Source organism: Streptomyces sp. BPTC-684 (assembly GCF_030028635.1).
Lineage (GTDB): Bacteria > Actinomycetota > Actinomycetes > Streptomycetales > Streptomycetaceae > Streptomyces > Streptomyces noboritoensis.
The window spans coordinates 6526339-6584009 of record NZ_CP124863.1 but is presented as its reverse complement, the minus strand read 5'-3'; the positions used below and the strand labels follow the sequence as shown (position 1 = coordinate 6584009).

General features: G+C 71.4%; 51 protein-coding genes and 1 pseudogene (2 of these 52 only partly in view). 28 read left to right on the top strand and 24 right to left on the bottom strand.

Annotation, left to right across the window (positions count from 1 at the left end):
* The 8 genes and pseudogenes from QIY60_RS29430 to QIY60_RS29395 all read left to right on the top strand — a co-directional run.
* A protein-coding gene (locus QIY60_RS29430) for a fumarylacetoacetate hydrolase family protein (RefSeq protein ID WP_283145205.1) crosses the window boundary here: on the top strand, positions 1-139 show its 3' end. It extends 899 nt beyond the left edge of the window; only the last 139 of its 1038 coding nucleotides appear in the window; its start codon lies beyond the left edge, outside the window; the stop codon is at positions 137-139.
* On the top strand, positions 136-1380 hold the full coding sequence (locus QIY60_RS29425; RefSeq protein WP_283145204.1) for a thiolase family protein: 1245 nt from the start codon (positions 136-138) through the stop codon (positions 1378-1380). Before QIY60_RS29430 ends, QIY60_RS29425 begins: the two co-directional genes overlap by 4 nt.
* A complete protein-coding gene (locus QIY60_RS29420) occupies positions 1377-2954 on the top strand; it encodes an AMP-binding protein (protein ID WP_283145203.1) in 1578 nt (525 codons plus the stop codon). The genes QIY60_RS29425 and QIY60_RS29420 overlap by 4 nt, the downstream gene beginning before the upstream one ends.
* Before the next feature lie 6 nt (positions 2955-2960).
* Positions 2961-3761 carry a cyclase family protein gene (locus tag QIY60_RS29415; RefSeq protein ID WP_283145202.1) on the top strand — a complete coding sequence of 267 codons (801 nt, stop codon included), beginning with the start codon at positions 2961-2963 and terminating at the stop codon, positions 3759-3761.
* 404 nt (positions 3762-4165) lie between these two features.
* Positions 4166-4912 (top strand): helix-turn-helix transcriptional regulator, encoded by a 747-nt coding sequence (locus QIY60_RS29410; RefSeq protein ID WP_283145201.1) that lies wholly within the window; start codon positions 4166-4168, stop codon positions 4910-4912.
* Positions 4913-5098: 186 nt separating this feature from the next.
* On the top strand, positions 5099-9121 hold the full coding sequence (locus QIY60_RS29405; protein ID WP_283145200.1) for an acyltransferase domain-containing protein: 4023 nt from the start codon (positions 5099-5101) through the stop codon (positions 9119-9121).
* Positions 9122-9185: 64 nt separating this feature from the next.
* Complete coding sequence (gene ccrA / locus QIY60_RS29400; RefSeq protein WP_283145199.1) at positions 9186-10412, top strand: crotonyl-CoA carboxylase/reductase; 1227 nt, start codon at positions 9186-9188, stop codon at positions 10410-10412.
* 97 nt (positions 10413-10509) lie between these two features.
* Positions 10510-11109 (top strand): annotated as a pseudogene (locus tag QIY60_RS29395) (GNAT family N-acetyltransferase); the annotation flags it as partial.
* Between the two features lie 568 nt (positions 11110-11677).
* Here the strand turns inward: QIY60_RS29395 and QIY60_RS29390 are convergent.
* Together QIY60_RS29390 and QIY60_RS29385 are read right to left on the bottom strand one after the other, a co-directional pair.
* A complete protein-coding gene (locus QIY60_RS29390; protein WP_283145198.1) occupies positions 11678-12601 on the bottom strand; it encodes a VCBS repeat-containing protein in 924 nt (307 codons plus the stop codon).
* Positions 12602-12716: 115 nt separating this feature from the next.
* Positions 12717-13319, bottom strand: a complete 603-nt coding sequence (locus QIY60_RS29385) for a TetR/AcrR family transcriptional regulator (protein ID WP_283145197.1) — start codon at positions 13317-13319, stop codon at positions 12717-12719.
* Positions 13320-13368: 49 nt separating this feature from the next.
* Between QIY60_RS29385 and QIY60_RS29380 the strand changes: the two genes are divergently transcribed.
* The 6 genes from QIY60_RS29380 to QIY60_RS29355 all read left to right on the top strand — a co-directional run bounded on the left by QIY60_RS29380 (position 13369) and on the right by QIY60_RS29355 (position 19291).
* On the top strand, positions 13369-13920 hold the full coding sequence (locus QIY60_RS29380; RefSeq protein WP_283145196.1) for a GNAT family protein: 552 nt from the start codon (positions 13369-13371) through the stop codon (positions 13918-13920).
* Positions 13921-14152: 232 nt separating this feature from the next.
* Positions 14153-14713, top strand: coding sequence for a hypothetical protein (locus QIY60_RS29375; RefSeq protein ID WP_283145195.1), 561 nt, complete (start codon positions 14153-14155; stop codon positions 14711-14713).
* 217 nt (positions 14714-14930) lie between these two features.
* Complete coding sequence (locus tag QIY60_RS29370) at positions 14931-16979, top strand: PEP/pyruvate-binding domain-containing protein (protein ID WP_283145194.1); 2049 nt, start codon at positions 14931-14933, stop codon at positions 16977-16979.
* On the top strand, positions 16976-17866 hold the full coding sequence (locus QIY60_RS29365) for a hypothetical protein (RefSeq protein WP_283145193.1): 891 nt from the start codon (positions 16976-16978) through the stop codon (positions 17864-17866). Before QIY60_RS29370 ends, QIY60_RS29365 begins: the two co-directional genes overlap by 4 nt.
* A 106-nt stretch (positions 17867-17972) precedes the next feature.
* Entirely contained in the window at positions 17973-18488 is a 516-nt protein-coding gene (locus tag QIY60_RS29360; protein WP_283145192.1) for a DUF2243 domain-containing protein, read from the top strand.
* Complete coding sequence (locus QIY60_RS29355; protein ID WP_283145191.1) at positions 18488-19291, top strand: cytochrome c oxidase assembly protein; 804 nt, start codon at positions 18488-18490, stop codon at positions 19289-19291. The genes QIY60_RS29360 and QIY60_RS29355 overlap by 1 nt, the downstream gene beginning before the upstream one ends.
* Positions 19292-19314: 23 nt before the next feature.
* Here QIY60_RS29355 and QIY60_RS29350 read toward each other — a convergent pair whose 3' ends face one another.
* Complete coding sequence (locus QIY60_RS29350; RefSeq protein ID WP_283145190.1) at positions 19315-20322, bottom strand: ETX/MTX2 family pore-forming toxin; 1008 nt, start codon at positions 20320-20322, stop codon at positions 19315-19317.
* Between the two features lie 299 nt (positions 20323-20621).
* Here QIY60_RS29350 and QIY60_RS29345 point away from each other — a divergent pair, with 299 nt between their 5' ends.
* Both QIY60_RS29345 and QIY60_RS29340 read left to right on the top strand, forming a co-directional pair.
* A complete protein-coding gene (locus QIY60_RS29345) occupies positions 20622-21350 on the top strand; it encodes a hypothetical protein (protein WP_283145189.1) in 729 nt (242 codons plus the stop codon).
* An 866-nt stretch (positions 21351-22216) separates the two neighbouring features.
* Positions 22217-23374: an MFS transporter gene (locus QIY60_RS29340; protein ID WP_283146114.1), complete on the top strand. Its 1158-nt coding sequence runs from the start codon at positions 22217-22219 to the stop codon at positions 23372-23374.
* Positions 23375-23518: 144 nt separating this feature from the next.
* Here the strand turns inward: QIY60_RS29340 and QIY60_RS29335 are convergent, their stop codons facing one another.
* Complete coding sequence (locus tag QIY60_RS29335) at positions 23519-24121, bottom strand: DUF6817 domain-containing protein (protein ID WP_349253966.1); 603 nt, start codon at positions 24119-24121, stop codon at positions 23519-23521.
* Between the two features lie 47 nt (positions 24122-24168).
* Here QIY60_RS29335 and QIY60_RS29330 point away from each other — a divergent pair, with 47 nt between their 5' ends.
* Entirely contained in the window at positions 24169-24303 is a 135-nt protein-coding gene (locus QIY60_RS29330; protein ID WP_349253965.1) for a CGNR zinc finger domain-containing protein, read from the top strand.
* A gap of 34 nt (positions 24304-24337) precedes the next feature.
* Here the strand turns inward: QIY60_RS29330 and QIY60_RS29325 are convergent, their stop codons facing one another.
* A complete protein-coding gene (locus QIY60_RS29325; protein ID WP_283145187.1) occupies positions 24338-24757 on the bottom strand; it encodes a nuclear transport factor 2 family protein in 420 nt (139 codons plus the stop codon).
* 260 nt (positions 24758-25017) lie between these two features.
* On the opposite strand from QIY60_RS29325, the gene QIY60_RS29320 reads away from it, so the two are divergent.
* Positions 25018-25617, top strand: coding sequence for a cupin domain-containing protein (locus QIY60_RS29320; protein WP_283145186.1), 600 nt, complete (start codon positions 25018-25020; stop codon positions 25615-25617).
* A gap of 525 nt (positions 25618-26142) precedes the next feature.
* The gene (locus QIY60_RS29315; RefSeq protein ID WP_283145185.1) at positions 26143-27774 is read left to right on the top strand and encodes an ATP-binding cassette domain-containing protein; all 1632 of its coding nucleotides are present in this window, start codon (positions 26143-26145) and stop codon (positions 27772-27774) included.
* Here QIY60_RS29315 and QIY60_RS29310 read toward each other — a convergent pair.
* The 6 genes from QIY60_RS29310 to QIY60_RS29285 all read right to left on the bottom strand — a co-directional run bounded on the left by QIY60_RS29310 (position 27771) and on the right by QIY60_RS29285 (position 35647).
* Positions 27771-28982: an MFS transporter gene (locus QIY60_RS29310; RefSeq protein WP_283145184.1), complete on the bottom strand. Its 1212-nt coding sequence runs from the start codon at positions 28980-28982 to the stop codon at positions 27771-27773. The two genes, QIY60_RS29315 and QIY60_RS29310, sit on opposite strands and share 4 nt — an antisense overlap.
* A gap of 116 nt (positions 28983-29098) precedes the next feature.
* A complete protein-coding gene (locus tag QIY60_RS29305; RefSeq protein WP_283145183.1) occupies positions 29099-29698 on the bottom strand; it encodes a TetR/AcrR family transcriptional regulator in 600 nt (199 codons plus the stop codon).
* Between the two features lie 123 nt (positions 29699-29821).
* Positions 29822-31582 carry an NlpC/P60 family protein gene (locus QIY60_RS29300; RefSeq protein WP_283145182.1) on the bottom strand — a complete coding sequence of 587 codons (1761 nt, stop codon included), beginning with the start codon at positions 31580-31582 and terminating at the stop codon, positions 29822-29824.
* 115 nt (positions 31583-31697) lie between these two features.
* A complete protein-coding gene (locus tag QIY60_RS29295) occupies positions 31698-32654 on the bottom strand; it encodes a DUF4232 domain-containing protein (protein WP_283145181.1) in 957 nt (318 codons plus the stop codon).
* A 108-nt stretch (positions 32655-32762) separates the two neighbouring features.
* Positions 32763-32981, bottom strand: a complete 219-nt coding sequence (locus tag QIY60_RS29290; RefSeq protein ID WP_283145180.1) for a hypothetical protein — start codon at positions 32979-32981, stop codon at positions 32763-32765.
* A gap of 71 nt (positions 32982-33052) precedes the next feature.
* Entirely contained in the window at positions 33053-35647 is a 2595-nt protein-coding gene (locus QIY60_RS29285) for an alpha-L-arabinofuranosidase C-terminal domain-containing protein (protein WP_283145179.1), read from the bottom strand.
* 279 nt (positions 35648-35926) lie between these two features.
* On the opposite strand from QIY60_RS29285, the gene QIY60_RS29280 reads away from it, so the two are divergent.
* From QIY60_RS29280 to QIY60_RS29250, 7 genes are all read left to right on the top strand, one after another.
* Positions 35927-37093 (top strand): mandelate racemase/muconate lactonizing enzyme family protein, encoded by a 1167-nt coding sequence (locus tag QIY60_RS29280; protein WP_283145178.1) that lies wholly within the window; start codon positions 35927-35929, stop codon positions 37091-37093.
* A 23-nt stretch (positions 37094-37116) separates the two neighbouring features.
* Complete coding sequence (locus QIY60_RS29275) at positions 37117-38169, top strand: alcohol dehydrogenase catalytic domain-containing protein (RefSeq protein ID WP_283146113.1); 1053 nt, start codon at positions 37117-37119, stop codon at positions 38167-38169.
* A gap of 110 nt (positions 38170-38279) precedes the next feature.
* Complete coding sequence (locus tag QIY60_RS29270; RefSeq protein ID WP_283145177.1) at positions 38280-39275, top strand: hypothetical protein; 996 nt, start codon at positions 38280-38282, stop codon at positions 39273-39275.
* A 5-nt stretch (positions 39276-39280) separates the two neighbouring features.
* On the top strand, positions 39281-40384 hold the full coding sequence (gene chvE, locus QIY60_RS29265) for a multiple monosaccharide ABC transporter substrate-binding protein (RefSeq protein ID WP_349253964.1): 1104 nt from the start codon (positions 39281-39283) through the stop codon (positions 40382-40384).
* Positions 40385-40395: 11 nt separating this feature from the next.
* Complete coding sequence (gene mmsA / locus QIY60_RS29260) at positions 40396-41952, top strand: multiple monosaccharide ABC transporter ATP-binding protein (RefSeq protein WP_283146112.1); 1557 nt, start codon at positions 40396-40398, stop codon at positions 41950-41952.
* A 5-nt stretch (positions 41953-41957) separates the two neighbouring features.
* On the top strand, positions 41958-43193 hold the full coding sequence (mmsB, locus tag QIY60_RS29255) for a multiple monosaccharide ABC transporter permease (RefSeq protein WP_283145175.1): 1236 nt from the start codon (positions 41958-41960) through the stop codon (positions 43191-43193).
* A 32-nt stretch (positions 43194-43225) separates the two neighbouring features.
* Positions 43226-44374, top strand: coding sequence for an aldose epimerase family protein (locus QIY60_RS29250; RefSeq protein WP_283145174.1), 1149 nt, complete (start codon positions 43226-43228; stop codon positions 44372-44374).
* Between the two features lie 29 nt (positions 44375-44403).
* Here the strand turns inward: QIY60_RS29250 and QIY60_RS29245 are convergent, their stop codons facing one another.
* The 7 genes from QIY60_RS29245 to QIY60_RS29215 all read right to left on the bottom strand — a co-directional run bounded on the left by QIY60_RS29245 (position 44404) and on the right by QIY60_RS29215 (position 50066).
* Positions 44404-45246: an SMP-30/gluconolactonase/LRE family protein gene (locus tag QIY60_RS29245; RefSeq protein WP_283145173.1), complete on the bottom strand. Its 843-nt coding sequence runs from the start codon at positions 45244-45246 to the stop codon at positions 44404-44406.
* On the bottom strand, positions 45243-46013 hold the full coding sequence (locus QIY60_RS29240; protein ID WP_283145172.1) for an IclR family transcriptional regulator: 771 nt from the start codon (positions 46011-46013) through the stop codon (positions 45243-45245). The genes QIY60_RS29245 and QIY60_RS29240 overlap by 4 nt, the downstream gene beginning before the upstream one ends.
* 100 nt (positions 46014-46113) lie before the next feature.
* Positions 46114-46761 carry a carbonic anhydrase gene (locus tag QIY60_RS29235; RefSeq protein ID WP_283145171.1) on the bottom strand — a complete coding sequence of 216 codons (648 nt, stop codon included), beginning with the start codon at positions 46759-46761 and terminating at the stop codon, positions 46114-46116.
* A 130-nt stretch (positions 46762-46891) separates the two neighbouring features.
* Positions 46892-47500, bottom strand: coding sequence for a hypothetical protein (locus QIY60_RS29230; RefSeq protein ID WP_283145170.1), 609 nt, complete (start codon positions 47498-47500; stop codon positions 46892-46894).
* 29 nt (positions 47501-47529) lie between these two features.
* The gene (locus QIY60_RS29225; RefSeq protein WP_283145169.1) at positions 47530-47697 is read right to left on the bottom strand and encodes a hypothetical protein; all 168 of its coding nucleotides are present in this window, start codon (positions 47695-47697) and stop codon (positions 47530-47532) included.
* Between the two features lie 183 nt (positions 47698-47880).
* Positions 47881-48819: a superoxide dismutase gene (locus tag QIY60_RS29220; protein ID WP_283145168.1), complete on the bottom strand. Its 939-nt coding sequence runs from the start codon at positions 48817-48819 to the stop codon at positions 47881-47883.
* Between the two features lie 179 nt (positions 48820-48998).
* Positions 48999-50066 carry a YncE family protein gene (locus tag QIY60_RS29215; protein WP_283145167.1) on the bottom strand — a complete coding sequence of 356 codons (1068 nt, stop codon included), beginning with the start codon at positions 50064-50066 and terminating at the stop codon, positions 48999-49001.
* Between the two features lie 146 nt (positions 50067-50212).
* On the opposite strand from QIY60_RS29215, the gene QIY60_RS29210 reads away from it, so the two are divergent.
* Positions 50213-51124: a LysR family transcriptional regulator gene (locus QIY60_RS29210; RefSeq protein ID WP_283145166.1), complete on the top strand. Its 912-nt coding sequence runs from the start codon at positions 50213-50215 to the stop codon at positions 51122-51124.
* Between the two features lie 66 nt (positions 51125-51190).
* On the opposite strand, the gene QIY60_RS29205 is transcribed toward QIY60_RS29210, so the two are convergent.
* Together QIY60_RS29205 and QIY60_RS29200 are read right to left on the bottom strand one after the other, a co-directional pair.
* Positions 51191-51559, bottom strand: a complete 369-nt coding sequence (locus QIY60_RS29205) for a VOC family protein (protein WP_283145165.1) — start codon at positions 51557-51559, stop codon at positions 51191-51193.
* Between the two features lie 181 nt (positions 51560-51740).
* The gene (locus QIY60_RS29200) at positions 51741-52541 is read right to left on the bottom strand and encodes a sigma-70 family RNA polymerase sigma factor (RefSeq protein ID WP_283145164.1); all 801 of its coding nucleotides are present in this window, start codon (positions 52539-52541) and stop codon (positions 51741-51743) included.
* A 402-nt stretch (positions 52542-52943) separates the two neighbouring features.
* On the opposite strand from QIY60_RS29200, the gene QIY60_RS29195 reads away from it, so the two are divergent.
* Positions 52944-54413: a sigma-70 family RNA polymerase sigma factor gene (locus tag QIY60_RS29195; RefSeq protein WP_283145163.1), complete on the top strand. Its 1470-nt coding sequence runs from the start codon at positions 52944-52946 to the stop codon at positions 54411-54413.
* A 31-nt stretch (positions 54414-54444) separates the two neighbouring features.
* Here QIY60_RS29195 and QIY60_RS29190 read toward each other — a convergent pair whose 3' ends face one another.
* The 4 genes from QIY60_RS29190 to QIY60_RS29175 form a co-directional block, all read right to left on the bottom strand.
* Positions 54445-55461 (bottom strand): TolB-like translocation protein, encoded by a 1017-nt coding sequence (locus QIY60_RS29190; protein ID WP_283145162.1) that lies wholly within the window; start codon positions 55459-55461, stop codon positions 54445-54447.
* Positions 55458-56537 carry an MFS transporter gene (locus QIY60_RS29185; protein ID WP_283145161.1) on the bottom strand — a complete coding sequence of 360 codons (1080 nt, stop codon included), beginning with the start codon at positions 56535-56537 and terminating at the stop codon, positions 55458-55460. Before QIY60_RS29185 ends, QIY60_RS29190 begins: the two co-directional genes overlap by 4 nt.
* A gap of 22 nt (positions 56538-56559) precedes the next feature.
* Positions 56560-57483: an alkaline phosphatase family protein gene (locus tag QIY60_RS29180; RefSeq protein ID WP_283145160.1), complete on the bottom strand. Its 924-nt coding sequence runs from the start codon at positions 57481-57483 to the stop codon at positions 56560-56562.
* 68 nt (positions 57484-57551) lie between these two features.
* A protein-coding gene (locus tag QIY60_RS29175) for a hypothetical protein (protein ID WP_283145159.1) crosses the window boundary here: on the bottom strand, positions 57552-57671 show its end. 123 nt of this gene lie beyond the right edge of the window; the window shows 120 of its 243 coding nt (coding positions 124-243); its start codon lies off the right edge, out of view; the stop codon is at positions 57552-57554.

The window sequence follows — 57671 nt, the reverse complement described above, 5'->3', positions numbered from 1 at the left end:
CGGTACGGTCCCCTCCGGCACCGGGTTCGACCTGGCGCGTTCGCTGAAGGACGGGGACGTGGTCGAGCTGGAGGTCGAGGGGATCGGCGTGCTGCGCAACACCGTCCGCGTGCCCGCGCTCCCCTCGAACGACTCATGACCGACGCGTACGTCCTGGCCGTGGGCCGCACCCCGTACGGCAGGTTCCCCGAGCTCGGGGTGGGCGCGCTGGCCCGTGAGGCGCTCGCGCTGTGCCTCGCCGACGCCGCGGCCGGGTCCTCGGTGGTCGACGGGGTGTTCTTCGCCAATGCCACCCAAGGTGCCCTGGAGCGGCAGCATTTGATACGGGGTCAGGTCGCTCTGCGCGGCACCGCCCTCGAAGGCGTGCCGGTCTTCAACGTCGAGAACGCCTGCGCCAGTGGCGCCACGGCCTTCCACCTCGCGGCCACCGCCGTACGGGCCGGGGAGATGGACGTCGCCCTCGCGCTCGGGGCCGAGAAGATGTACGGCGCCGACGAAACGCGCACCGCCGAGGCCTTCCACGGCGGACTGGACGTCGCCCGCTGGGAGGCCGAACTCAAGGCGCTGCGGGAGGCCGCGGGGGCCGAGGCCGCTCCGCCCGGGCGGCGCTCGGTGTTCATGGACGTCTACGCGGCGCTCGCCGCCCACTACCGGCGCCGCTTCCCCGACTGCACCGCCCGCCGGCTCGCCGCCGTCACCGCCAAGAACCGGCGGCACGGCTCCCTCAACCGCGACGCCGCCCACCGCACCCCGCTCACCGTCGACGACGTGCTGGCCGCACGCGAGGTCGCGGCGCCGCTGACGCTCCCCATGTGCGCGCCCATCGGCGACGGCGCGGCGGCGGCCCTGGTCTGCTCACCGGCGGCGGCGCGCCGGATCGGCGTCCGGCGCGCCGTGGGGATCCGGGCGAGCGTGGTCGCCTCCGGCTCGGCCCGGGCCCTGGACGACGAGGAACGGCAGATCACCCGCCGCGCCTCGACGACCGCCTACGAGCGCGCGGGGCTCGGGCCCGCCGACGTCTCGCTCGCCGAGGTCCACGACGCGACGGCGATCGGTGAGGTGCTCCAGCTCGAAGCCCTCCGGCTGGTCGGTCCCGGTGAGGGCGCGCTCGCGGCCGAGCGCGGCGAGACCGCGCTCGGCGGCCGCCTCCCGGTCAACACCTCGGGCGGTCTGGAGTGCAACGGCCACCCCGTCGGGGCCACCGGGATCGGGCAGATCGCGGAGCTCACCGCGCAGTTGCGCGGCGAGGCCGGTGCGCGCCAGGTGTCCGGCGCGCGGATCGGGCTCGCCGAGAACGGCGGCGGATTCCTGGGCTTCGAGGAGGCGGCCGCCGCGGTCGTCGTCCTGGAAGCGCCGTCACGGGAGGGGAGGTTGCCGTGAGCCAGACCGTGGGATCGACGCCCGAAGCCCCGGCGAACATCGCGGGTCTGCTACACCGGGCGGCCGCCGCGACCCCGGACGCCCCGGCGGTGTGCGAGGGTGCGACCGTCCTGCGCAACTACCGTCGACTGGCCGAGCGTGCACAGGCGATCGGGGCCGCGCTGGTGCGCGAGTACGGTCTGCTTCCCGGCGACCGGGTCGCGCTGGCGATGCGCAACACTCCGTACTATCCGGAGATCCTGTTCGGCGTCTGGTGGGCCGGGCTGGTGGCGACGCCCATGAACGCGCGTCTGCACCCCGAGGAGTTCGCCCAGCAGATCGAGGACTGCGCGGCCCGGCTGTGCGTCGCCACGGACGAACTGGCCGGTTCCCTGCGCGAACAGGGCCTGGGAAAGACGGTGTTGACCGAGGCCGGTGAGCTGACGCGTACGGCGCCGCAAGAAGGATCCGGGCCTCCGGCGTCCGTGCGCCCCGACGATCCGGCGTGGCTGTTCTACACGAGCGGCACGACCGGCCACCCCAAGGGCGCGACGCTCACCCACCGCAATGTGACGGCGGCGACCGAGAGCGCGCTCGCCGACATCGGGCCGGGCCTGGACGCGGCCCTGCTCCACCTGGCGCCGCTCTCCCACGCGGGCGGCCTCTTCGGCCTGGCCGCCGTCGCCCGCTCCCGTCCGCAGGTGTTCCTCCGGGGCAGTGCGGTGGACGCACGGACCCTGGACGAGTCGCTGCGCGCCTTCGGGCCCGCGGTGTTCTTCGCGGTGCCGACCGTCCTGCGCCGACTGCTCGACCCCGCGCTGCTGCCGGACGAACTGGTCGGCCGGGTCCACCACATCCTCTACGGCGGCGCTCCCATGTACGCCGAGGACCTTCGGCGGGTCATCGCCCGCTTCGGGCCCGAGCGGCTGTGGCAGGGGTACGGCCAGGGCGAGTCCCCCGCCACGATCACCCATCTGCGGCCCGGGGACCACCGGGGCGACGACGCCGAGGCGCTGGGGCGCCGCCTGGCGAGCGTCGGCCGCGCGCGCACCGGTGTCGAGGTACGCGTGGTGGACGCGGCGGGGCGGGAAGCGGCGCCCGGAACCAACGGCGAGGTGACCGTCCGGGGCGAGACCGTGATGGCGGGCTACTGGAACAACCCCGAGGCCACCGCCCGTACGCTGCGCGGCGGCTGGCTGCACACCGGCGACCTCGGGCGGTTCGACGCGGACGGCTTCCTCACCCTCGTCGACCGCGCCAAGGACCTGATCATCGCCGGGGGCTCCAACATCTATCCGCGCGAGGTGGAGGAGGCCCTCCTGCGCCATCCCTCGGTCGCCGAGACGGCCGTGGTGGGGGCTCCGGACCCGGAATGGGGCGAACTGCCCGTCGCCTTCGTCGTCCTGGCCCCCGGACGTACGGCGACGGCCGACGAGCTCGACCGCCACTGCCTCGCGCACATCGCACGGTTCAAGCGGCCGCGAGACTTCCGCTTCGTGGCCGACCTGCCCAAGAACTCGTACGGAAAGGTGCTCAAGACCGAACTCAGGGGACTGATCGCCAGATCCCCGGACGCCGAACACGGAAGAGGCTGAGCTGAGATGAGCCGCATCATCGACCTGACCTCCCCGCTCGACCCCCGCGATCTCGACCTCGTACCACCCGACATGCCCGATCTGGCGCTGGTGATCGCGCCCAAGATCGACTACCACACCCATGACGCCTGGGGCCGCGAGTTCATGGTCGCGTCCTTCGGCTGCGACCCCGACGACCTCCCGGCCCGCGAGGGACCCGCGGGCGAGGTCATGCACGAGATCAGCACGCACTGCGGTACGCACGTGGACGCGCCGCTGCACAGCGGGCGCCTGTGCGAGGGCCGCCCCTCGCGCACCATCAGCGACATCGCGCTCGACGAGCTCTACCGCCCGGGCATGGTGCTCGACGTGCGCCCCTGGGCCAGGCCGGGCGAGGCCATCCCCGTCGAGGCGCTGGAGCGGGCCGTGAAGGCCAACGGCCGGGACATCCAGGAAGGCGACGCCATCCTGATCCGCACCGGCCAGGAGCGCTACCGCCTGGGCGAGCCGCAGTACTTCGACTACCCCGGTATGTCGGGCGCCGGCACCCGCTACCTCACCGGCAGGGGAGCGACGATCCTGGGCACCGACGCGATCGGCTGGGACCGTCCGATCCCGAGGATGCGCCGGGCGTTCCAGGAGACCGGTGACGCCGGGCACATCTGGGACGGCCACTACGCGATCCAGGACAAGGAAGCGCTGATCGTCCAGCAGTTGGTGAACCTGGGCGCGCTCCCGCCGACCGGTTTCATGGTCGGCTTCTTCCCCCTCAAGCTCACCGGTACGAGCGCCTCCCCCACCCGGGCCGTCGCCTTCCTCCCCGAGTAGGGCGACCGCGGCCGTGCGGACCACACTCCGCGCGGCCGCTTTTCCATACCGGCTGACCCACCGGATTTTCCGCACCACGCAAAAAGCGTCACATCCGAACCGTCTCGCGCGGCGCCATGGGAGCCCGTCACTCACCGGCAGCCGGGAATGACCGGGGCCCGGGGGCCGAATGTGGTGCCGGTCACCTGGCCGGATGTCAACACTCCGGTACTGGTGACGCGTTGACGATGTTCCGCTACGAACTGTAGCGTCACTTATCAGTAGGGCAGTGAACGCAGAAAGGCGTGAGTTTCAGGGCACGAAATCGTGGGCTCCGCGCATCACTGCCCGGCTTTTCTGTCACACCCTCGACGGTTGCGCGCAGCTGCCTTTCCACAGCGACACAGCAACTCGATGAGGCGTGCATGAGCAATCCCAACCCCCTTTGCGATGAAGTGCTGTCGCAGATTCGGCCGCTGATCGAATCCGTCGTCAACGACGTCCAGATCCGCGCACTTGAGGATTCGACTCTCTCCGTCATACGCGACAGAAGTGTCGCGGCCACCACACTCGACACCCTGGTGGAGCGGGCGGAGTTCTCGGTGAACATGCTCGTGCCGCATTCCCGCGACGCGTTGCCCGTGGCGGACACGGCGTTACGGGGCCTGGCCGCACGGCGCCCCGGCGGGGCCCGGGTGCAGATCCTCGCGGCGCCGGAAGTGGCCGCGGACCAGCGGCTGGCGCGGCTCGGCGGGCTCACCGAGCGCGTCGAGATCCGGCTGGCCGCCGACGTGCGGCACGCCGCCGTGGTGGTGGACGGGCAGGTGGCGCTGGTGCGCTCGCCCGGCGTGGTCACCGCCGGCGCCGAGGCCTCCGTCATCCGGGCCCCCGGCGTGGTCAAGGCCCTCCACGACATCATGATGACCGCGTGGCACCGGGCCGCCCCGCTGATGAAGTACCAACAGCTCCAGGAATACCTCAACGGGGACTCCGGGACCCGGATCCTGCAACTGCTCAGCGACGGCTGCACGGACGAGGCGGCCGCCCGGGAACTCGACATCTCCGTACGGACCTATCGCAGGAGAGTCGCCGACATCATGCGACTCCTCGGAGCGCGATCACGATTCCAGGCCGGGGTCAATGCATCCAGCATGGGGTTGTTACAGCCATAAGTCATCGATGTATCAAGGACTACACGTGTAGGCAGCAACCTGTCAGCGGAACATGAAATCCCCGCAGCGAATGGCAATTTGCTGACCTGCCGTTGAATATCGCCGCACCTTCTGGCGAGACTCGGAGTCGAGCCCGCGCAGCCGACTGCCGCGCGGCCTTCCCGAGTTAAGGAAGTCACGTACACCATGGGTGAAGAAACCCCGGTGCGGCCCGCACCGATCGCGATCGTCGGAATGGCCTGCCGAGTTCCCGGCGCCGACGGTCCGGACGCTTTCTGGCAGCTTCTGATGGACGAGGTCTCCTCGGTCGAGGACGTTCCGGCGACCAGGTTCGGGCGGCCGTACGAGATTCCCGGGGCGCGCGTCCGGTCGGGGCTCCTGAAGGACGTCGACCGCTTCGACGCGGAGCACTTCGGGATCTCACCGAGGGAAGCGGCGGGCATGGACCCGCAGCAGCGGCTCTTCATGGAGACCGTCTGGGAGGCCCTGGAGGACGCGGGCCAGGACCCCGCGCGGCTCGCGGGCACCCGCACCGGCGTCTACGTGGGCACCACCAACGTCCACTACTGGGACCTCCAGCAGAGCGTCGACTTCCCCGACATCCACGCCTCGCTCGGCGCGGGCTCGCGCTCGACCACGACCGGCCGGGTCTCCTTCGCCCTCGGCATCACCGGGCCCGGGCTCTCCGTGGACACCGCCTGCTCCTCCTCCCTGACCGCCATCGCGCTCGCCTGTCAGAGCCTGCGGGCGGGCGAGTCCACGCTCGCCATCGCGGGCGGCTCGCAGCTGCTGCTCGCCAACACCGAGAACCACGGCTTCGTGGACGCGGGCGTGTTCGGGACCGACTGCCGCTTCGGCGACGCCTCCGCCGACGGGTTCGTCTTCAGCGAAGGCGTGGGCGTGGTCCTGCTCAAGCCGCTCGACCGTGCCCTCGCCGACGGCGACCCGATCCGCGCCGTCATCCGCGGCTGGGGCATGAACAACGACGGCGCGGGCAGCGACACGATGATCAACCCCGCGCTGAGCGGGCAGCGGCAGATGCTCCAGCTCGCCTACGAGCACGCCGGGATCCCCGTGTCCGACGTCGACTACATCGAGACCCACGGCACCGGCACCCGCGCGGGCGACCCGGTCGAACTCGGCGCCATCGCCGCCGTCCTGGGCGGGCGCGACAAGGACCGGCGGCCGCTGCTCGTCGGCTCCGTGAAGAGCAACATCGGCCACACCGGCTCCGCCGCGGGCGTGCTGGGGCTGATCAAGACCGTACTGGCCCTCCAGCACCGCACCGCCCCGCGCAGCCTGCACGTCACCGAGCGCACCCCGGCGATCGACTGGGACGCCACGGGCCTCGACATCCCGCACCGCGCGGCCGTACCCCTCGAAGCGGAGGGGCGGCCGCTGACCGCCGGTGTGAGCGGATTCGGCGTCTCCGGCACCAATGTGCACCTCGTGCTCACCGAAGCCGAAGTCCAGTCCGGCGGCGCCGGCGTTCGCACCCCCGTCGCCACGGAGAGCGGCACCACGCACATCCTCCCCCTCTCCGCCGCCTCACCCCAGGCCCTGCGCCAGCGGCTCCAGGACATGGCCCACCACCTCTCCCCCGGCGGCGCCGGCCGCGGCGCCGCGATCGCGGACATCTGCCACACCGCCGCGACCCGCCGCGCGCATTACGACAGCCGCGTCACCGTCGTCGGCGACAGCCACGACGCACTGGCCGAGCGCCTGCGGGACGTACTGGCCGAGGACGGCTCCAGGCCCTACGCCGGCCGCCCGCAGGTCGCGTTCGTCTTCTCCGGCCACGGCTCCCAGTGGATCGGCATGGCCCGTGAACTCATGGACACCTCAACGGCGTTCAGCGCGGCGCTGATCCGCTGCGACGACGTCGTGCGCAACGAGACCGGCTGGTCGGTCATCGACCGGCTCACCGACGGCAGCGACCTGGTGGGCGAGACCGTCGCCGTCGTGCACCCGGTGCTCTGGGCGGTCCAGGTCTCCCTCGCCGAGACCTGGCGGGCCTGGGGCGTGGAGCCGGACGTGGTCATCGGGCACAGCATGGGCGAATCGGCGGCCGCCTGCGTCGCGGGCGCCCTGAGCCTGGCCGACGCGGCGGCCGTGGTCTGCCGCCGCGCCCGGCTGATCCGCGACCGCGTCGCCGGTCGCGGCACCATGTCGGTGGCCGCACTGCCCGCCGCCGACGCCGAAGCGCTCATCGCGGAGCTCGCGGTCAACGTCTCGGTCGCCGCCAGCAACGGCCCGCGCACCACGGTACTCGCCGGTGAGATCGAGGGCATCGAGAAGATCAAGGCCGAACTGGACGCCCGTGACGTGTTCTGCCGCGTCATGAAGGCCGAAGCCGCCTCGCACTGCGCCCAGATGGACCCGCTCCTCGACGAACTCGGCGCGGAATTGCGGGAGATAGCCCCCAGGACCGGCCGCATACCCATGCGCTCCACCGTCACCGGCGAACTGGAGGACGGCAGCGGGCTCGACGCCTCGTACTGGACCCGCAACATCCGCGGCCGCGTCCACTTCCACGAGGCCGTGCTCAGCACCGCCCTCGCCGCCGAGACCGTGTTCATCGAGATCAGCCCGCACCCGATCCTGTCGAGCGCCGTGCAGGACTCCCTCCAGGACGCGGCCCTGCCCGGCACCGCCGTCGGCTCCCTCATCCGCGACGAACCGGACCGCCAGACCCTGCTGACCCACCTCGGCAAGGTGTACGAGAGCGGCGCCCGCGTCGACTGGGACGGCCTCTACGGCGGCGGCCGCCTCGTCCCCCTGCCGACCTACCCCTGGCAGCGCGAGAGCTACTGGGTGGAGGACCTGGAAGCCCTCCCCCAGTCCCACGCGTTCCCCCTGGACCCGTCGGACTCACCGTTCCTCGCGGACGCCCCGGCACACGGCCCCGCCCTGCTGCACGGCCCGGCGTTCGCCGAAGCCGCCCGCCTCGCGGCCGCCAGGACCGCGCGGACCGACGCGGTGCTGCTCACGGACGTGACCGTCAAGGACGCCCTCGCGGTGCACCCCGGATCCGCCCCCGCGCTGCGCGTCACCCTCACCCCCGGGGAGGCGGACGGCAGTTGGAGCTTCTCGGTCACCGGGGACCAGGACGGCCGGGAGAGCGAGCACGCCTCCGGTACGGCGACCGTGACACCCGGCCTCGGCGCCGCCGTGCACGAACCGCTCGCCCGCACGCTGGAGCGCTGCCCGCAGCACCTGGACGGTGCGGCCTTCTACGCCCGGATGGCCGGGGCCAAGGAGCTCTACCAGGTCGTGGACGAGCTCTGGCTCGGGCAGGGCGAGGTCGTCGGCCGACTGCGCCGCCCCGCCGCGCTGGAGCCGCACCCCGACCACCCGGTGCACCCGGCCCTGCTGGCCGCGGCCGCCCAGCCCGCGCTGGCGCTGCTGCCGGACATGGCGTACCTCACCGAGCACGTCGGCCGCGTCACCGTGCTCGGGCCCCAGACGGACGTGATGTGGAGCAAGTGCTGGATCTCGGAAGTCACCCCCGACGGGCTGCTCTTCCTGGACATGGCCCTCCTGGACGAGGCCGAGAACGTCGTGGTCGAGGCCGCGCGGATGCGGATGCGCAGGCAGGGCGGCGGTACGGAAGTCGGCGCCGGGGCCGATGTCAGCACGGAGGACGAGATCATGAGCACCGAGCCCGAGCCCGTCCACGAGCGGGGCACGGTCACCGGCCGGAGCGTGGACGGCGGCATCGAGCTGACCGGCGAGCTGCGGCTGACCGACCCGTCCAGCGGCTTCGTCGTCGAGCTGCGCGGCAGCCTGCGGATCTCGCAGGGAGGCACTGGTACGGCGAGCCCTTCCCCCACGGTCGCCGCACCCGCTCGTACGGCCACGCCCGTCGCGCAGCCCGCAGCCGCCCCCGCCCCGGCACCCGTCGTCGCGGTGAGCGCCGCGGCCGTGGCGCGGCCCACCGCGGACCGGCCCGCCGAAGACGCCCCGGCCGCCGATCGCCCGGTCGTCGACCGCGTGGCGGCACACGTCGCCGCGGTGCTCAAGATGCGCGTCGCCCGGCTCGACGTGAACAAGCGCTTCAACCAGCTCGGCATGGACTCGCTCATGGCGACCGAGCTGCGCAAGCGGCTGGAGAAGGAGCTGGGCGTCGCCCTGCCCATGACCCGGCTGGTGCGCGAGACCACGACCGCCTCGCTGGCCCGGGAGCTGGAGGCGGAGATCACCGGTTGACCGCCGGCGCCCGCGGCAGGACCGGACCACAAGGCACCAGTAGCACCACAAGGTGGAGGAAGAGTTGAGCAAGGACCTGTACGACATCGGCCAGATGCCCCCGTTGGGCGAGGTACCCGCGCGCATGCACGCGTCGGTCATCCGCCCGGACCGCTACGGTCCGCCGGAGCAGGGCTTCGCCATGGAGGTCGTGGACGTACCGCGCGTCGGGCGCGGCCAGGTCCTCGTCTACGTCATGGCGGCGGGCATCAACTACAACAACGTCTGGGCCTCCCTCGGCTACCCGTACGACGTCGTCGCCGGACGGCAGAAGCGCGGCGAGCCCGAGGACTTCCACATCGGCGGCTCCGAGGGGTCCGGCATCGTCTGGGCGGTGGGCGACGGGGTCACCTCCGTGAAGGTGGGCGACGAGGTGATGCTGTCGGGCTGCACCTGGGACGAGAGCGCCCACGACATCCGCCTGGGCGCCGACCCGATGACCTCGGTCACCCAGAACGCCTGGGGCTACGAGACGAACTACGGCTCCTTCGCCCAGTACGCGCTCGTCGACGACTACCAGTGCCACCCCAAGCCCGCCAACCTCTCCTGGGAGGAGGCCGCCTGCTTCCTGCTGACGGGCGCGACCGCCTACCGGCAGCTGTGCGGCTGGGCCCCGCACACGGTGGAGCCCGGGGACCCGGTGCTCATCTGGGGCGGCGCGGGCGGCCTCGGCTCGATGGCGATCCAGATCACCCGCATCCGGGGCGGTGTCCCCATCGCCGTGGTCTCGGACGAGGAGCGCGGCAAGCACTGCCTCGACCTCGGCGCGGAGGGGTTCATCAACCGCAACGACTTCGACCACTGGGGCCGGCTGCCGGACACCACGGACGACGCGGCCATGGCCAAGTGGGTCAAGGGCGCGCGCGCCTTCGGCACCAAGTTCTGGGACATCCTCGGCGAGCGCCGGGCGCCCAAGATCGTACTGGAGCACAGCGGCCAGAACACCATTCCCACCTCGATGTACGTGTGCGACACGGCGGGCATGGTGGTCATCTGCGGCGGCACCAGCGGCTACAACGGCGACGTGGACCTGCGCTTCCTGTGGATGCGCCAGAAGCGCCTCCAGGGCTCGCACTTCGCGAACATCCGCCAGTGCCGCCAGGTCATCGAACTCGCCGCGAGCAAGAAGCTCGACCCGTGCCTGTCCTGGACGGGGGACTTCGAGGAGACCGGTCTCGCCCACCAGTTGATGTACGAGAACAAGCACCCGTCGGGCAACATGGCGGTCCGCGTCAACGCGGTGAGCGCCTGACCGTACGGCGGACTTCGGCAGTGGGTGCCCGGCACGATGATGTTCGCTGACGGGCACCCCGGCCCCATCTCGATGATCAAGATCATCGAGATGCAGAATGACCCGTATGTCGATAACGAACACGCCGCAGACAGCAACGGTCGACGACGCCGCCCTGATCAGCCGCACTCTGGCGCGCGCCTTCGAGGACGACCCGATGATGCGCTGGTTCTTCCCCGGCGACACCTCGCGCGAGGCGGGGCTGAACCGCTACTACGCCACGCTCTTCACCCGGCAGTACGTCCACCACGGCGTGTGCGAGCGCACCGGCGCCGCGGCGGCCTTCTGGGTGCCGCCGGAGGCGCGGGCCAAGGCGGTTCCCGACGCGGAGACCGTCCGCGAGCTGGAGGACATCCTCGGCGACCGGGCCGGGTTGTTCAGGGAGACCGTCGAAGCGGTCGCCGAGCACGGGCCCCAGGAGCCGCACTGGTACCTGGCGGTGATCGGCGCCGACCCGGCCGGCCAGGGCCAGGGCCACGGGTCCGCTCTGCTGCGCTCGGGCCTGGCCAAGGCCGACGCGGCGGGTCTGCCCGTCTACCTGGAGTCCTCCAAGCCGTCCAACCTGCCCGTCTACGAGCACTTCGGCTTCACCGTCCTCCAGGAGATGCAACTGCCGGGCAACGGGCCGACGCTGTGGGCGATGCGGCGCGCACCGCGCACGAACACCCCTGCCGGTGGCTTCGTCCCGAACGACTTCGCCGTCCCCCAGGGTCTGTCCGGTGACGGCTTCCGACTGGAGCCCCTGGGGGCGCGGCACAACGAGGCCGATCACGCCGCCTGGATGTCGAGCATCGAGCACATCCGGTCCACGCCCGGGTTCCTGGGTTCCTGGCCGCCGCAATCCGGAATGAGCCTGGAGGAGAACCTCCGGGATCTCAACCGGCACGCGGACGACTTCGCCGGGCGAAAGGGCTTCACCTACTCCGTGCTCGACAGCGCGGACGACGTGATCGGCTGCGTATACATCTACCCGTCGCGTGCGAACACCGACGTCACACAGGTGAGTTCGTGGGTGCGGGCCGACCGCGCGGAGCTGGACAGACCTCTGTACGACGCGGTGACGGCGTGGCTGTCCTCGGCATGGCCGTTCCGGCAGGTCGACTACCGGTCGGGGACATAGCCGGATCGGGCCACGGCTCGTACGACCCGCAAAGGGTCCAACTCCCGTAAGAGTTGGACCCTTTGGTCAACCACTACCGGCTATCGGCTACCGGCCGCATTCCCGCTCAGAACAGGATGCGGTACGTGTTCCAGCCGCCGTTGCCGATCTTCACGCGCTGCTTGTACGGGGCGGAGGCGTTGCCCGTTCCCTTGTACAGCCACAGCGAGCCGTCGTTGCCGCGGCCGAGCAGGTCGGTCTTGCCGTCGAGGTCGACGTCACCGCTGGACACGAGGGTGTTGTAGGTGTTCCAGCCGCCGCCGACCTTGGTGCGGGTCTGGAACGGGGCCGTGCGGTTGCCGGTGCCCTTGTAGAGCCAGAGGGTGCCCGCCTTGTCGCGGGCGACGATGTCGGCCTTGCCGTCGCCGGTCAGGTCGCCGTTGCCGGCGATCTGCGTGTACTGGCCCCAGCCGCCACCGACCTTGTAACGGGAGGTGAGCTTGCCGTTGCCGTAGCCGAGGTACAGCCACAGCGTGCCGGAGGAGTCGCGGGCGAGCAGGTCGGCCGCCTGGGCGCCGCCGAGGTTGCCCGGGGACAGCACCTTGTTGTATATGTTCCAGCCGCCGCCGACCCGGAAGTCGTCGGTGTCACCGCTGTAGTACAGGCTGCCCTTGTAGTCCCAGTTCCACATGCCGTCCGGGAGCCCGTCGCCGGTGTTGTCGGCCAGGGCCCCGGCCTTCGTGTCCGGCACGGGGCCGAGCTCGAGGCGGTCGGTGAGGCCGCCCTTGCCGTTGGGCAGGTACATCCAGGCCCGGTCGGAGCGGTCCACACCGAACAGCGGGGCGAAGGGCTCCTCTCCCGTCGGGCCGCTCTGCGTCGCCGCCGGCCCGGCCTTGGCCTTGCCGGCCTCCGCGAGCTCGAAGGCCGAAGGAGCGTGGGGGGTGTCGGCGGCGAACGCGGTGGCGCCGGTGCCGACGAGTGCGGCGGTCACCGCGGCGGCAGCCAGCCGGGCGGCTATCCGCCCGTGCTTACGGCCAGTGGTCTTGGCCACGTATCTCTCCATTGGTCGGACGAACGTGACGCGGCCCGGCGCACACCTACTGCGGCGCATACGCACCGGGACACATCACGTGATCGCCGGAGACTTTACACAGAACATTTACGTGTCAACGAGTTTCAGGCCATGGGTGGACCAGGGCCGCCAGGTAGTCGTCGAGGAGCTCGGTCTGGCGAGGGGGCGGGAAGGCCTCGGGGGCGAAGAGGGCCTGTACCACCAGCCCCAGCACGAACGACTGGGCTCCGGCCGCGATGCGCGCCGGGTCTCCGGGCGGCAGTTCGCCGAGCCCCTGGGCCGCGGCGACCAGATCGCGCAGTTTCTCACGGCTTCGCCCGTATTTGAGTGCGTACTCGTCGCTCAGCGCGGGGTCGGCGAGGGCCGCGTCCCAGGAGGACACCCAGATCCGGTTGGTGGCGGTGGCCTCGGCGGTCAGCGGCAGGATGTCGAGCAGGGCGGCCCGCACGGCGGACAGGCCCGTCCCCGCGGCACGCCGGGGACGGGAGGCGGTGCGCTGGTCGAGCAGTTCGAGGGCGTGCGCCACCAGGTCGCGCTTGGCGGGGAAGTAGTGGGTGAGCAGGCCGGTGGTCGCGCCGAGCTCGGTGGCGACGGCGCGCAGGGTCAGTCCGCCGAAGCCCTGCGCGGCGAGCACCCGCCAGACCGCTTCGGAAACATCGCGACGACGGGCTTCGTGGTCGCCCTTGGTACGTGGCATGCTGCTACCGTACATAACCGTAACGCTTGTTATGCGAATGGGGTCATCGATGTTCTCCCTCCCGCTGCGGGACAACGCCCGCCTCCGTCCGCTGGAGACGTGGCACGCCGAGGAGTTCGCCGCCCATCTGGACCGGGCCCGCGAGCACATCCGCCCCTGGGTGGGGGCCGGGTTCGTCACCGACGACGTCGACGGAGCGCGCGGCACACTGCGCCGCTACGCCGAGCGCCAGGCCGCGGACGGCGCCCGCCTCTACGGCATATGGCTCGACGGCACACTCGTCGGCGGCGTGATGTTCACCGACTTCAGCACCGCCTCGGGCTCCTGCGAGGTCGGCTGCTGGCTGGAGCCGGCCGCCGAGGGCCGCGGTGTGGTCACCGAGGCCTGCCAGGTTCTGCTGGACTGGGCGTTCACCACCCGCGGGCTGCACCGCGCCGAGTGGCACTGCCGGGCCGACAACGAGCGGAGCGCCGCGGTGGCCAAGCGGCTCGGCATGACCCTGGAGGGTGTGCGGCGCGAGTACTGGCCCTACGGCGGCACCCGCCACGACAAGCAGATCTGGGCGGTCCTGGCCTCCGAATGGCGAGCCCATCGCCGGTGACGGCCGCGTCACCCCGCCACGGCCCGGCTCCGGGTGCGCCACCTGGACAGTTCGGCCCCGGCCGCCACAAGGACAGCGCGCTGCCCCTGTGGCGGCCGGGGGCCGACCACGTGCCGACGCCCACCTCAGCCCTCGGGAAGGACGACTCCCGGACAAGATCAGGTCCTCGCCGGCGGGGGATATGACGCCCCCTTATGGCTCTCACACAGCTCCGTTCGCCATACTTCGCGCCGTGGACCAGCAAACAGATGACCAACACACCGCCCTCAATGCCGCCGCGCTGAACCCGGCGCACGTCCCCGGGCTGATGCCCGCCCCGGCGGCCGCGCCCGAAGCGTCGACGGAGGGGCAGAAGACGGACAGGCGGAAGGCGGCCGAGCCGGGGCCGGAGGCCGAGGCGGAAGACGTGACGGCCGGTGAGCCCGAACCCGCCGCCGCGCCGACGGCGGACGCCGACGCCGAGCCCGGGGCCGACGATCCCGACCCCGAACGCCCCGCCCCCGGCGCGGCCGAGGACGGGCCCGCTCTCTCCGTGTCCGACCGGCGGGGGTCCATCACCGCCGACCACTCGGGAATCCGGCTGCGCCTCGACGACGAAGAGGCCGACTTCGGCTGGGACGAGCTCAGCGCCGTCGAGTACGCGACCTCCCGCTGGAACCGGCGTTTCACAGTCACGGTGCATCTGCCCCGGCCCCGCTGGTTCCGCATGGACGTCCAGGCCGAGGACCGGGCGAGCCTCGCTCAGTGGTCCGAGCAGCTCGAAGACGTACTGAACGCGTACTTCGAAGAGTAGGACCAACCGCTCAAAAGGTGGACGACGACGCCTGCACCGCGCCGAGGTCGCGGGTCCGTGACCTCGGCGCGGACGTCGTCGTGCCCCGTGGCTTGTTCCGCACTGCTCTGCCGTCATCTCCCCCACAAGGCAAGGCAAACTCAAGCGGAAACTGACATGAACAACACCAATGCGAAATCGGTGGAATCCCGGACCCGGGGCCGAGGGGGAGAAACACATGGAGGAAACCGGCGACGAAACCGGCGTCCACGCAGATGCGGCCGTCGCGCTGGACCGACCCGCCGCCCGACTGCCGCTGTCCGCAGGATCCAAAGCCGCCAACCTGGCTCGCGCGGCAGCCGCCGGACTGCCGGTCCTGCCCGGATTCGTCATCCCGCACGGCGCCGGTGACGACGCCCGGGCCCTGCGGCACGCCTGGCGCGAGCTCTCCCAGGACGGCGCGGTGCCCCTGGTCGTACGCTCCTCGTCCCCGCAGGAGGACACCGAGGAGTCGTCCCTGGCAGGGCAGTTCGCCTCCGTGCTCGACGTGCGCGACTGGCCCGCCTTCCGCGCGGCGGTGCGCACGGTCCTCGACTCCGCGGACCTGCCCGACGGCACCCGGGCCCCGATGGCCGTCCTCGTCCAGCCCATGCTCACCGCGCGCGTGGGCGGTGTGCTCTTCGGCGCCGACCCCGTCGAAGGCCGTCTGGACCGGATGCTGGTCAGCGCGGTGCGCGGCGGCCCCGACACCCTGGTCAGCGGTGAACAGGACGGCACCAGCTACCACTTGACCCGCTCGGGCCGACGGCTGCGTTCCACGACCCCGCACACCACCGGCGAGCACCTGCTGAAACGTACCGAGCTCTACCGCCTCGCCCGTCTGGCCCGACGGGTGGAAAAGGTCTTCGGCGGACCGCAGGACATGGAGTTCGGCTTCGACGGGACAGGACGCCTGTGGCTGTTCCAGGCCCGTCCCATCACGGCCATGACCGCGCGGCCCGCACGCGGCGCGCGGCTGCTCGGCCCCGGCCCCGTCGCCGAAACCCTCCCCGGCACACTGCAACCGCTGGAGGAGGACCTGTGGGTGGCACCGATGGCCCGGGGGATCCGCTCCGCGCTCGACATCGGCGGCAGCGCACCGCGCCGTCTGCTGCGCGCCCACCCCGTGGTGACCACGGTCGCCGGACGTGCCGCGGCCGACCTGCGTCTGCTGGGCATCGCACCGCCCCGCCATCGTCTGCTGGCCAGGATCAACCCACTGCCGGGCGCCCGCCGTCTGGCGGCCGCGTGGCGCACCGGGCGGTTGACCCGCGCCCTGCCCGACCTCGCCCTCGACCTCACGGCGGACATCGACCGCCGGTTGGCCGAAACCCCGGCACCGGCCGAGCTCTCGCGCGCCGACCTGGCCGATCTGCTGCGCTGGACGCGCTCCGCCCTGGCGGCTCTGCACGCGCAGGAGGCGCTGGCGGGCGCGTTGCTGCGCGAGAGCAGCACCCGTACGGCCGCGAGCGCGGCGCTCGCCGCACTGGCCGAGGGCCGGGGCCAGGCGCTCACGGACACCGAGATCGTGGCGGGCGCACCGGTGGTCCTGGCGCTCACCCCGCCGAGCCTCACCGGCCCGCTGCGACTCCCTCCGACCGGCGAGGGTCAAACGCGCACGGGTACGGCGGCGGATCCACGTCACCTCGCCCTGCCGACCCGCGAGTCACTACGGCTGCGCATCCGCTGGATCCACCAGCTCCAGGTGCACCTCGTCCACGACGCCGCACGCCGTATCGCCCTCTCGCACCGGGCCGTCGCGCAGTTGCGCTGGCACGAGTTACTGGGCGCGTTGGACGGCGAGGCTCTTCCTGCCGACGTCGCCCAGCGGCTCCCCCGCCCCGACAGCCCGCCGCTGCCCGACACCTTCCGCCTGGCGGACGACTCGTTGGTGGTCGCCGAACGCCCGCGCCACGGCGCCGCCCCCGCGCAGGGCGTCTCCGGCGGCCGCGCCACCGGAACCGCCTGGGACGGCCGAGGCGAACGCCCCGAGGACGCCGTACTGGTCGTACGCACCCTCGACCCGGCCCTCGCGCCCCTGCTGCCGCAAGTGACCGCTCTGGTCGCCCAGACCGGCAGCCCACTGTCCCATCTGGCCGTGCTGGCACGGGAGTTCAGGGTTCCCGCAGTGGTCGGCGCCGCCGACGCCGTGCAGCGCTTCGCTCCGGGAACCCGCCTGGCCGTCGACGGCACGAGTGGCGACGTACGCCTGGAAGACACCCGTACGCGAGAGGCGGCCGACCGGTGAAGCGACTGGCACACCTCTTCGCGGGCGCGGCCGGGCTCGGCGCGGGCTCGTACGTCGTCATCTACCTCTACCGCTGGCAGTGGCAGCGCGCGATCATGTGCGGTGTTCTGCTGCTCGTCGCCGAAGTGCTGCTGCTCGGCCTGATCGTCCTGGGCCGCCTCAGCCGTATCGAGCAGCGCATCAGCGAGGGCGACCGGCGCCACGCCGACGTCCTGGCCCGTCTGGAACAACCCCGCGCGGAGGATCCCGCCACGCGCTTCCGGTGGCTGGACGACATCCGGGTGGAGCGCACCCACGTCTTCGTCCCCGTCCTGATGGCCGCGGGTGCCGTGCTCTCGGGGCTCGCGCGGCTCGTCCAGAAGATCGCCCGGAGTACGGTCCGCCCCGCCGCCGACCGCCGGGTCGCGGGCCGTCTCGCGGTCCTCGCCGCACCGCCCCTGGGTGCCGACCTCGACGCCCTGCCCGCGACCGGCCCGGACCGGCGCCGCAGACGACACCGGATCACCGGTGTCGTCGCCGGAACCACCGCACTGGCCGCCCTCGTCCTCGGCCTCGGCGAACTGACCGAAACCCGCCCCGAAGAGCGCGCCCCGGACACCGTCGCGACCTCGGTGGTGGTCCGTCTCGCCACCCGAGGCGTATCCGGCCAGGAGTACCAGGCCCTGCTGGCCCACGAGATCTGGAACCGCTGCCGCCACTCCACCTCGATCCCGCTGTACGACGCCACACTCGGCAGCCTCGGCGGCAACCTCTACGCGGGCGTCGTCCACCCCGCCCTCGCCGACCACGACCGGATGCGGCTGCGCGGGTGCCTGGAGGACACGGCGACCGACCGCGCGTACTTCAAGGTCGTCGGTATGGACCAGACCAGGAGGGAGAAGCACTGACGCAGGGGTGGAAGTGAGCCGCAATACGGCGGGAGCCGGTTGGCGTGGGCCGGGAGGGTATCCGCAGGGGAGAAGTACGGTCCCACCTCCCGTCAGGAGGTCGCCTGTGGCTACCACTTCGACACCTCGTCGCTCGCCGCCCCCGGATTACGGGACGGTCCGTCCGAAGCGCTCCGCGTGGTCGGGGGTGCTCATCGGGGTCGGGATCGCCGCGTTCGTCGACGAGACGGTGTTCCACCAACTCCTGCACTGGCACCACTTCTACGACAAGTCCACCCCGGGCGTGGGCCTGGTCTCCGACGGCCTCTTCCACGCCTTCGGCTGGTTCGCCGTGGTCATCGGCCTGGTCCTCGTGGCGGACCTGCGCAGGCGCGCCGCGCTCACCGGCCGGGGCCTGACCGGCGGAATCCTCCTGGGCGCGGGGTTCTTCCAGCTCTACGACGGAACGATCCAGCACAAGCTCCTCAAGCTGCACCAGATCCGCTATCACGTCGACCTGGTCCCCTATGACTGGACGTGGAACGTGCTGGCGGTGATCTTCCTGATCGTCGGTGCGGTGCTGGTGAGGCGTTCCAACGAAGGGCAAGCGTCTGACACGGTGGCGGGCGCGGAGCCGAGCTGATGGCGCCGATGCCCATGCCCGCCGGGCAGACCACCGGCGCCCCGGCGGGGGTGGCCGCGGTACTCGCCGTGAGCGCGGCATTGGGGTATCTGCTGGCAGCGCGACGGTTGCGACGCCGAGGAGACGCGTGGCCACGGTTACGGGACGCCTCCTTCACCACCGGGCAGGCGTGCCTGGTCGCGGTGGCCCTTGCACCCCTGCCGGGCGGGGAGTTCACCGCTCACATGCTCCAGCACCTGGTCATCGGCATGGCCGCCCCGCTGCTGCTGGTCCTGAGCCGCCCGGTGACCCTCGTCCTGCGCGCCCTCCCGGCGGGCCCCGCCCGGCACGGCCTGCGGGCCGTGGTCCGCTCCCGCCCGGTCGGCCGGCTGGTCCTGCCACCGGTGGCCGCGGTGCTCGACGTGGGCGGTCTGTGGGTGCTGTACCGCACCCGGCTGTTCGCCCACCTCCACGAGCAGCCCTGGCTGCACGCTGCCGTCTGCACCCACGTCCTGGCCGCCGGTCTGCTGTTCAGCTTCGCCGTCTGCCAACTCGACCCCGTACGCCACCGCTCCGGCCTGCCGCTGCGCGCCGCCACGCTGGTCGCGGCCGCCACCGCCCACTCGGTGCTGGCCAAGTCCCTCTACAGCGCCTCCCCGCCCGGCACCGCCTTCACCAGCCACGACCTGGCCCGCGCCGCGGAGGCGATGTACTACGGCGGTGATGTGGTGGAGATCGCCCTGGCCGCCGTCCTGGCCCGGCAGTGGTACACCGCCACGGGCCGCCGCCTGTCCCCCGTCCGCCATGGCCTCCGGGCGGGGTGACGGCGGCCCCTACGAGTTCCGGCTCAGCGGCCCGCGACGACGGAACGCTTGCCGTCCGGCGTCAGCGGCACGGTGAGCGGCTGGGTACCCACACCGCGTGCGGCGCGGCCGTCCAACGGCTTCTGCACCGTGTTGATGTTCAGCGAGACACCCTGGCCTCCGCTGAACGTGCCGGTCGCGAACGCGTTCACCGTCGCGTCCGCCGTGACCTCGTAACCGGTCGTGTCCACGATGCCGTGGGTGCGGCAGTCGCGGAAGACCTCCTCGATCGGGACGAACCACAGCCAGTGCAGGTCCGAGCCACCGTTGAGGTCGACCTTCTCGTTGAACCACACGGCCACCATCCCGGACATCGACACCGTGGCCGTCCAGTCGATGTCGTACCGCTGTGTCCCCACCACCAACGACGCCTCGACGGCGGACTTCGGCGGGATCCGCAACGGCAGGTCGACGCTCCAGGTCTGCGTCTCCTTGTGCGCGAACTCCTGGGTCGAGGAGAGGCTCGCTTCGATGGAGGTGGTCTCGCTCACCTTGGCGACGGCCGGAATCTCCGCCGACACCTCCATCGTCACACCGATCTTCAGCGACTCGGTCACCGAGATCCGCAGGTCCTGCTCCGTCGTCTTGCTCTGCTTGTACGTGACGGTCTGCTCGACCGCCGTGCCGTTGCGGTAGTTCGTGGTGATCGAGCTGACCTGGCCGGGGATCGGCGAGGGCGCGCTCGGGTCGTAGGTGATGCCGGAGTACTTCGTGCGGACCTGATGGCGGTGGTAGTCGGCGAGGAAACTCTGCTTCCCGTAGTCCGTGGAGGCGGTGAACCGGCAGCCCCGGGACGACGGATGGCGCTCGCGGGCCATCCATCCGCCCCAGGCGTCGGTGATCTCCTGAAGGGAGCGACTGGCCCCCTTCTTGGGCGGTGCGGCCTGTGCGGGAGTCGCGGCGGCGAGGGTGACCGGAATCGTGGCGGCGACTCCGGCGGCGGGCGCGAAGGCCAAGAGGCGCCGCCGGGACACACCGGGTATCTGGGACATGGGGGATTCAAGACCTTTCTGCGGCACGGGCGTACGGGACGGAATTCCTGGTACGCCATGCAAGCCGCGATCCCATCGGCGGCCTAGGGACTTAAGTCCTTGCTGATCCACCCCGGCCGACCTTGGCCGAAAACCTCACAGGAAGCCCGCTTCCAGGCCGACAGCGCGGTCCGGTTCTTCGCCCGCCACCTCGGCCGCCCCACCGCGTGACCGGCCTGATCCGACCTGACGGTATCGGCGCTCCGGCCACCGGCCGGGCGCCGATACCCGTGTCCGGCCCGAACGGGCAGACTGTGCGCGTGGACGACTACCGCCCGGTGCACCGGGAGCGCGCACCCGAATCGTACGGACGCCTGCGCGTGCGCAGCACCGATCTCGACCCCGCCCGCTGGCTCACCGAACGGCCCCCGGGGCAAGGGGACTTCGGCACCGCGGCGGGCGTCGCCGCACCCGGATTCGCCGCGTACGCCCGGGTGCTGCATCCGGCCTCCCTGGAGGAACGGCCGGTGCGGTGGGCGACGGTGGCGGCCGCGTACGGGCGGGAAGTCGCGCCGGGCACCGACTGGCACGAGCTGATCGGGGCGGACCGCGACTACCAGAACGCCGAGGTGTACGGCCTGGCCGGCGTCTGGGACGAGCACCCGGCCGAGGGGCCGACCCCGCCCGCCGTCGCCCAGGCCCTCATCCCGGTCCTGGCCCGGCACACCCGGACGGTGGAGCACTGCTGGTTCGGGCTGTGGCACGGCTACGGCCGGTGGGACTTCGACCACGTTCCCACCTTCGAGACCCCCGGCCGCGAGGAGGTGCTGCTCTCCGGGCCCCTGGCCGACGCCGTCTCGCCGGTGTCGCTCGACGAGTTCGCCGAGCTGCCCGACCTGTGGTGGCCCCAGGACCGCGCCTGGTGCCTGGGCGGTGACGTGGACCTGGTCAGCACGTACGTCGGCGGGTCCCCCGCGCTGATCGCCGAGCTGCTGGCCGCTCCGGAGCTGGAGGCGCACCCGGTGGCGCCGGGCGACGCGGTGGGCTGACCCCCCGTACGGCATCGCCCGAGCAGACCCATGCGATGGGCACACCGGGCGGCCACCAGCAGCCCCAGGGCGACGGCATCGCCGTAGCGCAGGGCGCCGAGGACGCGCGGCGCGCGGCGCGTCGGCCACCGCGTGCCCGTACCGGAACACCCCGGCCGGGCCGTCCTCCAGCGGGTCGTAACAGATGAGAGCGGCCCGGGCGTCGGCGCACAGCGCGATGAAGGACGCCGGCGCGCTCCTGTCATACCGGCCGTCCGGGCGCAGCCGGGCGCAGACCTGGTCGTACGAGGCGGGGCACACCGACAGCACGTTCCTGACCAGGGCGTACAGCCCCGGCCTGACGGCACCGGGTGCCGGCGTGTCGAGGTGGTGCAGGACGCGGTGGGCGTGGGCCGCCGGGACGCCGTGGTCGGAGACGACTACGAACCGCTCGGCGTCCAGCCGCCGGGCTATGCCGGTCAGCTCGTCCCACGAGGCGGCGCCGGTCCGTACCTGCAAGGGAAAACAGGCGAGGCCGGAGCCGATGCTCCGGTCGAGGGCTACGGGTGAACGAGAGGGAAGCATGAGGGAGTCACAGACCGGGCGCTGCCCAAGGTTCGGGCGATGCCCTCATACCGTCGGCGCCCCCGGGCCCCGGACACATGAGGCTGCGGCCCTGTCACGGCCCCGTCGTCGGGTCCCAGGGACTCCCAGGCGCGGTCCCGCCTTCGCCCACCCGGTGAGTCATCACCGTCGGCGCGCGGGGCGCGCGGCCCTGACCGGGGTGTTCCTGATAGGCAGTCGCGGTGAGCAACCACGTATCCGCGCGCGAGGCGGACGACGCCGGTCTCGGCACGTACGGCACCGGGCGCGGCTGGCCCTTCGCCGTGGCCGCCTACGCGTTCGTCGTCGCGATGTGCGGCACGACGCTGCCCACTCCCCTGTACCGCATGTACCAGCGGGAGTTGGGCTTCTCCTCGTTCATGGTGACGGTGATCTTCGCGGTCTACGCGGTCGGGGTCATCGTGGCACTGCTCCTGCTGGGGCAGTTGTCGGACTCCGTGGGCCGACGGCCGGTGCTGCTGGCCGGGCTGGTGTTGTCGGCACTGAGCGCGGTGTCGTTCCTCTTCGAGCGCGGGCTGCCGGAGCTGTTCGCGGGCCGGGTGCTGTCAGGGCTGTCCGCGGGCCTGTTCACGGGGACCGCGACCGCCGCTGTGGTGGAGCTCGCCCCTCGGCGGTGGGCCGCGTCCGCCACGCTGATCGCCACCGCGGCCAACATGGGCGGTCTGGGCAGCGGACCGCTGCTGGCGGGCCTGCTGGCGCAGTTCGCGCCGGACCCGCTCCGCCAGGTGTTCATCGTGGACCTGGCACTCGTGGCGGCGGCCGTCGTCGGCGTACTGCTGATCCCGGAGACGGTACGGAACCGGAACGGCCGGTCGCGCCGCCCCCGGCGCCTGCACGTGCCGCCGCAGGTGCGCCCCGCCTTCGTCCCGGCGGCCATGGCGGGCTTCGCCGGGTTCGCCACGCTGGGGCTGTTCACCTCGGTGGCGCCGAGCTTCCTGAGCGAGGTGGTGGGAGTGAGCGAACCGGCGGTCTCCGGCACGGTGGTCTTCACGGTCTTCGCGGCGTCGACGGCCGGTCAGCTGCTGATGGGGCGAGTGGGCGTGCGCCGGGCACTGCCGTGGGGCTGCGTGACCCTCGTGGCGGGCATGGCGCTGATCGCCTCCGCGCTGCTGACGGCCTCCCTGCCCCTGCTGGTGGTGGGGGCACTCACCGCGGGCGCCGGGCAGGGTCTGTCGTTCAGGGCCGGTGTCACCGACGTGAGCGAACACAGCCCGCCCGAGCGGCGCGCGGAGATCACTTCAGCGCTGTTCGTCGTGCTGTACGTGGCGATCTCGATCCCCGTGGTCGGCGTGGGAATCATGGCCGTCACGCTGGGTCTGCGACAGTCGGGCCTGATCTTCAGCGGCTGCGTCGCACTGCTGGCGGGCACCACGGCGGTGCTGTTGTGGGTGCGGCAGAGAGCTCGACCCGGTCAGCCGTGATCTTCGGCCGCGCTCCTGTCGTACGTACTGATCTCGATCAGGCTGCCGTCGGGATCGCGCACATGGGTGCTGGTGCTCGGGCCTCTGGCGCCGGTGCGCGGCACGGGGCCTTCTTCCACGGGGATGCCGCAGGCGGCCAGGTGGTCAATTCCCGTGATCTGCAGGGGTGATACGGATCGTACGGGCGTACGGACCCAACCGCCTCGCGCAGGCGTCCTGGGCAGCGCGGGAGAGCAGACCGCCCGAGCGAACGAACAGCCGGTGGAGCTGGGCACCATGGCGGGCGGCGAGTTCGGCGTTGTGGGCCATCACATCGAGCTCATTGGCGGCGGTGATCTCCAGGAACGCGCGCAGGTCGGCCTCGTCCGGCGTGTGCTCCGCGCCGGTGAAGCGATCCCGGAAGACCACCGGCTCGACGCCGCCGAGCTGCGGGTAGACCGCGCCCCGGTCGCAACTGGCGTACAGGTAGACGAGCGCTTCAGCCCTGTCGCCGATCAGCTCGGCGAGCACGGCTCTTTCGGTGACCGGCAACAGCGTCTCGTCGAAGCCGTCGGTCCCGTACGTCGCGTGACACAGTCCCGCCGCCCGGGTGCGGAGATCGGCTCGCCACTCCGCCAACAGGCCGCGCACCCGGCCGAGATGCTCCAGGAGCGTGCCGCCCGGGTGGGGCATCCGCGCCGCTCCCCGGCCGCGCAGGAAGGCTTCTGCTCGTGACCACTCGGATGCCGTTCCAGAGCCGTCAGTCATAGTCACGAGTTGTAGTCGTGACGTGACCGTGCAGACAACCCCGCCCGGTGAAGTCCCCGACGACGCGCGGCCTGCTCTTCGTCGACGCCAGCCGGCCGGGCAGGCGGCGCTGGTGCTCCAGCAAGGCCTGCGGCGGCAAGGAGCGAGCCGCCGCCTACCGCCGCCGCAAGCGCGACGAGTGAGAGCGCGGAGCCCGGCGTACGCACTTGTCGCTGCTCAACTCACCAGCCCCGGCGTGAAGTAGTCGCGCAGATGAGCGATCTTCCCGTCGCGGGTGCGGACGATCTGGACCAGCGAGACGGTCACGTCCGCCCCGTCCCCCTCTCCGTTCCCGTCGAAGACCGTGTCGATCTCGGCGATGAAGACATCGGGATCGTCGGTGATGTGCAGCACGTACCGGGACTTCTCGACGTTCGGCACTCCCCCGTCACCCGTCTGCCGCTCGTAGTACGCTGCCATCGCCCCACGGATCTCCTCACGCCCCTCCATCCGCTTGGGGAAAGCCGCGTCGGCAGGCACGAGCGGCGCCTCCAGGACGCCGTCCTCGGTAAACAGTTCGGCAAGGGCGTCGGCGTTCCGCGTCAGCGCACCGGCGTAGACGTAGTTCCTGAAGATTTCGTCTGGAGAAGCGGACACAGCGGGCTCCCGGGGCGGTAGAACGGACAGGAAGTCCACCTCACCACAGGGATGTTCAGTACCGAGCGATTTCTGCGAGCGATCACCCGTGCCGTCCCCGTTGGGCCCCAGGAGGTGACGGGAGTCTCAGCCGATGGTACGGCGGCCCGGGGAAGGAGAGCGTCCGCGTTCGACTGCGGACCTGTACCCGCAGACGAACAGGCCCTATGTGGGGTAGATCAGAACTCAAGCCATTATCAAGCGGAAAGAGAAGCCTTGTCATGACACACATCGTCCTCCCCGGCCAACGCCCCGAAGGCCGCCGCGGATTCGAGATCGTCCTCTCCAGCAAGATGACCGGCCAAGCGGCCTCCTGGGTGGAAACCCGCCAGGGCCCGGCCTGGTCGGGCCCTCCGTTGCACACCCACGCCGAGTCGACGGAGACCTACTACGTCGTCTCCGGCACCCTCTTGGTCCAGGTCGACGACGAGGTCGTGGAGCTGCGCCCGCGCGCCCTCGCCCACATCACCAGCGGCACGCGCCACACCTGGGCCACTCCGCCCGGCGAGGGTGCCCACTTCCTCACCCTTCACATGCCCGGCGGTTACGAGGACTACCACCCGACCGCCCTCCAGGCCGAGAAGGACAACGGCGGCCCCCTCACCCAGGAAGACCTTTTCAAGATCGCCGCCCGCTTCGACTGGCGTCCCGCGGGCGACACGCCGATGCGCCTCACCCCTGACGGCCGCCTCGTCCCCGCGTCGCAGGCCGACGACGAGGCCTCCCGTCTGCGCGCGGAATGGCTGGCCGCGCAGGGCGAGAAGGCCGAGATCACCCCCATCCACGACCCCGGCTTCTACGTCACCAACCAGCCCGCGTAACCCGGGGCACAACGCAGACGCCAGGGCCCTTCCCTCCAGGGGCCCCGCCGGGCGGGCGCGACGGTGCTGGAGACCGCCGCCTTCAGCCCAGCAGCCACAGCGCGGCTCGCTCGACCCCTGCGTCACGGGGTGCCCGCGGTGTGCGTAACTTACGTACCATGCCTCACCACTGACTGAGTGTCAGGCAAAACGGCACCTCGATGTGCCGCAGGCTCGAAGTGCTCGGTGACGTTGTCGGGAAATTGTTTGCCGCCGCGGCCCTGCGGGCGTTACCGTCAATGACGTCTTTGTCGTCGCTGTTGGGAGAGGCCGTTGCGCTACTGAGGTCTGAGACGCCGTGTGCCCCGTTGTGGTGCGCACGTGTGCGACCTCGGAAGTGTGCTGCCCGCGAGACCGCTGTCCGCCTCTCGCATCCCATGTAGCGACTCTCCCTCGCCATACCCCAAGCCCCCGCTCTTCGCCGGGGTGCGCGGTGTCTCCACACGCTGTCCCCTCACCGGTACGCGCAGTATTTGGAGACCCCGTATGCCCGTGTCCCCCGCCCCCTCCGTGGTCTGCACCGGCCTGTCCTTCACCTGGCCGGACGGCACCGTCGCCCTGGAGGACCTGTCCTGGGCCGTCGGCCCGGGCATGACCGGCCTGATCGGCCTCAACGGCAGCGGCAAGTCCACGCTCCTGCGGCTCATCGCCCACGAGCTGCCCCCGGCCGCCGGCACCGTCCAGGTGACCGGGCGCACCGGCTACCTGCCGCAGGACCTCACCCTGAACACCACCGCCCGCGTCGACCAGGCCCTCGGCATCGCCCGCACCCGTGCGGCCCTGCACGCCATCGAAGCGGGCGACGCCGACGAGCGGCACTTCGCCGCGGTCGGGGACGACTGGGACGTGGAGGAGCGCGCGCACGCCACCCTGGCCCAGCTCGGCCTCGGCCACCTCGGCCTGGACCGCACCGTCGCGGAGGTCTCCGGCGGCGAGGCCGTCCTGCTGCACCTGGCCGCCCTCCTGCTGGCGCGCCCCGACGTGCTGTTGCTGGACGAGCCGACCAACAACCTCGACCACGACGCCCGCCGGCGCCTGTACGAGGCGGTCACCGCCCACCCCGGCACCGTCATCGTCGTCAGCCACGACCGCGCGCTGCTGGAGCGCGTCGACCGCGTCGCGGAACTGCGCGACGGCGCGGTGCGCACGTTCGGCGGCAACCTCGCCGCGTACGAGGAGGCCCTGGCCACCGAGCAGGAAGCCGCCCTGCGCGGCGTGACCGCGGCCAGGGCGCAGGTCGCCCGCGAGCGGCGCGACCTCGTCGACGCCCAGACCCGCCAGGCCCGCAGCACCCGCTACGGAAAGAAGATGTACGCCGACAACCGCATGGACAAGGCGGCCGCCCACACCGCTAAACGGGCGGCCCAGGTGTCCCGGGGCAAGCAGCGCGCCGTCCACGAGCAGCGTCTCGCCGCCTCGCGCGAGCGCCTCGGCGAGGCCCAGCGGGCGCTGCGCGAGGACGACACCATCCGGGTGGACCTGCCCGCCACCGCCGTCCCACCGCACCGCACCGTGCTGACCCTGCGCGCCGCCCGTCTGCGCAACGGTGCCGAGCTCGGCGACCTGGAGGTGCACGGCCCGCAGCGCATCGCCCTGACCGGCCGCAACGGAGCGGGCAAGACCACCCTGCTGCGCACCCTGACGGGCGAACTGCCGCCCGCGGCGGGCCAGGCCGAGGTGCACGTCCCGCTGCGCTACCTGCCCCAGCGCCTGGACCTGCTGCACGGCCCGGCCTCGGTCCTCGACAACGTGGCCCGGCTCGCCCCGCACGCCGACACCAATCGGATCCGCGCCCAGCTGGCCCGCTTCCTGTTCAAGGGCCGACGGGCCGACCAGCAGGTGGACACGCTCTCCGGGGGCGAGCGCTTCCGTGCCACCCTGGCCGCCCTCCTGCTGGCCGAACCCGCCCCGCAGCTACTGCTGCTGGACGAGCCCACCAACAACCTCGACCTGACCAGCGTCCAGCAGCTCACCCAGGCCCTCAACGCCTACCGGGGCGCCCTGATCGTCGCCAGCCACGACCAGCCCTTCCTCGACCTGCTCGGCATCACCCGCCGGCTCCACATCGACGACACCCCGCCGCCGAACTCCCCCGCCGCCTACGGCACATGGGCCTAGCCTCGCGGCGCCTCCAGCGCGCGCCGCCTGCCCGCGGCCACGGGGGCGGGCGCCGCGCGCCGGGGTTCGCCGCGCCGCACCCGTACGACGTCCGGTATCAGCGTGACGAGGGCCAGCACCGCCGTCCCCGCTCCCAGCCACAGCGGCGCCCGCAGGCCCTGGGTGGCGATGGCCGCTCCGCCGAGGCCGGAGCCGATCACCACGCCCAGCGTGATGAAGGAGGAGTGGACGGTGTTGACGAGGGGGCGCGCGTTGGCCGTGCGCTGTACTCGGCTGATCATCGCCGGGTTGAGGGTGACGCCGACGAGCCCGATGCCCGTCATGGCGAGGACGGCGGGGACCTTGTGGTCCGCGAGCAGGGCGAAGGCGGTCAGGAACACGGTGTTCAGGGCGAGCCCGGCCACCAGTACGGGGATGGTGTGGGAGTCGGCGAGACGGGCGACGACCGCGTTGCCGGCCACTGTGGCGGCGCCGTACACGAGCAGGAGCAGCGGAACGGCGCCGTGCGAGAAGCCGGTGAGGTCGGTGAGGATCGGCGTGAAGTAGGAGAAGGCGGAGAAGGTCGCGCCGATGATGAGCGTCGAGGTGGACAGGACCAGCCAGAGCCTCGCGTTGCGGAAGACGGCGAGCTCGTCGCGGAACTCGCCTGCCCCGTCGGCGTGTTCGAGGGTTGGCACGGCGACCGCCGTGGCGACGGCGGCGGCCACGGTGACCGCGCCGACCGCGACGAACCCGGCGCGCCAGCCCCACTGCTGGCCGACGAGCGTGGACAGGGGCAGCCCGAGGAGGGTGCCGACCATGAGGCCCTGCATGGCGACGCCGATGGCACGGCCGCGTACGTCCGGCGAGGTGATCTGGGCGACCACGGAGAGGGCGACACCGAAGAACGCGGCGGAGGCCGTGCCCGTGATGAGCCGGGCGGCGAGCATGACGCCGTAGCTGCCGGCGGTGGCCGCAAGGACGTTTCCGGCGAGGAAGACGGCGAACAGCGTCATCAGCGCCGCTTTGGGACGCAGCCTGAGGACGGCGACGGTGGCGAAGGGGCCGCCGATGGCCATGGCGAGGGCGAACGCCGTGATGAGGTAGCCGACTTGGGCGATGCCGACGTGCAGGTCCTCGGCGATCTGCGGCATGAGGCCGCCGACCAGGAACTCGCTGGTGACCATGGCGAAAATACCGAACGCCATGAGGTGGACGGACTTGGGCATGGGAAACAGCCCCCCTGTTCTGTATTGATCAGTCCAAAATTCGGGCATGCCAAATGACGACTGTGTATGAGGAGTACGTACGAGGAGTGCGCCCCGGCAGAAGCGGCAGCGGTTGGTCAGTGACCGAGCGCGTCGGCTCCGGTCGCCATGATCTGTTCCAGTGCCGCGCGGTCGGCACCCGCCTGGGAGGCGATCCGCATTCCGGCGATCACCGAGGTGAGATACCAGGCGAGCCCGGCAGGATCGCGCGGGGAGCCGATGGACCCGTCCCGCTGCCCCTCCTCGATCACGGCACGGAAGGAACCCAGGCGTCGCTCCAGATCCTTGGCGAGGAGCCGGGCGACCTCGGGGTCGGCCTCCGAGACCGGCTCGGTGAAGGTGTTGACCGTGAAGCAGCCGGCGGCCCGTCCGAGTGCGCGGTTCTCCAGCTCTCCTTCGAGGAGCATCGCGAACAGGGCCCGGATCCGCTCCAGGCCACTGCTCCCCTCCTCGTCGAGGACAGCGACCTGACGAGTCGTCATGGTGTCGATGTAGTGGGCCAGCGCGCGCCGGAAGAGGTGGTCCTTCGAGGTGAAGGTGTTGTAGATGCTGCTCCGGCCGAGGCCGGTGGCCTCGCACAGGTCCTGGGTGGAGGTGGCTTCGTAGCCCTTCGCCCAGAAGGCCTGGCAGGCGGCGGCCACCGCCTGCCGCTCGTCGAACTGCCGTGGTCGCCCCATGAGCAGAACACTAACACGTTTTGGAACGGTCGACCCAAAACGATGGACACCGAAAACCGTCCGCCCGGCCGTGCTCGGCACCGCCGGGCGGACGGTCTCCTGACCGCCCTCGGGGTCAGGCCGTCAGATGCGGTGGACCGTGTGGAGCTTCTTGGCGTACGTGCCCGTGCCGTCGAGCAGCGAGGCGCCGCCTATGTCCGCCATGGTGGGGCCGTTGTTCGTCTTGCGGCTGGACAGGAAGCGGCGCTTGCCGTCCGCGTCCGCGCCCAGGTAGATACCGACGTGGTCCACCGTCACGGTCGGGTTGTCGTCGCCGGAGTCGGCGTTGAACAGCACCAGGTCACCGGGCTGGAGCAGCGTCGCCGCGGGCGGGTTCGTCCCGTCGGTCTGGTCGATGCGCACACCGGGCGCGTAGTCGACCATGTCCCGGGACTTGCGCGGGATGCGGGTGCGCGAGGTGTCCTGGCCCGCCGCCATCGGTACGCCCATGTGGTAGCCGTACACCATGCGCGTATACCCGGAGCAGTCGAGGTTGCCGACCTGCTTGCTGGACGGGCCGGTGTAGGTGCCGTCGGGGAAGGTCCAGCCGGTGTTCATGTACTCGTGGAAGTCGGCGCCCTCGTAGCGGTAGCCCTGCGGGTCCAGGTAGCCGTACCCCGCCTGGCCCAGGACCTGCTTGTCCTTGGTGGGCGCGGAACCGCTGACCACCGCGGGCCCGTCGGCGAGGAACATCGCCGCGTACGCGAGGACGTCCGGGGCCGTCGAGCCCGCCCAGGAGCGGATGGTCTTCTCCAGCTCCGGCGTCCAGTTCCCGTCGAAGGGCTCGGGCAGCACCCGCACCCAGTCGCCGTGGGTGACGCTCGGCGGCGCGGCCCAGGTGGACTGGTCCACCTGGAAGCGGCTGACGACGAGCTTGACCGGCAGGTTGCTGCAACCGTCGTTGGCCAGGGCGCGCAGGCCGACCCGGCCCTTGCCGAAGGTGGAGTCGCTGACGTCGACGGTCCAGGCGACCGGTTCCGTGGAGGTGGTGCGCCAGGCCTTGACCTGGATGCGGGTGCCCTCGCGGCGCACCCGGATCGTCCAGTCGGTGCCCGCGGTCACGCCCGTGGCGAGGGTGACGGCGGACGTGGTCGGCAGCAGGTCGACCTTGTCGGCGACCTCCTTCTCGACGCGCAGTTCGACCGCGCCGGTGGTCAGGAAGGACAGCCGGGCCCGGTAGTTGTTGCTGGGGTCCTGGTAGCCGAACGACAGCGCGTAGGAGCACGCCTGGCCGGTGGGCACCTTGTCGAAGTGCGCCACGGACCGCACGTCGAAGTCCGTGATCTCGCCGTCGCGCAGGGTGGCGTGACGGCTGGCGAAGTCGGTGGTGAGGCTGATGACACCGGCGCCCGGCACGACCGAGTAGTCGGTGTCCGCGGGCCCGAGCGTCGACCAGCTGCCGCCGCCCGGGGAGGTGCCCCAGTACGAGCGGTCGGCCACGGGCAGCGACAGGTCCGGCAGGGTGCGCCCGAAGTCGTCCACGAAGGACTTCTTGTTCTCCGTGAACGTACGCTGCGGGCCGGGCAGGACCACGGTACGGGCGCCGGTGGTCAGCAGCGCGACGCGCTTGCCGCCGGAGGTGACCTCGGTGCGGGCCGGGGTCCCCGACAGCACGGCGGCGGTGAGCGGGGTGTTCAGCGTCAGCTGGCTGAAGTACGAGGCGTTCAGCGGCGGCAGTGTGACCGAGGAGCGCGGCGAGGTCAGACCGGCGGGCGCCGCGAGGGACCCGGCGGAGCCGGAGGAAACGGCGGCACGCGCCGGTGCGGCGGCCAGGCCGCTGAGCGGAACGGTGGCAGCCGAGGCCGCGAAGACGGCGAGCAGGCTGCGTCTGGAGGTGTGGGACATGCGGGTCATCATGAGGCAGCGGGGGGTGACAGGTGACACCGGGCCCCACCGGAGTCCGATGTGACCGGCTCGTGGGTTTGTGTGCACCCTGTGGAGGCCGAGGACGGGGCCGCGGCTACTCCCCCGTCGAGGGCGCGGTGGGGGTGGGCCTACCTCCGCCGAAGCTGTCGGGCGCCGTCGGGCGGGAGGCCTGGTCCTTCGTCTCCTTCGTCCAGGGGCCGACTCCCAGTCTTCCCGTGGTTCCGAGGTCGAGCTCCGGGGTCACGATGACGGTCGGAGAGCCGGGCTTCGCCGTCACGCGGACGTAAGGGACGTTCACGGGGTCCCCGGACTCGGTGGTGTTGCGCCACATCAAGGAGGCGTACGCCGCCTCTCCCGGCCGCAGTGTCACGGGCCGGGGCGCGGTGTCCGGGCCTCCGGCCGTCGAGATCGCGCCGGTACCGTCGAGGATCCGTACGCCGGTCAGCGGCCGCCGCTTCTCGTCGAGGAGCTGGAGGCGGGGGTAGCCGTTGACTTGGACGACGCCGGTCCCGCAGTTGGCCAGGTGGAGTCCTACAGCGCGGAGCCCCATGGCGGCATCGCCCCGGTCGGTCGTGATGCGCATCCCCGAAGGCGGGCACTTCGCCGAGACCTCGGAGGCCTCGTCCGCCGGGACCGCCCGCACCTTGCCGATGCGCACGCGCGTACCGGCAGTGGGGAGGTCTCCGAGCTCGACGGTGTCCTGGACGGTCCGGCCCGGTGGCACGGACGCCACGGTCCGGCTCGGGTTGGAGACGACTTCGCCAGCACCGTTCAGGACCTCGAAGAAGACCGTGTACGCCAACGGCTCGGTCTCCGCGTTCATGACCTGGAACTTCGTCCGCGCATGTGCGGACGGGCCGCAGTCCTGGCCGAGGATCGTCACGCCGTCCCGCTTCAGCTCGGTGGGGTCGCCGACGGGCGGGCGGGGGGTGCACGTCGGCGTACCGGACGCGGCGCGGGAGCCGGAGGCGGCGTTCTCCGATCCGCATCCGGCGACGAGGACGGTGGTCGCGGTGAGGGCGCAGGCGGCGAGGAGAACGACGGGACGCATGCGCTCACTCCATCAGGGGGCCGATCACCCGGGCAATGAGGAAGACCACACGCTTTGTCACACTCGTGATACAGCGTCACCCGGCCGCTGCAAGGTGCCCGCACACCGTCAGTGGCCGGTGACCACCTTCACCATCACCACGCCCAGGCCGATGGCCGCGTCCGTCAGTCCCGCCACGAACGACAGCAGCACCCCGCCGCCCATCCGCCGCCCGCTCGCGAAGCCCCACGCCGCCAGTGAGGCGACATCCACGCCGATCGCGATCCACAGCGCGTCGGTCAGGTCGAGGGCGCCGGCCGCCGGGCCGCCGGGGTCGACGTCGGACATGCCAGCACCGTACGCTCGCCCGAGAAGCCCGCCCTGCGACGCGCGGCAGGCGGCGCGACACCCCGCACCGCTCAGGCCGTCCGCACCTCCAGGACCGTGACCGAGTACGGGGCGAAGGTCGCTGTGAAGGCGGGTATGATACCGCTGACGGAACGGGTGTGCGGGACCACCGCCTCCGGGTCGGCGAGCGTGTTGGTGGCCTTCCGGTCCGCCGCCGCCAGGACCGTGACAGTGCCGGTCGAGGCCGTACGGGCCACCCCCTGGAGGGAGACGGTCGTCTTGCGGGCCGTGCCGCCCGTGTTGACCACCGCGAGGTATATGCGGTGACCGGCCGGGTCGTGGGTGGTGACGACGTTGAGGCCGGGCAGCGCGCGCACCCCGGTGGGCAGCACCACCGTGCCCCGGCGGGTGCGCAGCATCTGCTGTGCGTAGTAGCTGGGCGAGTTGTAGCTGGTCAGGCCGGAGTAGGCGATGAGGTTGGTGGCCCAGGTGTTGTCGTTGACATGGCTGAACAGCGGCGCGTACGACTCCATGAGGACCTGGTCGGAGTTGCGGATGAGCCCGGCCACCCAGGAGGCGTCACCGAGCGCCGCGTCCAGGTCGGGCGTGGGGCGGCCCTCCTGCGCGGCCCACTCCCCGACGAACACCTTGGGGCTGCGCCGGTCCCGGCCGTCGTATTTGTGCGAGCCCGCCTGGAAGGCGGACGGCGACTGGTAGTAGTGCTCGTCGATCAGGTCGTACGGGCGGGACGCGACCGGCGTCGTGGCGATCAGCTTCAGGGCCGGGTAGCGGGCCTTGATGGCGTCGTGGAAGGCGGCATAACGCTCCTCGTACGAGCCGGACTTGTCGAACCAGTCCTCGTTGCCGATCTCCACGTAGGTGAGGGGGTAGGGCGCCGGGTGCCCGTCGGCCGCGCGTCGGGCGCCCCAGGTGGAGGTGGCGGGCCCGGTGATGTACTCGATCTGGTCGAGGGCGTCCCGCACGAAGGGTTTGAGGGCGTCGCCGGTGACGTGGGCGCCCTGCAGGGAGTATCCGGCGTACACGCACAGCAGCGGGGTGCAGCCCAGGTCCTCGGTCATCTGGAGGTATTCGGGCAGGCCGAGGCCGTCGGTGGACCAGTATCCCCAGGCGGAGTTGCGGTGTCCGGGCCGCTGTTCGACCGGGCCGATGGTCTTCTTCCAGTCGAAGCGGTCGGCGATGACGTTGCCTTCGAGGTAGTTGCCGCCGGGGAAGCGAAGGAACGCGGGCCGCAGGGCGGCGAGCTTCTCCATCAGGTCCACGCGCAGGCCGTTGCGTCGGCCCTTGTACGTCGGCGGGAAGAGCGAGACCTGGCTCAGCCAGAGGGTGCCGGGGGCGGGGGCGGTGACGACCAGGCGGGCGTTGAGGGTGGTGGGGGCGCCGGGGCCGGTGCGCAGGGGCAGCTCGTGCTTGCGCCACGAGTTGGTGAGCGCTCCCGTGGACGCGGTGGCGTGGACCGTGCCGTCCGCACCGACGATCGAGACCGTCAACTTGCCATTGATATTCGGCGACTTGACGTGGAGGGAGGCGCGGTAGGTGGTGGAGGGGTGGACCGGGATGCCCCAGAAACCCTCGTTCGCGACGCCGTCCCCGGCGGCGGTGGCCGTGACGCGCAGCGACTGGGTGAGGGCCTGGTTGAGCGGCTGGCCGGTGTCCACGGCGAAGGTGGCGCGGCCCACGGTGAACCAGTGCAGCGGTGTGGCCGCGGCCATGAAGCTGCGGTTGTTGACGAGTTCGGCGTACAGGCCGCCCTCGCCGCTGTGGTTGATGTCCTCGAAGAAGATGCCGCCGAGCTCCGGGCTGACCACGGGGCCCGGCCGGGTGGCGTCGACGGTCAGCAGCGGTCGGGTGGAGTCCACCGGCACGCCCGCGAGGGCGGCGGCGTGCTCGGCGGTGAGGGCGGTGTCGAAGACCTGGACGTCGTCGATGAGGCCGTGCGCCTGGTCGACCTCGGCGCCCCCGAAGAAGCCGCGCCCCACGGCGGTGGCGCCGGTGGCGCGCCAGCCGGCGGCGTAGGGGACCTCGCCCTCCAGGACGCCGTTGACGTAGAGCCGGACGGCCCCGGCCGCCGTGTCGTCGACCCCGAGGAGGTGGTACCAGGTACCGGTCACGGGGGCGAAGGACGCACCGGCGACGGCTGCGGAGGCGTTCGCCGAGGTGGCGTCCGAGGGCAGCCGGGTGAAGGCGAACGCGCCGGTGTCGTCGCGCAGTTGCAGGAAGAACCCGCTGACCTGGACGCCGTCGACGGAGACGAAGGTCTGGTAGCCGGTGGTGGCGGAGAGCCGGACCCAGGCGGCGACGCTGAAGCTCTTCGTGGTGTCCACGACGGGCCCGCGAGCGGTGGCGTTGCCGCCCGCCGAGACGTCGAGGCCGGCCGCCCCCGACTTCGCCGCGCCCCAGCGCGCACCCGCGTCGAGGGTGAGCGTGCGGCCGCCGGCGCTGTCGGCTGCGGTGGTTCCGGCCGCCTCGTCGAAGGCCCAGTGTGCGACGGGCGCGGGGAGCGCGTCGGCCGCCCGCGCCGGGGCGGCCGCGAACGCCGGGCCGATCGCTCCGGCCAGCGGCAAGGCCCCGAGCGCCGTGACGACCGCTCTGCGGCCGGGCCCGGAGTCGGGTTGCTCCGCCGGTCCGGTGGGGGTGCGTGAGGTCATGCTGAACTCCTCAGCTCTCGGTGCGAGTTCGAGATTTCGGACAATGTTCTGCATTTCGTCGCTACTGCGCCGCCGGGAGCATTCCGCGTCCCCCGCCCCCGCGTCAACACTCATGTCGGCACAGGGCCGTTGCGGAGGCAGGTTGCCGCCGCCGACTCCGGAACGGTTCCCGCGCGACCCATTGACACCCGCGACCGCACGTCATTACCGTCACGCCAACATTTCGAACGCGTGACGAAATATCGAACGGCATGGGCCGCAGCCTCGGGAGCAACCGCCTTGCGAATCACGGGAATCAGCACTCACGTCGTCGGGACTCCCTGGCGCAACCTCACCTACGTCCAGGTCCACACCGACGAGGGCCTCACCGGAGTCGGCGAGACCCGGATGCTCGGCCGCACCGACGCGCTCCTCGGCTATCTGCGCGAGGCCGAGGCCAACCACATCGCCGGTTCGGACCCGTTCGCGATCGAGGACCTCGTGCGCAGGATGAAGTACGGCGACTACGGGCGGGCCGGCGAGATCGTGATGTCCGGCATCGCGGTGGTCGAGATGGCGTGCTGGGACATCAAGGGCAAGGCCCTCGGCGTGCCCGTCTGGCAGCTGCTCGGCGGGAAGGTGACGGACCGGGTCAAGGCGTACGCCAACGGCTGGTACACCACCGAGCGCACCCCTGAGGCGTACCACAAGGCGGCCCGGGCGGTCGTCGAGCGCGGCTACCGGGCGCTGAAGATCGACCCGTTCGGCACCGGCCACTTCGAGCTCGACCACCAGCAGACCCGGTACGCCGTGTCGCTGATCGAGGCGGTACGGGACGCGATCGGCCCCGACGCGGAGCTGATGCTGGAGATGCACGGCCGGTTCTCGCCGTCCACGGCGGTGCGTCTGGCCCGCGACCTGGCACCCTTCGAGCCCGCCTGGCTGGAGGAGCCGGTGCCGCCGGAGAACCTCAAGGCCCTGGAGAAGGTCGCCGCCAAGGTGGACATCCCGATCGCGACCGGCGAACGCATCCACGACCGCATCGAGTTCAGGGAGCTCTTCGCGTCGCAGGCCGCCGATGTCATCCAGCCCGACGTGGGCCACATCGGCGGCATCCTGGAGACCCGCAAGCTCGCCGCGACCGCCGAGGCGCACTACGTACTCGTCGCACCCCACAACGTGGGCGGCTCGGTCCTGACCGCGGTCGGCCTCCAAGTAGCGGGCTGCACCCCGAACTTCAAGATCCTGGAGCACTTCAACGATTTCGCGGACGCGGAGATCAAGAAGGTCGTCAAGGGCGCCCCCCAGGTGGTCGACGGCTACTTCGAGCTGCCACAGGCCCCGGGGCTCGGCGTGGAACTCGACGTGGACGCGGCCGCCGAGTTCCCCCAGCAGCAGGCCCGGTTCGACCTGTGGACGGAGGGCTGGGAGAAGCGAGCCCCGAAGGCCTCGGGGGCGGCGGGATGAGCGGGGGCTTCGAGGGCGACCCCATGAGCTGCGGCCCCACAGAGGATCCCCACGGAGCCCCGGCGAGCAGCCGAGCAATCGTCGTCGACGCCCCCGGCACCCACCGCCTGGTCACCGGGCCGCGCCCGCAGCCCGGCCCCGGCGAAGTGCTCGTCGAGGTCGCCGCCGCCGGGATCTGTCTGAGCGACCGCGAGGTGTACGAAGGCCACCGCGCCCCCGGCTATGTGCGCTACCCCGTCACCCCCGGCCACGAATGGTCCGGGACCGTGGTGGCGGTCGGGCCCGGCGTCGATCCCGCACTCGTGGGGCGCAAGACGGTCGCCGAGGGGTTCCGCTCCTGCGGGACCTGCGAGCGGTGCCGGGCCGGGGACACCTCCCTGTGCTCCGCCGCGTACGCGGAGACCGGCTTCACCCATCCCGGCGCCTTCGCCGACCATCTGGTGGTGCCCGCCCGGCTGCTGCACCCGCTGCCGGACGACGCGGACCTGCGCGGCGCGGCGCTGCTGGAGCCCGCCGCCGTGGTCGCCGCCGCCGTCCGGGCCGCCGCGCCGGAGCCGGGCGAACGGGTCGCGGTGGTCGGCGCGGGAACGCTCGGGCTGCTCGCGGTCCAGTTCCTGGCCGCCTCCTCCCCCGGCGAGCTGGCCGTCGTCGACCCCCGGCGCGAACGGGCCGAACTGGCCTGCCGTATGGGCGCGACCGAGACTCGGGCACCCGCCCACTCCCCCGAGGTGCACGGCCGCTACGACCTCGTCGTGGAGACGGCCGGTGCCCGTACCACCGCCGCCGACGCCTGCCTGCTCGCCCGGCGCGGGGGCCGGGTCGTCCTCACCGGGATGTTCGCGCGCGGCGCGGTGGGCATCGACCCGGTGCACCTCTCGGTGAGCCAGCTCACTGTGCGGAGCGTGTTCGGCGCCCCGTCCGCCGCCTGGTCGTTCGCCGTACGGGCCTACGGCTCGGGCCTCATCGACCCGGCGTCACTGATCACGCACGAGTTCCCCCTGGAGCGGTACGCCGATGCCCTCGCGCTGGTCGGAGGCGGTGACCCGAAGACCGGAAAGGTGCTGCTGCGCCCCTGACGTCTCGTCACCCGCCCGCAGCCGTACTTCCGCACACCCCACGAACCGAACCTCGTTCGACATATCGAACGCCCTCATTTCATGGACTCTCTCGTACAAGGAATCCGCCTGTGACCGACGTACCGGACACCGCCCCCGTCCCGGGCCCCGAGGGCCCCCGCCGCCCCGGCGAACCGGCCCTCGCGACACTGGGTCTGGCCGCCCCGCGCGACAACCCCGACGACTCCTCCCCGCACGCGTTCCCCGACGGAGGCACCTGGCGCACCGAGATCCCCTCCGTCGAGGGTCCGGAGGCGCTGGCCGTCGTACTGAAGGAGTCGTCCCGCCTCGACGTGCCCGTCCACCGCGTCAGCCAGGGCAGCGGGGTGTGGATGCTCTCCGACGCCGAGATCACCGAGATGGTGGAGGGGTGCGCCGAGCGCGACATCGAGCTCTGCCTGTTCACCGGGCCGCGCGGCACCTGGGACACCGGGGCCTCCGCGCGCAGCGACTCGGGGGGCGCGGGACTGCGCGCCCGTGGCCATGACGCGCTCGCCGGATGCGTCGAAGACGCCCTGCGGGCTGCCGAGTCGGGGGTGCGCTGTCTGCTCGTCGCGGACGAGGGCGTGCTGTGGAGCCTGCACCGGATGCGCGAGCGGGGCCTGCTGCCCGCCGACACCACCCTCAAGGTCTCCGCGCTGATCGGCCCGGTCAACCCGGCTTCGGTGGCCGTGTACGAGCAGTTGGGCGCCGACTCCGTCAACGTGCCCTCCGATCTGACACCCGCGCACTTCACCGAGGTCCGGCGGGTGTCGGGGGTCCCGCTCGACCTCTACATCGAGGCACCCGACGACCTCGGCGGCTATGTGCGGATGTACGAGGCGCCCGAGCTGATCCGCCGCGCCGCCCCGCTCTACCTCAAGTTCGGCCTCTCCCGGGCGCCCGGCATCTACCCGTACGGCGCCCATCTGCGCGACACCGCCCTGGACACCGCCCGCGAGCGGGTGCGCCGGGGCCGACTCGTCCTCGATCTGCTCGCCCGCCTCGGTGCCGGTGGCGGGATGTCCCCGCTCGGCTCCCGTCTCCCCGGCCCCCTGCACCGCTTCCCCGCGAACCCGAAGGACTGATGACCATGCGCCGCACCCGACCAGCCGCACTCGTGCTCGCCCTCGCCGGAGCCCTCGCCCTGACCGCCTGCGGGCAGGACAGCGAGGGCGGCGGCAAGGCGACGCCCAAGGGCGGCAAGGGAGCCACGATCGGCATAGCGATGCCGACCAAGTCGTCCGAGCGCTGGATCGCCGACGGGAACAACATGGCCCAGCAGTTCCGGGCGCTCGGCTACAAGACCGACCTCCAGTACGGCGAGGACAGCGTCGACCAGCAGGTCGCCCAGGTCGAGAACATGATCACCAAGGGCGTGGACGCCCTGGTGATCGCGGCGATCGACGGACGGGCGCTCGGCGACGTCCTCAAGCAGGCCGCCGACCAGCACATCAAGGTGATCTCCTACGACCGTCTCATCCTCGGCTCGCCGAACGTCGACTACTACGCGTCGTTCGACAACGAGAAGGTCGGGGTGCTCCAGGCCACGTACATCGTCGACAGGCTCGGCCTCAAGAGCGGCAAGCAGGGCCCCTTCACCATCGAGCTGTTCGCCGGATCGCCCGACGACAACAACACCCGCTACTTCTTCCAGGGCGCCCTCAAGACGCTCCAGCCCTACATCGACAAGAAGCAGCTCGTGGTGCGCAGCGGCCAGACCCGCCTCAACCAGGTGACCACGTTGCGCTGGGACGGCGCCACCGCGCAGAAGCGCATGGACGACCTCCTGACGAAGGCGTACTCCACCGAGCGCGTCGACGCCGTCCTGTCGCCGTACGACGGGATCTCGATCGGCATCCTGTCCGCCCTGCGCTCCGGCGGCTACGGAACGACCGCCAAGCCGTATCCGGTCGTCACCGGGCAGGACGCCGAGGTGGCGTCCGTGAAGTCGATCATCGCGGGCGACCAGTCCCAGACCGTCTACAAGGACACCCGCGCCCTGGCCAAGCAGGCCGTGCAGATGGCCGACGCGGTGCTCACCGGAAAGACGCCCCAGGTCAACGACACCAGGAGGTACGACAACGAGAAGAAGGTCGTGCCCGCCTTCCTTCTCAACCCGGTCAGCGTCGACAAGTCCAACTACCAGGCGACGCTGGTCGATTCGGGCTACATCAAGGCGAGTGACCTGAAGTGAGCGCCCCGGACATGGGGGCGCCCCTTCTTGAGATGCGCTCCATCGTCAAGACGTTCCCCGGCGTCCGGGCGCTCTCCGACGTGTCCCTCACCGTCGCGCCCGGCGAGGTGCACGCCGTCTGCGGCGAGAACGGTGCGGGCAAGTCCACCCTGATGAAGGTCCTCAGCGGCGTCCACCCGCACGGAAGCTACCAGGGCGACATCCTCTTCCAGGGCGAGCCCTGCGCGTTCAAGGACATGAGGGCCAGCGAGGCGCGCGGCATCGTCATCATCCACCAGGAGCTGGCGCTCGTCCCCTACCTCTCCATCGCCGAGAACATCTTCCTCGGCAACGAGCACGCCAGGCGTGGGATCGTGAGCTGGGGCACGACGCTCAAGCACGCGGCGCGGCTGATGAAGAGGGTGGGTCTGCGCGAGCATCCGCAGACCAGGGTCGCGGACATCGGGGTCGGCAAACAGCAGCTCGTGGAGATCGCCAAGGCCCTCTCCAAGGAGGTCCGGCTGCTGATCCTGGACGAGCCGACCGCAGCGCTGAACGACGAGGACAGCGCCCACCTCCTCGGCCTCATCCTGGAGCTCAAGGCGCAGGGCATCGCCTCGATCATCATCTCGCACAAGCTCAACGAGATCGCGGCGGTCGCCGACTCGGTCACCGTCCTGAGGGACGGCAGGACCATCGAGACCCTGGACGTTAAGGCCCCGGACACCACGGAGGAGCGCATCATCCGGGCCATGGTCGGCCGCGACCTCGACCACCGCTTCCCCGAACGCACCCCCTACGCGGGCGATCCGGGCGCCCACCCCGCCCTGGAGGTGCGCGACTGGACCGTGCACCACCCCATCGACCAGCAGCGCAAGGTCGTCGACGACGTCACCCTGCACGTCCGGCGCGGCGAGATCGTGGGCGTCGCCGGGCTGATGGGGGCGGGCCGCACCGAGCTGGCCATGAGCGTCTTCGGCCGCTCCTACGGCCGCGGCATCAGCGGCACGGTGTGGAAGGACGGCCACCGCATCCGTACGAGGACCGTCCCCGAGGCGGTGGGCCACGGCATCGCGTACGTCACCGAGGACCGCAAGCACTACGGCCTCAACCTCATCGACACCATCAGCCGCAACATCACCCTGGGCGCCCTGGGCAAGGTGTCCCGGCGCGGCATCGTGGACGAGCACGAGGAGCGCCGCGTCGCCGAGTCGTACCGCTCCTCCATGGGCATCAAGGCGCCGACCGTCTTCGAGCAGGTCGGGCGGCTGTCCGGCGGCAACCAGCAGAAGGTCGTCCTCAGCAAGTGGATCTTCGCGGGCCCCGATGTGCTGATCCTCGACGAACCCACGCGCGGCATCGACGTGGGCGCCAAGTACGAGATCTACACCGTCGTCGACCGGCTCGCCGCCCAGGGCAAGGCCGTCGTGTTCATCTCCTCCGAACTGCCCGAACTCCTCGGCATGTGCGACCGCATCTACACCATGGCGGCCGGCCGCCTCACCGGCGAGACCGCCCGGGCGGATGCGACCCAGGAAGTGCTGATGCGCCTCATGACCACGCACGACATGACCACGAACAAGAGGTAGCCGCTATGGGTCCGGTCACCACCGACGCCGCACCGAGCACCCCGAGGACTCCCGAGCCACCGCGCTCCCCGGCCGGGGCGCTGCTCCTGGACGCGGCCCGCCGCAACATGCGCCAGTACGGGATGCTGGTCGCGCTCGGACTGATCGTCGTGCTGTTCCAGATATGGACCGACGGCGTCCTGCTCAAGCCGAACAACGTCACCAACCTGGTGCTCCAGAACAGCTACATCCTGGTCCTCGCCATCGGCATGGTGATCGTCATCATCGCCGGCCACATCGACCTCTCCGTCGGCTCTCTGGCGGCCTTCGTCTCGGCGGCGTGCGCCGTGATGATGGTGGAGCACCATGTGCCCTGGGTGCTCGCGCTGGTCGTCGCGCTCGCCATCGGCGCGGTCGCGGGCGCCTGGCAGGGGTTCTGGATCGCGTACGTCGGCATCCCGTCGTTCATCGTCACGCTCGCCGGGATGCTGCTCTTCCGGGGCGGCACCCAGATCCTGCTCGGCTCCCGCTCGCTCGGCCCGTTCCCCGAGGGCTTCCAGAAGATCTCCACCGGATACCTCCCCGAGGTCGGTCCGGACACCGACTACCACAACCTCACCGTCCTGTTGGGGCTCGGCCTGATCGCCGTCGTCCTGGTCCAGGAGGTGCGCTCCCGGCGGCGCGAGCAGGCGTACGAACTCGATGTGCTCCCCCGTGGCCTGTTCCTCACCAAGTGCGCGGCGACGGTCGCCGCCGTCCTCGCCTTCACCCTCACCCTGGCCAGCTACCGGGGCGTGCCGGTAGTGCTGCTCCTGCTCGCCGCCCTGCTCATCGGGCTCGGCTTCGTGATGCGCAACGCGGTGGTGGGACGGCATGTGTACGCGCTCGGCGGCAACCAGGCCGCGGCGAAGCTCTCCGGCGTCAAGGACAAGCGGGTCACCTTCCTGGTCTTCGTGAACATGGGGGTGCTCGCCGCCCTCGCCGGTGTCGTCTTCGCCGCGCGCCTCAACGCCGGCACGCCCAACGCGGGCATCAACTTCGAGCTGGAGGCCATCGCGGCCGCCTTCATCGGCGGCGCCTCGATGAGCGGCGGCGTGGGAACGGTCCTTGGCGCGATCATCGGCGGCCTGGTGCTCGGCGTGCTCAACAACGGTATGTCGCTGGTCGGCGTCGGCACCGACTACCAGCAGGTCATCAAGGGGTTCGTCCTGCTGGCCGCCGTGGGCTTCGACGTCTGGAACAAACGCAAGGTCGGCTCATGACACACCACCACCTACCCGGAGGAGCAGCGGACATGAACACCAGCAGACGTACGGTGATGGCGGCGGGCCTCGCAACCGGCCTGGTGGCGACGAGCCTCGGCACCGCCCACGCCGCGTCGGGCGGCGCCCCCACCAGGACGCTGTTCGGCACCCTGGACGACGGCACCCCCGTACACCTGTGGACCGTCGCCAACGGCGGCATCCGGCTGGAGGTCCTCTCGTACGGCGGGATCGTGCACCGTCTCGACGTGCCCGACCGGCACGGCCGCCGGGCCAACATCGCGCTCGGCTTCGACAACCTCGCCGACTACGTCGCCAAGTCCCCGTACTTCGGCGCTCTCATCGGCCGCTACGGCAACCGCATCGCGGCGGGCAGGTTCACCCTGGACGGCCACACCTACCAACTGCCGCTCAACGACAGTGCGAACAGCCTGCACGGCGGCACCAAGGGCTTCGACAAGCAGATGTGGCACGTGGAGCCCTTCACCCGCGGCTCCGGCACCGGTCTCGTACTCTCCCGGATCTCACCGGACGGCGAGATGGGCTACCCCGGCACGTTGAAGGTCCAGGTCACCTACACCCTCGCGGCACGCGGCGAGTGGCGCATCGACTACTCGGCGACCACGGACCGGGCGACCGTCGTCAACCTCACCAGCCACACCTACTTCAACCTCGCGGGCGAGGGCAGCGGCCCGGTCCACGACCACACCCTCGAACTGGCCGCCGCCCGCTACACCCCCGTCGACACGGGCCTCATACCGACCGGCGAACTGGCCCGGGTGTCCGGCACCCCCTTCGACTTCCGGCGTACGAAGCCGATCGGCCGGGACATCCGCCAGGGCCACCGACAACTCGTGTACGCCAAGGGGTTCGACCACAACTGGGTCCTGGACAAGGGAAGGACACCGGACCCCGCGTACGCGCTCACGCTCGCCGAGCCGCACTCCGGCCGGGTGATGAGGATGTACACCACTGAGCCGGGAATGCAGTTCTACAGCGGCAACTTCCTGGACGGCACCCTGGTCGGCACCTCGGGCCGCACCTACCGCCAGGGCGACGCCCTCTGTCTGGAGGCCCAGCACTTCCCGGACTCCCCCAACCACCCCGCCTTCCCGTCCACGGTGCTGCGCCCGGGCGAGACGTACCGGACGTCGACCGTGCACGCCTTCTCGACGCGCTGAGGTGTGTCGATCCGGGTACCGCCTTCCGCTCACCCGGCGAAGGCGGTGCCCGGCATTCCGCGTCCCATACCCGGCAGCACCAGGAGCGACCCGGAGAGCGGATGCGGCTGCCGCAGGCCGGTCCGGGCGGTGGTGATGTACAGGTCGGTGAGGTCCGGGCCGCCGAAGGCGCAGGCGGTGGGGCGGCGCACGGGCAGCTCCACGACCAGGCCGAGCGTGCCGTCGGGGTCGTAACGGCGCACTGCGGCCCCGTCCCAGAGTGCCACCCAGATGCTGCCGTCGGCGTCGACGGTGAGCCCGTCGGGAAAGCCGGAGCCGCTCTCGATGACGGCGAACGGCCGTCGTTCGTGGGCGAGTTGCCCGTCATGGTCGAAGACATCGATGCGCCGGGTCGGGCTGTCGACGTAGTACATGAGCCTGCCGTCCGGGCTCCAGGCGGTTCCGTTGCTGACCGACACCGGGTCGGGCAGCAGGGTGGTCGCGCCGTCGCCCGCGATCCGGGTGAGGGAGCCGCCGCCCGGCGCCTCGTCGTAGCGCATGGTGCCCGCCCACAGGGCGCCGTCCGGTGCGACCGCCGCGTCGTTGCCGCGCCGCCCGGGCACGGGATCCCGCAGCAGCCACGAGAAGGCGCCGTCGGGACCGTAGAGCCCCACGCCGTCACGGAGGTTGACGACGAGGCCCCCGCCCGCGCGCGGCTTCGCGGCGCCGACGTGCTGCTCGGTCGCCATGACCGTACGACGTCCGCTGCCCGGCTCGTACGTGTGGATCCGCGACGCCAGGATGTCGACCCAGATCAGCCGCCCGGTCACCGGGTCCCAGGTGGGCCCTTCACCGAGCTCGGCCGCTGCCCGCACGGCCACGTCCGGGTTCATCGCGCGCCCCGGTGACCGAGCCGCACGGACAGGTCGCCCGCGCCCTTCAGCGCCAGCTCGGCGAGCTCTGTCTCACGCGCCTCGGTCCACCGGATCATCGGTACGGAGATGGAGAGCGCGGCGACGACCCGGCCCGCGCTGTCGCGTACCGGGGCGGCCACGCAGCTGACGTCCGGATTGGATTCGCGGTGCTCGAACGCGGTGCCCCGGGCCCGTATTCCGTTGAGCGCGGTGCGCAACACCTCAGGGTCGGTGATGCTGTCGGGCGTCATGGCGACGAGCTCGACGCCGCCGATCCTGGTGTCCAGTTCGGCTTCCGGGAGCGAGGCCAGCAGCATCTTGCCGACGGAGGTGCAGTGGGCGGGGAGGCGGCGGCCGGCGGCCGAGACCATGCGGACGGCGTGGGTGGAGTCCACTTTGGCGATGTAGATGACGTCGGTGTCCTCCAGGATCGCCACATGGACGGTCTCGTCGCAGGTCTCGGCGACCTCGCGGGCCACCTGCTGCCCTTCTGCGGCGAGGTCCAGCTGCTCGGCGTAGCGGCTGCCGAGCTGATACGTGCGGACGCCGAGCCGGTAGCGCCCCGGCTGCTCGGGCACCGCGACCAGGTAGGAACGGGCAGCCAGCGTGGTGACCAGCTCGTGGACCGTCGTCCGCGGAAGCCCGAGCCTGCGCATGACGTCCGGCGCGGAGAGCGGCGCCTCGCTCTCCAGGAAGAGCTCCAGCACGTCCAGCGCCCTGGCCACCGCCGGCACGAGTCGCCCCATGGCCCGCCACCCCACCCTCTGTGTTCGAAACTCCGGTCAACGACCGGAATGACGAACACAGGCTAGCGACAGGGTGGTTCGGGGGGCAATGGGCGGGTGCTCAGCGCGTGCGTCGGGTGAGTGCTGACGCAGCCGGGATCCCGTGGGCGGTGACGAGGCGGGCACTGCCTTCGGCGAGTTGGTAGGCCAGGCCGACGACTCCGGTGCGGGCGGAGGCGACCTGGTCGGCGAGAACGCGGGAGCGGTCCAGGAGGAGGTCCACGGTGTGCAGTATGTGCGTGTCGATGAGGTCGCTGTCCGAGGTGAGACCTGCGGCGCGGGCGGCCAGCACGCTGGGGGTGACGCGCTCGACGACGTCCCGGACGTACCCTGCGGCGGGCAGCCCGTCCTCGACCGCGGCGCGGGCGGCCGCGACGGCGCCGCAGGAGTCGTGCCCGAGGACCACGACGAGGCGGCAGTCCAGCACGCTCGTGCCGTACTCGATGCTGCCCAGGACCTCCGGTCCCAGGACGTGCCCGGCGGTGCGCACCACGAACAGGTCGCCGAGACCCTGGTCGAAGATGATCTCGGCGGCCAGCCTGGAGTCGGAGCATCCCAGCAGCACCGCGAAGGGCTTCTGCGCCGGAGCGAGCTCGGCGCGCCGTGCGGCGTCCTGGTTCGGATGCTGCGGCGCACCGGCCACGAAGCGCCTGTTCCCGGCGAGCAGGGCGTCGAGGGCGTCGGCGGGAGAGACGGGAGTGGATGCCATGTCGGCAGACTCTACGAGGCGGGCGGGGGCGCGCGCACGGGCCGGGAGCCGCACCTTGCGCGCCCCAGTCGACGTCCTCTCAGCGGCTCGTCCGCTCTCAAACGGCCCGCACGGTAGTGGTCGGGGTGCTTCAGGGCAGCACGACCTCGCAGGCGTTCAGCGCCCCGCTGCCGTCCGTGCCGGTCCAGAACACGGCCAGGCGGTGGTTGCCGTGATCCCAGTCCATCTGGGGGACGAGGGCGGGGGCAGCGATGCTGGTCTCGGGCAGGGTGTATACCGCGCCCATGGGATCGGTTCCGGCTCGGACGGCCGCGAGGTTGGCGGGTGCCACGTTGAGGTGGCCGGCGCCGTCGGTGCCGGCCCAGGCGATGCAGACGGAGTCGCGGAACGGGGTGAAGGCCGCGGGCTCGCAGATGCTCCACTGCGCCGATCTCACCACCACCGGCGTGTCCGTCGCCGGTACGTCCGAGTTGGTGAAGGCGAATGAGAGGGCCCCGTCGGCAGCCGTCCACATCCACACAGTGCCTTCCCAGCCCACGCCGATGTTACGGACCGGGCCGCGCGGGGTGCCGAAGAAGGGCAGGGAGATCGTCTCACCGAAGTTGATCCCGGTGGCCTGGGCGAGGACGACCCGGCCGTACTGGTCGACCGCGTTGACCCGGTACCGCTGGAGCACCGACATGCCGGGGCCGCTCGTCCCGCCGATCTGCCCGTAGCCCACCAGGCTGTGCTGGGTCATACCGCCGGTCAGCTTCCAGTCCCCGGACGTCAGGGCGAAGTCGGCGACCTTGACCGCGCGTCGATGCCCGTCCAGGCGAGCCGAGCGCCGTACGCACTCGTCACCCCCGGCAGAAACGACGGCGCGTAGTCGGAGGCATCGGCCAGGATCGTCTTCTCCAGGGTCGACCCGGCGAACTGGCGTGGCAGGCCGATCACATTGGCGATGGTGATGTTCCGGCTGTTGCGGTTGCCGGGCCGCGGCGGCGGGAGGGTAAGTGGTGCGTCACGAGAATCACCCCTGGTCTCGGCAAACGTCGTGTGCAGCATCGCCGCCGGTGGAACGGCCGCACAAGCACACGACCCGCTCAGCGGACCGCATGCGCGTGCGGCACCCCGCACTCACCCCCGCAACGGCACCGCCACCACGTCGTACTCCGTCTCCGGCGTCGGTGTGATGTCCATCCGCGCATTGGGCAGATAGAGCCGGTCGCCCCACACCGCCACCGTGGTCGGGACCCGGAACCGGGTATCGGTGATCCGCCGGATCCAAGTGCCGTTCGTCCCGGCCGTGTTGAGCCGGATCACGTCGATCGCGTTCTGCTGGTTCTGGACCACGTACAGCACCCGCCCGAGCAGCAGCAGGCCGTCCCCGCTGGGGAGTTTCAGCTCGCCGAGGCCGACCCGGCTCGCCGATCCGGTACGTGGGTCGACCCGCATCACTCCCCCGCCGTCGACGGCGTTGTCGGCGACGAGCAAGGCACTGCGGTCGGGGGTGCGCACAATGCCGTTGGCGGTCCAGCCGGTGCCCTGGACCCACTCCCCGGTCAGCGGCACCGGTTCCATGCCCAGTGGCTCGCCGCCGGGGCCGAGGGGGACCTTGTAGAGCTGGGCGTTGAACGAGTCGGTGAACCAGGCGGCGGACGGGGTGAGGACCACGTCGTTCACCATGGCCGTCGGTGCGTCCACCGGGTAGACGTGTGTGACGGCGCCCGAGCGGATGTCGACCACACGGATCTCCGATCCGCCGCTGACGAACAGCCGCCCGCGCCCATCCGTCTTCAGGCCGCCGCTGCCGTGCGCTTCTCCCAGGCCCTTGCTGACGAGGCGGCGTTCGCCGGTGGCCAGGCTGATGCGGAGGATGTCACCGTTGGCGAGCGAACCCAGGTACGCGTACGGCTCGCGGCCGATGGCGATGCCCTCGGGACGGAACCCGTTGGGGAGCGCGAGTCGGGCGGGCCAGGTGCGCCCGCCCGACTCGGCCGCGTGCGCGGTGCTCGTCAGCGGCGAGCCCGACAACGGGGAGACGAGGGCGGCCCCGCCAAGGGCCGCGCCCGTCATGAGCAGTTTTCTACGTGAGAGGGGGCCGGGGGCAGGCATCGAGCACCTTTCGTAGCAGTTGCGTACGACTCAAAACGGGGCACGGTCCTTTACGAGCCCCGACCCACCTCTACGCCGTCCGGCACTACTGCTGGTGCACTCCCGCTCGACCCCCGTACCTCGACCGCAAGTCTTCGACCTCAGGCCGGGCGCGGGATGTAGGCCAGACCGTGAGCGCCGGGCTCGCCCGCCTTGGCGATGTCCAACCGGCTCAGCTCCTGCAACGTCTCCAGGTCGACGACATGAACGGTGGACGAGACGACGCAGGACACGTACGCGATCCGGCCGTCCGGTGACGAGGTGATGGTCAGCGGGAAGAGCCCCACTTCGAGCCCGCCCAGCCACTTGCGGGTGTCGGCGGAGAAGACCGTGAGGCGGCCCGGTGCCTGGCGGCCGAGCTGGGACGCCGGGTCGGGTTCCATGCGCAGTTCGCCCACGAGCAGTTTGCCGGTCGAGGTGAGGTGCACCGGCAGGACGACGCCGTCCGTGGACAGTGTGTCGACGACGGACGCCGTCCGGGCGTCGATGACTTTGATCCCCGCGTCCGGCCGGTCCCCAGCGGCGGCGAGGAAGGAACCGGCGTACGGCGAGGCGACGTAGGCGTACGCACCGTCGGCCGAAACGGCGAGTCCCTCGCTGCCCGGCACCTCGACCTTCGCGGTGAGGACGCCCCGTTCGAGGTCGACAACCGACACGAACGGCGCCTCCTTGTTGGTGGCGTAACCCGTCCTCCCCGAAGGGTCGATGGCGAACCAGTGCGGGCCGGGCGCGTCCGTGTCGATCCTGCCCAGGGCGCGGCGGGTCTCCGTGTCGATCACCACAACACCACCGGGCCGGTCCGCAGAGCCCTCCACGCTGACGTAGAGACGACGGCGTGCCGTGTCCAACGCCAGCCCGTGCGGCCCGTGTTCCGGGGCGAGGTCGATGACTTCGACGATGCGGCGCGTGTCGGGGTCGATGACGGTGAGCTCGGTGCGTCGGCCGCCGTTCGCGTGGTAGTAGCCCGAGTGGTACGAGGTGGTGCACCACAGCAGGCGCTGCGTCGGGTCGAAGCACAACTCGTGCGGCTCGGCGAGGATGTCGAGCGTATCGATGTGCCGGTCGGAGACGGCGTCGAAGAACGACACGGTCGGCCCGCTCTGACTGACCACGGCCAGAACGTCGCCGTCTCGACCGGCGCGGGGGGAGGGCTGGTGTACGGAGGGCACGGGTGGCTCCTTGGGAGGGCAACGGGGATGTCACGCGATGCGTTTCGCGGACGTCCCCACTCTCGCCACGGTTGGGCCACCACGACAATGCAAGAATGAGCACCTAATCATTGCCTCAGACGTAAACATGCAGCTCAGGAGCATCATTGGATCTCAATCTGCTGCGCGCCCTGGACGCTCTGCTCCAGGAGAACAGCGTGACCCGCGCCGCCGAGCGGCTCGGCACATCACCGGCGGCCGCCAGCCGTACGCTGGCCCGGCTGCGGCGTGCCGTCGGTGACCCGCTCCTGGTCCGCGCGGGGCAGGGGATGGTGCCGACCCCCCGCGCCCTGGAACTCCGGGACGAGGTGAGTGCGTTGCTGCGCGGCTGCGACAACGTCCTGCGGCCCGGCGCCGGTTTCGACGCCGTGCATCTCCAGCGCACGTTCACCGTACAGGCCACCGACCTGCTCCTGACCGGGCTGGCCGGGACCTTGACCGACCGCATCCACGCGGAGGCGCCGCACGTGGACGTGGTCTTCCTGCCGGAGGCGATCGAGGGCGGACCCGCCCTGCGGCAGGGCTTGGTGGACGTGGAACTGGGCGTCCTGGCGCACCTGGATCCGGAGATCCGCACCCGACACCTCACCGAGACGACCCTGGTGGGCATCGCCCGCAGCGGGCACTCCCTCTTCGACGGGCGCATCACCGCCCGCCGTTTCGCCGCGGCCGACCACATTGGCATCTCCCGGCTCGGCAAACGCCTCGGGCCCATCGACAGCGCACTCGCGGAACGCGGACTGCGCCGCCGTACCGCGGTCGTCGTACCCAGCCATACGAGCGCGATGATGCTCGCCCGGACCACCGACCTCGTCGCGCTCACCCTGGACGGCTGGCTTCCCGACACCATCTCCGCGCTGGGGCTGCGCACCTTCCCCGTCCCCCTCGACCTGGCACCCCTTGAGCTGGGGATGGCCTGGCACCCCCGGAACTCGACCGACCCGGGGCACCGCTGGTTCCGCGACCACCTGGCGGCCGCGGTGCTGGCCCCGTTCGGCGTGGAGTCGGGCACGGAGTGAGACACGGGGGGACGGCGGGTCCGAGTCCCGTCCCGCCCCCCCCGGTGACGCGTATACCGCCGTCAATCAGCTTCTGACCAGGCAGAAAGGATGTCCGGCCGGATCGATGAGGACCCGCCACCTCTCTCCGCCCGGCTGCTGCTCCGGCTTGCCCGCGCCCAGCTCCAACAGCCGGGCCTCGGCCTCGTCGAAATCGTCGACCTCGAAGTCGAGGTGCATCTGCTGGGGAACGGTCTGGTCGGGCCAGTTCGGGGCCTGGTAGTCGTCGACCCGCTGAAAGCCGATGAAGAGCCCGTCCGCGCTGTTGAGACCGGCGAACTCGGCGTCCGACTTCGGGTGGGGTTCGAGGCCGGCGGCCTGCTGGTAGAACGCCGCCAGAGCAAGCGGATCGGCACAGTCGAGCGTGATCGCGGCCAACTTCATCTTCAGGGGCATGGCAACTCCGGGCTGAACGGTGGACTTCCGTACCGCACACCCTAGAAGGGCGCCCAGGAGTCGAGCGCGCCGGTCCCGTACACCTTGAGCGCGGTGGTGCTCGTGAACCGCCTCGTGCCGGCTTCGCCGACGTGGAGCAGCCGCGCCCGCGTTCTCGATCGGGGCCGTGTCCGCGGAGGCCCTACGGCTGTTCGTTCGTCGTCCACGGCCACGGCGTCCTGCCGCCCGCCCTCGTCGACGCCAGCCGCCTGTTGATCGACGTGAGCTCGCTGAGCGCGTGGCGGCAGCGGTCACAGCGGTAGAGGTGGGCGTCCACCTCCTTGCTGCGCGGGCGGCCGGCGCGGCGCACGTGCGCGACGAGCAGCATGACGATCCGGCGGCATTCCTCCCCGGTCGCGGACGCCTCGACATGCGCCGCGAGGTAGGCCGCGCGCAACGCCTCGCGGGCGCGGGCCGCCAGCGAGCCGACGCCGCTCACCCCCAGGCCGAGCAGCGCGCCGACGGCGGCGGCCGGCCGCTCCTCGACCACCGTGTACCAGAGCACCGCCTGCCAGCGCGCGGGGAGCGACCGGAAGCCCCGCAGGGCGAACCCGCTGTCCTCGCGCCGGAGCACGCTTTCCTCACCGCTCCAGCCCAGCGGGACGGACGGGTTCGTCCAGCGTTCCGGTTCGCCGCAGAGCTCGGTCATACGGGCCGTGCTCGCCCACGCGGCGGCGGTGCGCCGGACGACGACGAGCAGATACGGACGCCAGGCACCCTGCGGGCCGCCCCCGGCCCGTACCGCCCGGATCGTACGGACGAACGCCTCGGACGCCAGGTCCTCGGCGGTGTGCGCGTCGCGGCAGCAGAGCCGGGCGTAGGCGAGTACGGCACTGCGGTGACGCCGGTAGAGCTCCGCGACGGCGGCGCGTCCACCCGAGCCCGGAACAGCGGCGGCGAGCTCCGCGTCCGTGCGTTCGGAATACGGCTCGTGGACAGTCATGACTCGTCTCACAGTTCTTGCGACCGGCGGCAGTGAAGGCTTCGAAAAGCGAGCAACACGCGATCATATACATGAACTCTATCTATATTGAGGAACATCTGCGCCCCGAAGCTAAGCCCGCCCCTCAGAGGCTGTCAAGGAGTCGCGTCATGGTCTGAACCACGTTCCCGCTGGCCAAGCCGTTGAGCCGGACGGCTCAGGCTGCCGCACGGCCCGGCGGTGCCGATGCGCCTCGATCACATCAGTGGTTCTTTATCAGTCTCGCCACACCTTTCCCCGGCCGGTGCTCACGCGGTGCTAACGTCCCTCAAGATCCAGAGGCGATGCCGTCAACGGGCCCTGAACACCACGGAATTCAGGCGCGCCCGCCGCCTCGCCTGCCGTCTCCGAGGGACGACATTCATGCTCTCCAGCGAGGAACAGCAGCAGTCCCGCCCGGACGCCGAACTCACGGCGTCCATACGGGAGGGCGACGACGAAGCCCTCGCCGAGCTGTACCGACGCCACCAGCCGGCCGTGCTCGCCTACGCCCGTACCTGCTGCCGCGACCCGCACACCGCCGAGGACCTGGCGTCCGAGGCGTTCACCCGCGCCCTGCAGGCCGTCCGCTCCGGCGGCGGTCCCGAACTGGCCTGGCGCGCCTACCTGTTGACGATCGTGCGCCGCACGGCCGCGGGGTGGGCCGACACCGCCCGGCGCACCGAGCTGGCACCCGACTTCACCACGTGGCTGGCCGGTGTGTCCTCCGGCTCGGAGTCGGAGAGCAGCGAGGAGCGCGTCCTGCGCCTGGAGGACAACAGCCTCGTCCTGCGCGGCTTCCGCACCCTGCCCGAACGCTGGCGGGCCGTCCTGTGGCACACCGTCATCGAGGACGAACCGGCCGCCGAGGTCGCCGCCCGGCTCGGCATGACCGCCAGCGGCGTCGCCTCGCTCGCCGCCCGCGCACGCGAGGGGCTGCGCGAGGCCTATCTGTCGGCGCACGCCGACAGCAGTACCGCCTCGGAGGAGTGCCGGCGCCACACCGCGCTGCTCGGCGCCGTCGTACGCCGCTCGGGCCGTCGCACCAGCCGCGCGCTCGACCGCCATCTCACGCACTGCGCCCGCTGCCGCCGGGCGCTGGTCCACCTCACCGACATCAACGAGCGTCTGAACACGACCCTTCCGGCGGCCCTGCTACTGTGGGGCGGCTCCGCGTACGTCGCGGCGGGCCTACGGTGTCGGCGCCCGTGGGCGTCGCGATCGCCACCCTCGTCGTCGCAGCCGGAATCGGTGGGTTGGCCCTGCTCCCCCACACCGCCATCCGGACCCTCCTCCAGGTCACCCGAAGAACCCAACGCCTCACGGCGGGGCCGCACTTCCGCATCCGCCCGACCGTCGCCCACGCACCCCTCCCCCGGACACACACCGACGACCACCGGCGGGTGCATGGAGATCCCCGGCGACACCCCCACACCCGGCGTCCAGCCGCGCGAGGCGACATGCGACGGCAGTGCGCGCCAGCACTGGAACGTGGTGATCGTGGGCAGCCACTCACCGAGCAGCGACCTCCCCCTGGCGCAACTCCGCAACAAGGCAAGCGGGTTGTATCTCAGCAGCGCCGGCAGCACGGCCAAGGACGCGCCCGTGGTGCAGCGCACCTGCGACACCGATGACCCATCGCAGATCTGGGCGGTGTTCGACGACGTGTCACGGGGAGTGGCCTCGTTCATCGACCGGCGTGTGGACGCGTATCTCGGCCTTGAGGACGGGCGGGACGCGGCGGCGGGCAGGCCGCACGACCCCACCATCGGCACCAACACGACGAGCACGGACGACGAGGACGCGCCCTGCTCCGACTTCCGCTACGACGGCACGCCCTTCGGATCCGGCTGACGCGGCGCCGCATGAGCCGTCGTCCGTGCCCTCAAACGCTGTACGCCGGACTCACCGCCGACACCATCAGGCGGCGCGGGTGTCCGCTCCCGTCGGCGGGCACGGTCCACAGGTCGTCGCCGTAGTCGCCCGGCTGTGCGTAGACCAGGGCGTGGTTCCCGCTCCAGACGGCCTGGTCGTCGACGTTCTCTAACTCTGCGGTCGCGGTTTCGCGCATGGTGCGCAGGTCCATGACGTACAGCCGCCAGGGTGCGTCGGAGTCGGCGCCCTCGACGCGCTTCTTGAAGGCGATGCGGGTGCCGTCCGGGGAGAGCGAGGGGCATTCGACGTTGGTGTGGAGCGCGGTCAGGGTCTTGGCGGTGCGGTCGCCGCGTACGAGATACGTCTGGCCGCCGGTGGCGACGGTCGCGTAGAAGTGGGTGTCGTCGGCGAAGGTGACGCCCCAGATGTTGATGTCGGCGGCCTTCTTGCGGTGGCCGTCCTTGTAGAAGCGGTACGTCTCCAGGTTGCTGTCGTAGTCCCAGGTCCGGGTGTCCACGATCGAGGTGCGGGTGGAGAAGGCGCCGCCCGCGTACGAGTCGCCGCCGGTGAAGACCGTCCAGGCGGCGAGGCGGCCGCTGGGCGAGACTCGCGCACGGGTGGGGATACCGGCCACGGCGAAGTGGCGCACCTCGTGCAGGTGGGTGTCGAGCACGACCGCGCGGTATTTCTCGCTCACGGTGCCGTGGTCGCCCTGGAGGCAGATGCCGGTGCCGTGGGCCGCGTAGAACCGCATGCACTGCAGGCCCGTCGCGGTACGGGATCCGCTCGGGTCGCCGGTGGGTGCCGAGGTGATCTCGCCCCGGTGCGGGCCCCAGGCCGTGTTGCGGAACAGGGTCTGCCCGGGAGTGTCCAGTGTGACGTTGCCGGAGACGACGTTCGGGCCGCCCACCTGGGCCTGCGACTTCCGCACGGCCCGCTGGTGCGCGTGCAGCACGGCGCCCACGCTCAGCGAGCCGAGGACGAGGAGGGCGGCGAGCAGGACGGCCAGCCGGTGCCTGGGGTTCATCGCACGCCCTCCGGGGTGCTGGTGGAGACGGCCGGACGCAGCAGTACGGCGCTGACGGCGACCGCGGCGACCAGTCCGGCGGTGGCGACGGCCAGCGCGCTGCGGTCGCCCCACATCGTCCAGGCCGCGCCGAAGCCGATCGAGCACACCAACCGCGCCGTGGCCTGGCCGGTCTGCACCACGGCGAGCCCGGTGCCGCGCTCGCTCTCGGGCACGGCGTCGGCGGTGGCCGCGGCGAGCACACCGTCGGTGGCCGCGTAGAAGGCGCCTTGCAGGGCCAGGACGAGGCAGGGCAGCAGCACGGAACCCTTGCCGGGGGTGAGGAGCAGAAGGTACGCCCCGAGCAGTCCCAGGTGGCCGATGAGGAAGAGCCGTCTGCGGCCGATGCGGTCGGCGACCAGGCCGAACGGGACGGCGAGCAGGAGGAAGCCCGCGGCGGTACCCAGCGGCAGCAGCGGGAACCAGGAGTCGGACAGACCGAGGCGGCGCTGGAGGCTGAGGTAGAGGAAGGAGTCGCTGACGCTGGTCAGGCCGAGCAGCACCGCGCAGAGCGTCAGCCGTCGTACGGCCGAGCGCCGCAGCAGCGAGCGCACGGGGGCCCGGCGTTCACCGTTCGCCGGTGGCGCCTCCGGTGGAGCCGTGCGCCCCGGTACGAAGAGCAGCAGGACGACGACGCCGAGCGCGGCGATGCAGCCGCTGAGGCTGAACACCGCGTCGTAGCCGTCGGCGGCCGTGCGCAGGACGAGGAAGGCGACGATCGGGCCGAGCAGCGCGCCGGTGGTGTCCATGGCCCGGTGCACGCCGAACGCGCGCCCCCGGGTGGCCGGTTCGGTGGCGAAGGAGATCATGGCGTCGCGCGGCGCGGTGCGCAGGCCCTTGCCCGTACGGTCGGCGGCGAGGACGACGAAGTAGAGCGGCAGTACGGCGGTGACCATCTCCGAGGAGACGTCGGTGATCAGGCTGACGGCGCCGAGGGCGATGACGGTGGTGGGGACGGCGGCGGCCGTCCGGCCGGGGCGGGTGCCCCGGCCGGACGGGCGGGCGCCGTCGGTGGAACGGCTGTCCGCGAGGTACATGGTGCTTCCAGAGGGTTTGCGGCTACTTCCAGATGCCGGTGATGTCCTTGCCCGAGGCCGCCTGGCCCGAGGGCTTGACGCCGTACATGTCCTCGATCGTGCGGAGCAGGTCGTAGTGGTTGTACTTGGTGGCGGTGGTGGCGCCCGCCTTGACCGGTCCCCCTTCGAAGATGGTGGTGATGCGCTGGTCGGAGCCCTTGCCTTCGTCGAAGGTGACGACCAGCACGCTGTTGTGCGTCTTGGCCCACTGCGCGTAGCCGTCGAGCCTGCTCTTCAGCCAGGAGTCACCGGTGGCGACGCTCTTCTTGCAGCCGCTCTTGATCCCGTGCATGTCGTTGCACAGGTTCGGAACGACGAACGAGACCGCGGGCAGCTTCGTGTAGTCCTTGGGGAACGCGGTGAAGGTGTGCGCGGTGGAGGCCGGCACGTTCTTGAAGCCGAACCACGGGTTGTGCTTGACGGCGTACTTACCGCTCTTGCACGTCGTAGGGTTCGACGGCCAGTCCTCGTTGTAGCTCCCCCACGTCCTGCCCGCGGCGATCAGCCCGCTGCCGAGGTTGGGCGCGGTCATGGTGCCGAGCTTGGGGCAGTCGTCGCCCTTGGCACCCTGGGTGGAGCCCGAGAACAGCTGGTAGTAGTTCGGCTGGCTCGGGTGGCTCAGCGCGCTCGACGCGGTGAGCAGCGCCCCTTGCTTGGCCAGCGAGTTGATGTACGGCGCGCTGGGCGACTTGATGACCGAACTGAAGGGCTGGTTCTCGAACATGACGACCACGACGTGGTCGGGCTTGGGCAGGGCGGTCGCCTTCGGGTCGGCCGGCTTCGAGGCGCCGAAGCCCGGTCCGGCCCAGAGGCCGACCGCGCCGACGGCCAGCGCGGAGGATGCCGCGAGAAGGCCGCGCCGGTGGCGACGGGCGCGATGGGAACGGGGTGGGGGCACAGTGGACACAGGTCCTCCGTGGGTGAGGGGCGAATGGGGAGGGCGGAAATATTGCGTCCGGGGCGCGGTGACGCCTGTCAGGTGCGCGAGCCGAGCCGGGGGATTCCCGCCGCGTGGCCGGTCAGGGCGCCTTGGCTCCAGGGCCGGTTCGCCGGCGGCAGCGGCGAAATATTTCGCGCGAATGCGCCCGAAGGCGC

Bases quoted from the DNA above. Each gene is read 5' to 3' on its own strand.
- QIY60_RS29425 (WP_283145204.1), top strand. From the start codon at position 136: ATGACCGACGCGTACGTCCTGGCCGTGGGCCGCACCCCGTACGGCAGG.
- QIY60_RS29415 (WP_283145202.1), top strand. From the start codon at position 2,961: ATGAGCCGCATCATCGACCTGACCTCCCCGCTCGACCCCCGCGATCTC.
- QIY60_RS29410 (WP_283145201.1), top strand. From the start codon at position 4,166: ATGAGCAATCCCAACCCCCTTTGCGATGAAGTGCTGTCGCAGATTCGG.
- QIY60_RS29405 (WP_283145200.1), top strand. From the start codon at position 5,099: ATGGGTGAAGAAACCCCGGTGCGGCCCGCACCGATCGCGATCGTCGGA.
- QIY60_RS29385 (WP_283145197.1), bottom strand. From the start codon at position 13,319: ATGCCACGTACCAAGGGCGACCACGAAGCCCGTCGTCGCGATGTTTCC.
- QIY60_RS29380 (WP_283145196.1), top strand. From the start codon at position 13,369: ATGTTCTCCCTCCCGCTGCGGGACAACGCCCGCCTCCGTCCGCTGGAG.
- QIY60_RS29370 (WP_283145194.1), top strand. From the start codon at position 14,931: ATGGAGGAAACCGGCGACGAAACCGGCGTCCACGCAGATGCGGCCGTC.
- QIY60_RS29355 (WP_283145191.1), top strand. From the start codon at position 18,488: ATGGCGCCGATGCCCATGCCCGCCGGGCAGACCACCGGCGCCCCGGCG.
- QIY60_RS29350 (WP_283145190.1), bottom strand. From the start codon at position 20,322: ATGTCCCAGATACCCGGTGTGTCCCGGCGGCGCCTCTTGGCCTTCGCG.
- QIY60_RS29335 (WP_349253966.1), bottom strand. From the start codon at position 24,121: ATGACTGACGGCTCTGGAACGGCATCCGAGTGGTCACGAGCAGAAGCC.
- QIY60_RS29320 (WP_283145186.1), top strand. From the start codon at position 25,018: ATGACACACATCGTCCTCCCCGGCCAACGCCCCGAAGGCCGCCGCGGA.
- QIY60_RS29315 (WP_283145185.1), top strand. From the start codon at position 26,143: ATGCCCGTGTCCCCCGCCCCCTCCGTGGTCTGCACCGGCCTGTCCTTC.
- QIY60_RS29310 (WP_283145184.1), bottom strand. From the start codon at position 28,982: ATGCCCAAGTCCGTCCACCTCATGGCGTTCGGTATTTTCGCCATGGTC.
- QIY60_RS29305 (WP_283145183.1), bottom strand. From the start codon at position 29,698: ATGGGGCGACCACGGCAGTTCGACGAGCGGCAGGCGGTGGCCGCCGCC.
- QIY60_RS29300 (WP_283145182.1), bottom strand. From the start codon at position 31,582: ATGTCCCACACCTCCAGACGCAGCCTGCTCGCCGTCTTCGCGGCCTCG.
- QIY60_RS29295 (WP_283145181.1), bottom strand. From the start codon at position 32,654: ATGCGTCCCGTCGTTCTCCTCGCCGCCTGCGCCCTCACCGCGACCACC.
- QIY60_RS29290 (WP_283145180.1), bottom strand. From the start codon at position 32,981: ATGTCCGACGTCGACCCCGGCGGCCCGGCGGCCGGCGCCCTCGACCTG.
- QIY60_RS29285 (WP_283145179.1), bottom strand. From the start codon at position 35,647: ATGACCTCACGCACCCCCACCGGACCGGCGGAGCAACCCGACTCCGGG.
- QIY60_RS29275 (WP_283146113.1), top strand. From the start codon at position 37,117: ATGAGCTGCGGCCCCACAGAGGATCCCCACGGAGCCCCGGCGAGCAGC.
- chvE (WP_349253964.1), top strand. From the start codon at position 39,281: ATGCGCCGCACCCGACCAGCCGCACTCGTGCTCGCCCTCGCCGGAGCC.
- mmsA (WP_283146112.1), top strand. From the start codon at position 40,396: ATGGGGGCGCCCCTTCTTGAGATGCGCTCCATCGTCAAGACGTTCCCC.
- mmsB (WP_283145175.1), top strand. From the start codon at position 41,958: ATGGGTCCGGTCACCACCGACGCCGCACCGAGCACCCCGAGGACTCCC.
- QIY60_RS29250 (WP_283145174.1), top strand. From the start codon at position 43,226: ATGAACACCAGCAGACGTACGGTGATGGCGGCGGGCCTCGCAACCGGC.
- QIY60_RS29245 (WP_283145173.1), bottom strand. From the start codon at position 45,246: ATGAACCCGGACGTGGCCGTGCGGGCAGCGGCCGAGCTCGGTGAAGGG.
- QIY60_RS29240 (WP_283145172.1), bottom strand. From the start codon at position 46,013: ATGGGGCGACTCGTGCCGGCGGTGGCCAGGGCGCTGGACGTGCTGGAG.
- QIY60_RS29235 (WP_283145171.1), bottom strand. From the start codon at position 46,761: ATGGCATCCACTCCCGTCTCTCCCGCCGACGCCCTCGACGCCCTGCTC.
- QIY60_RS29230 (WP_283145170.1), bottom strand. From the start codon at position 47,500: ATGACCCAGCACAGCCTGGTGGGCTACGGGCAGATCGGCGGGACGAGC.
- QIY60_RS29220 (WP_283145168.1), bottom strand. From the start codon at position 48,819: ATGACGGGCGCGGCCCTTGGCGGGGCCGCCCTCGTCTCCCCGTTGTCG.
- QIY60_RS29205 (WP_283145165.1), bottom strand. From the start codon at position 51,559: ATGCCCCTGAAGATGAAGTTGGCCGCGATCACGCTCGACTGTGCCGAT.
- QIY60_RS29200 (WP_283145164.1), bottom strand. From the start codon at position 52,541: ATGACTGTCCACGAGCCGTATTCCGAACGCACGGACGCGGAGCTCGCC.
- QIY60_RS29195 (WP_283145163.1), top strand. From the start codon at position 52,944: ATGCTCTCCAGCGAGGAACAGCAGCAGTCCCGCCCGGACGCCGAACTC.
- QIY60_RS29190 (WP_283145162.1), bottom strand. From the start codon at position 55,461: ATGAACCCCAGGCACCGGCTGGCCGTCCTGCTCGCCGCCCTCCTCGTC.
- QIY60_RS29185 (WP_283145161.1), bottom strand. From the start codon at position 56,537: ATGTACCTCGCGGACAGCCGTTCCACCGACGGCGCCCGCCCGTCCGGC.